Here is a 57518-nt window from a genome sequence, read left to right on the forward strand (position 1 = left end):
GCCGGAGTTGGTGAGGGTGAGCACCGTGCGGCTGCCGTACTCGCCCGCCTCGACGGTCAGCAGGCCGGACGGCGCTGGTGCCGGTGCCCCCGTCGGCGCCCCCTTCGGTCCGTCGACGGGGGTCGGCACAGCGGCTGGGGCAGCAGCAGTGGGAGCAGGGGTCGGGACCGGAATCAGCGGCCCCTGGACCCCAGGCAGCAACGTTTCTGCAGGGCGCGGTCCTGCCCCCGCCAGCTCCATCCCGGCCACCGCCGGACCGGACCCGCGGTAGACCTCGCCGACCGCCCCGATCACCGCCCCGACCGCCTTGGCGGCCCCGGCGGCCCCCGCAGCCCCGCGCGGTTCTGCCGTACCACCCGCCGAACCACCCGCCGCGGCAGCACCCGCCGAACGGTCCCCCTCGACCCGGACCGAGGAGACCGACGCCGCCTCCCCGGCCCCGGTCCCGCCCCGGTGCCCGGCCCACAGGGCGACGACCGGCGCGGCCAGGACGGCGGCCAGCACCCCGGTGGTCACCACCCGCCGCCGCACCGCCGGGCCCCGTCCGCCGTCCGGCGCGCGGTGCCGGGGGAAGCCGCCCTGGTCGAAGCGGAGCCCGACCTCGGTCGGCACCGACACCCGCGCCGGCACCCGCACCCGCACCGCCACCGTCCCCGCCGCCCCGGCGCCCCTGCCCGGCGCGGTGAGCACCGGCAGCCCGGACAGCCCGGCCGTGCCGTCCTCCGGCACCTCGCCGGCCACCCGCTCCGCCGTACCCCGGCAGGTCGGGCAGTCGACCACGTGCCGCACCAGCTCCCGGCGGAGCGCGGGGCCCAGCACCCAGTCCCGCCAGCTCTCCGCGCCCGCGCCGCCGAGCCGGTCCAGCTCGGGGCAGCTGCCGACGCCGAGCACCAGCAGGGCGGCCCTGGTCCGGCCGACCTCGGCCAGCGCGGAGGCGAGCAGCGTCCGCACGTCCTCGAACGGCTGCCCGAGGACGGCCGCCACCTCGATCGGACTGAGCCGGTGCCGGACCGACAGCTCCAGGGCCTCGCGCTGCTCGGGGGCGGTGCCGGCCGCCTCGGGCCACGCCAGCGAAGCCAGTTCACGCCTCCGTCGGACCGCCTCGGCCCCGCCGTCCCCGTCGCCCCCACGGCCCCCGCCCGTCCCGCTCCCGCCCCCGTCCGCCAGCCGCCGCAGGCAGCAGTACCGCGCCAGCGAGTACAGCCATGCCCGGACCAGCCCGGGCTCGGCGAGCCGGTCGCCGTACCGGACCGCCAGCTCGCGCACCTCCCGCAGGGCGGCCGCGGCGGCCTCGTGCTCGCACAGCACCGAGAGGCAGTAGGTGAAGAGGCCGTCCACCTGTCGCTCGTACGCCGCGAGGACGGCGTCGCGCGGCCCTTCCGTACTCGTCGTCACCCGTCCGACGGTAGAGAGCGCACCAGCCCGGTCCGAGTGATTCCGCCCGGTTGTACTTCTTTCGGGTAACAACATCGCCCATTCGTGGACCCACCCCGGCCACCCCCGGAGACCCCCGCCGCCCCCGCGCTGTCGTACCCAGGCGCTACGGTGACCGCATGGCTGCCCGTACCAAGACCACCGCCAAGCCGCGCCCGGCCTACCGCTGCACCGAGTGCGGCAACCAGCTGCCCAAGTGGGTCGGCCGGTGCCCGGAGTGCAACGCCTGGGGCACGGTCGAGGAGTACGGCGCGGTGCCGATCCGGACCACCGCCGCCGGCCCGGTCAGCGCGCCCGCCCGCCCGATCGCCCAGGTGGACGGCCAGGTGGCGACGGCGCGCTCCACCGGCGTGTCCGAGCTGGACCGGGTGCTCGGCGGCGGCCTGGTGCCGGGCGCCGTGGTGCTGCTGGCGGGCGAGCCGGGCGTCGGCAAGTCCACCCTGCTGCTGGACGTCGCCGCCAAGGCGGCCTCCGCGCAGCACCGCACCCTCTACGTCACCGGCGAGGAGTCGGCCGGCCAGGTCCGGCTGCGCGCCGACCGGATCAACGCGCTCTCCGAGCACCTCTACCTGGCCGCCGAGTCGGACCTCGGCGCCGTGCTCGGCCACGTCGAGGCGGTCGGCCCCGGCCTGCTGATCCTGGACTCGGTGCAGACCATCGCCTCCGCCGAGCTGGACGGCGCGCCGGGCGGCCCGGCCCAGGTCCGGGAGGTGGCGAACGCGCTGATCCGGGCCTCCAAGGAGCGCGGCATGGCCACCCTGCTGGTCGGCCACGTCACCAAGGACGGCCAGATCGCCGGCCCCCGCCTGCTGGAGCACCTGGTGGACGTGGTGCTGAGCTTCGAGGGGGACCGGCACGCCCGGCTGCGGATCATCCGCGGGGTCAAGAACCGGTACGGCGCGACCGACGAGGTCGGCTGCTTCGAGCTGCACGACGAGGGCATCGCGGGCCTGGCCGATCCGTCCGGCCTCTTCCTGACCAGGCGTGACAAGCCGGTGCCGGGCACCTGCCTGACCGTGACCCTGGAGGGCAAGCGGCCGCTGGTGGCCGAGGTGCAGGCGCTGATGGTGGATTCGCAGATCCCCTCGCCGCGCCGGACGACCTCGGGCCTGGAGTCGCCCCGGATCGCGATGATCCTGGCCGTGGTCGAGCGTCATGGCGGGGTGAAGCTCGGCAAGCAGGACATCTACACCGCCACCGTCGGCGGCGTGAAGCTCTCCGAGCCCTCGGCGGACCTCGCGGTGGCGCTCGCGGTGGCCAGCTCCTCCTCCGACACCCCGCTGCCCAGCAACCTGGTCGCGATCGGCGAGGTCGGCCTGGCCGGTGAGGTGCGGCGGGTGACGGGCGTGCAGCGGCGGCTGGCCGAGGCGCACCGGCTGGGCTTCACCCACGCGCTCGTCCCGCCGGACCCGGGCAAGGTCCCGCCGGGCATGAAGGTGGTCGAGGTGGCGGACATCGGCGAGGCGCTGCGGGCCATCCCGGGCCGCCGCCGGGCCGCCGCCAAGCCGAGGAATGAGGCACCGTCGGCGCCGCCGGCACCCCGCGCGCCCCGCCCGGCGGCCCACCCGGAGGAGCTCATGGACGGGTGGGAGCCGCTCGACTCCGACGAACTGCGCTGACCCAAGCCCTGCCGTTGCCGCACGCAGTTAGACTTTCCCCTGTCTCATTGGTGATAAGGCAGTACTAAGCGACAGAGCAACAGACCCTAGGCCGGCGCCCGCACGAGGGGGCGCGGTACGGGGTCGACCGGAGGAGTCACGTGGCAGCCAGCGACCGGGCGGACAAGTCCTCCCGCGAGGAGGCCCTGCTGCGGGCCTCCCTCACCGCCATCGCCCCCGGCACCGCGCTGCGCGACGGCCTGGAGCGGGTGCTGCGGGCCAACACCGGCGGCCTGATCGTGCTCGGCTTCGACAAGACCGTCGAGTCGCTCTGCACCGGCGGCTTCGTGCTCGACGTCGAGTTCACCGCGACCCGGCTGCGTGAGCTGTGCAAGCTCGACGGCGCCGTGGTGCTGGACAAGGACATCACCAAGATCGTCCGGGCCGGCGTCCACCTGATGCCCGACTCCACCATCCCGACCGACGAGACCGGCACCCGGCACCGCACCGCCGAGCGGGTCAACCGGCAGACCGGTTTCCCGGTGGTCGCGGTCTCGCACTCGATGCGGCTGATCGCCATGTACGTCAACGGCACCCGCCGGGTGCTGGAGGACTCCACCACCGTGCTGTCCCGCGCCAACCAGGCGCTGGCCACCCTGGAGCGCTACAAGCTGCGCCTGGACGAGGTGGCCGGCACGCTCTCCGCGCTGGAGATCGAGGACCTGGTGACGGTCCGGGACGTCACCGCCGTCGCGCAGCGGCTGGAGATGGTCCGGCTGATCGCCACCGAGATCGCCGGCTACGTGCTGGAGCTCGGCATCGACGGCCGGCTGCTCTCGCTGCAGCTGGACGAGCTGATCGCGGGCGTGGAGCCGGAGCGCGAACTGGTCGCGCGGGACTACTTCCCGGAGCGCGCCGCCAAGAAGGGCCGGACCGTCACCGAGGTGCTGGCCGACCTGGAGGACCTCACCCACGCCGAGCTGCTCGACCTGCAGACGGTGGCCAAGGCGCTCGGCTACTCGGGCTCGCCGGAGTCGCTGGACTCGGCGGTCTCGCCGCGCGGCTACCGGCTGCTGGCCAAGATCCCGCGCCTGCCCAACACGGTGATAGAGCGCCTGGTGGAGCACTTCGGCGGCCTGCAGAAGCTGCTGGCCGCGAGCATCGACGACCTGCAGACGGTCGAGGGCGTCGGCGAGACCCGGGCCCGTTCGGTCCGCGAGGGCCTGTCCCGGCTCGCCGAGTCGTCCATCCTGGAGCGCTACGTCTGACCCGGCGGCCGACCCGACCCGACCCGATCCGACCCGATCCGGATCGGCCCCGCCCCGGACAGACCGAAGCCCGGACCGCCTGAGCGGTCCGGGCTTCGGTCTGTCCTGCCCCGGGTCGATGGTGAGGGCCGGTCAGTTCTCCAGGCGGATCGAGGAGCGGGCCGAGGCCTGCCCGCCGGAGAGGCCGGTGAGGTCGGCGACCACCAGGTAGGTGCCGGCCGGTGCGGTCGACGCGTCGGCGGTGGCGCACTGCGGCTTGCTGTGGACGCGGTCCCAGGTGAAGGTCTCGGTCAGCCCGCCGTTGGCCGGGAGCTGCACCCAGCTGCTGTTCCGGTCGGCCGGGCAGTCGCCGGAGGACCAGATGCGCTCGCCGTTGCTCGCGGTGACGGTGATCGCCGAGGCGGCCCGGCCCAGGTCCAGCCGGCAGGTGGTGCCGGAGGAGTTGTTGATGGTCAGCGCCAGCTTGGGCTTGTCCTTGGGCTGGTAGGCGTTCTGGGCGCCGGCCAGATTGAGCGTCACCTGCGAGGAGGCGCAGACCGGCAGGGCCATGATCTCGGCGGTGTTCACCGGGGGCGGGCCGCCGGTGCCGCCACCGCCGGTACCCCCACCGGTGCCTCCGCTCGCGCTGCCGCCGCCGGCCGCCGCACCGCCCGCCGCCGCACCGCCGGTCGCGGGTGCCGCGCCGCCGCCGGTCGTGCCGCCGGTGCTCAGGCTGACGTCGCCGCCGCCGGAGCCGCCCACCGCGCCGCCGGAGGAGCCGCCGCTGCTGCCGCTGCCGGGGCGGGAGTTGTTGACCGGGCCGGTCGGGGAGGCGCCCGGCGTGATCGCCTGGGCGGGTGACTGGCTCTGCGACTGGGTCGGTACGGCCTGCGCGGCCTTGTCCTTGCCGTCGCCACCTCCGCCCTGATCGGTCATCAGCCAGATGACGAGGGCGGCGACCGCGACGACGGCGACGAGCACGACGATGCGCCGACGCCAGTAGATCGAGGCCGGCAGCGGTCCTACGGGTTGACGCAGAGAGGGCACGCCCAAACTCTACGAGACAGTGTGTGCCCCTTGACGCACCAACACCGCACAGTCACCCCTTCCTTCACATGATCCGCCATTTGCGCCGTTCGAGGGAGGCTGAATGGGGTGTTTTGCGCCAACATGAGGAATCCCGTGGTCCGCTTCGGCTGTCGACCCGGGCATGGGAGGATCGAAGGGCCATGGCTGCCAACACCGTCACCCCCGTCACCCCCGCCGTCCCCGCCCCCGCGACCCCCGCCGAGGCGCCGAGGCTCGGGCTGCCGCTGCCCGTCCTGCACGAGACCGTCCTCGACTGGTACGCGGCCAACGCCCGCGACCTCCCCTGGCGCACCCCGGACGCCTCGCCCTGGGCTGTGATGGTCAGCGAGTTCATGCTCCAGCAGACCCCGGTCAAGCGCGTCCTGCCCGCCTGGGAGGCCTGGATGGAGCGCTGGCCGACCCCGGCCGAGCTGGCCGCCGAGGCGCCCGGCGAGGCCGTCCGGATGTGGGGCCGGCTCGGCTACCCGCGCCGGGCGCTGCGCCTGCACGCGGCCGCCGTGGCGATCGTCGAGGAGCACGACGGCGAGGTCCCGGACGACCACGCGACGCTGCTCTCGCTGCCCGGCGTCGGCGAGTACACCGCGGCGGCGGTGGCCTCCTTCGCCTTCCGCCGGCGGCACGTGGTGCTGGACACCAACGTCCGCCGGGTGTTCGCCCGCGCGGTGACCGGCGTGGAGTACCCGGCGCAGGCCACCACGGCGGCCGAGCGGCGGACGGCGACCGCCCTGCTGCCCGAGGCCGCCGGGACGGCCGCCACCTGGGCGGTGGCCGTGATGGAACTGGGCGCCCTGGTCTGCACGGCCCGCGGCCCGGAGTGCGGGGAGTGCCCGCTGTTCACCGCCTGCGCCTGGCAGCGGGCCGGCCGCCCGCCGTACGAGGGCCCGGCCCGGCGCGGCCAGTCCTACGAGGGCACCGACCGGCAGGTGCGCGGCAAGCTGCTCGCGGTGCTCCGCGAGACCCACGGCGAGGTGCCGCAGGCCCGGCTGGACGCGGTCTGGCCGGACGCCGTGCAGCGGGCCCGGGCGCTGGACGGCCTGGTCGCCGACGGCCTGGTCGAACCGGTCGAGCAGGGCGTTTACCGACTGCCCCGCTAGCCACACGCGTGGCCGCACGTACGAGGGCCCCCGTCCGCCGGTTCGGCGTACGGGGGCCCTCGGCGCGTTCCCGCGTCGGACCGTGACCGTCAGATCGCGACGGCCTCGATGTTGTCGGTCGCGGCGCCCTTCTTGCCCTTGCCGTCCTCGGCGTCCGCCGACGGCCCGCCGGCCCCGCGCAGCGGCACCTCGCGCATGAAGACCGCGGCGGCGACCGCGATCACCGCGACGGCGGCACCCCACAGGAAGACGGTGTGCATGCCGTTGGCCACCGCGTGGTGGTAGGCGTCCTGGACCGGGGCCGGCAGCGCTTTGAGCGCGGCCGGGCTCAGCTGCGCCGGGTCGCCGCCCTGCGAGCCGCCCGCGCCGGCGGCCGAACCGAGCCGCTCGTTCATGGTCGCGGTGACCCGGTTGTTGAACAGCGCGCCGAACAGCGCCACACCGAACGAGCCGCCGATGGTGCGGAACAGGGTGGCGGTGGAGCTGGCCACGCCCATGTCCTTGATCTCGACGCTGTTCTGCGCGACCAGCATGGTGATCTGCATCAGGAAGCCCATGCCGGCGCCGAGCACCACCATCCAGCAGGCGGAGACGAAGCCCGAGGTCCCGGTGCCGAGGGTGGAGAGCAGCAGCATGCCGGCGGTCATCACGATGGTGCCGATGATCGGGTAGATCCGGTACTTGCCGGTCTTGGTCACCGCCTGGCCGACCACCAGCGAGATCACCAGCATGCCGAACATCATCGGCATCAGCAGCAGGCCGGAGTTGGTCGCCGAGGCGCCCTGCACGGTCTGCTGGTAGAGCGGCAGGAAGACGGTCGAGCCGAACATCACGAAGCCGACCACGAAGCCGATGATCGAGACCAGGGTGAAGTTGAGGTTCCGGAACAGCGACAGCGGCAGCATCGGCTCCTGGACCCGCTGCTCGACGTAGCAGAAGCCGATCAGGGTGGCCGCGGCCAGCGCGGTCAGGCCCAGGATCTGCTTCGAGCCCCAGGCGTACTCCTGCCCGCCCCAGGTGGTGATCAGGGTGAGCGAGGTGATGCCGGTGGTGAGCAGCACCGCGCCGAGGTAGTCGATCCTGGCCTTGCTGCGGACCTTCGCGAGCTTCAGCGTGACGATCACGACGGCGAGCGCGACGGCGCCGAGCGGCAGGTTGATGTAGAAGGTCCAGCGCCAGTTCAGGTGGTCGGTGATGAAGCCGCCGACCAGCGGACCGCCGATGGTGGCGAGGGCCATCACCGCGGCGAACATGCCCTGGTACTTGCCGCGGTCGCGCGGCGGGACGAGCGCGCCCATGATCGACATGACGCCGACCATCAGACCGCCGGCGCCCAGGCCCTGCAGGGCGCGGAAGCCGATGAGCTGGTTCATGTCCTGGGAGAGGCCGGAGAGCGCCGAACCCACCAGGAAGATCACGATCGAGGTGAGGAAGGTGCCCTTGCGGCCGTACATGTCGCCGAGCTTGCCCCAGATCGGGGTGGAGGCGGCGGTGGCCAGGGTGTACGAGGTGACCACCCACGACAGGTGCTCGGCGCCGCCGAGCTCGCCGACGATGGTCGGCATCGCGGTGCCGACGATCAGGCCGTCGAGCATCGCGAGCAGCATGGTGATCACCAGGCCGATCATGACCAGGCGGATCTCGCGGGCCGAGCGGGGCTGCTCCTCCTCGGCCGGTTTCTTCTCGGGGGCGCCGGTGTCGGCCTTGGGGTGTGACATGGGTGGGTGTCTCCCGGACAGGATGTCGGGCGACCGGCGCGGCCTGCGACGGCCTCCTTACTTGTCGCCCGGCTAGTTTGTGGACCGTCGGCACGGTAGGTTGTTCACTAGCCGGTCGTCAAGCCAGTTTTTCGACAGGCGCCCTGGGCAGGAAGAATGAACGCAGGAGCGGTCGCCGCAGAGGTGTCCGCCACTGCGCCGCGGCGGCCGTCGGCCGACCGCGGGGACCGGATCACGACGCAGTCAGAGGCAGGCGATGGGCACGACGCACGGCCCCCGTAGCGACACCCGGGCGCGCATCGTCGCGGTCGCCCTGGAGCTCTTCTCCGAGCACGGCTACGAGCGCACCTCGCTGCGGGAGATCGCGGACCGCCTCGGTGTCACCAAGGCCGCGCTCTACTACCACTTCAAGACCAAGGAGGACATCGTCCAGGGTATCGTGGCGGCCACCGCCGCCCCGATCAACGAGCTGATCGCCTGGGGGCGCGAGCAGACCTGGACGCCCGAGGTGCGGGACGAGCTGATCCGCCGGTTCGCGGCCGGGATGTCCGAGCGGGCGCCCTTGCTCCGTTTCTTCCAGGAGAACCAGCCCGCGCTGCGCGACCTGCCGGCCGGGCAGGAGTTCCGGGACACCATGATCGCGCTGGTCCGGCTGATGCACGGCCCGGCGGCGAGCTTCGAGGACCGGCTGCGGGCGGCGATGTCCCTGTTCACCATCAACTCGGCGCTCTTCCTGCTCCAGCAGGACGAGCGGCCGGGGGCCGAGCGCCTGGTCGCCGGGGTGCCGGTGGCGGAGGCCACCCGCGAGGAGGCGATCGTGGCCGCCCAGCACGTCGCGCTGGAGATCTGCCGACTGATCGGCAGGCCCGCCCCGACGGACTGAGCGGCCCGAGCGGCCCGGGTGGGGGATCAGAAGTCGGAGACCCCGTGGCCGGACAGGTAGGCGATCGGGTTGATCACCGCGCCGTACTTGTTGGCCGAGCGGATCTCGAAGTGCAGGTGCGGCCCGGTCGAGTTGCCGGTGCTGCCGGAGCGGCCGATCTGCTGCCCGGCGGCGACGCGCTGGCCCGCCGAGACCGAGATCGAGGACATGTGGGCGTACTGGGCGTACCGGCCGTCCGCCAGCCGCAGCACGACCTCCTTGCCGTACGCGCCGTCCCAGCCGGCCGACACCACGGTGGCGTTGCCGACCGCGAGCAGCGGGGTGCCGGAGGAGACCGCGAAGTCCACACCGGTGTGGTAGCCGGCCGCGTAGTGGACGTTGCGCACGCCGTACGGGTTGCTGGTGGGCGCGCCCGGGACCGGTGCCGACCACTGCGGGGCAGGGGCAGGGGCAGGGGCAGGGGCAGGGGCGGGCGCGGGCGCGGGGGCCGGTTCCGGGGCGGGCGCGGGAGCGGCGGGCGCCTCCTGCGGAGCGGGCTGCGGCTCGGCGGCCGGCGCCTGCTCGGCGGCGGCCTGCTCGGGCACCAGGTTGGCCGCGACCGCCACGTACTGCTGGGCCGAGGCCCGCTCGGACGGCAGCGTGTACGAACTCGGACCCGCCACCTGGACCAGCGCCGAGACGGGCGTCGCCCCCTGCGGCACGGTGAACGCCGAGCTGCCGGGGGTGGTCGGGTCGACCGTCTGCGCCGAGGCGCTGCCCGAGGCCGCGAGCAGCAGCGCGCCGGTCAGCACGGCCGCACCGGCCGCGGCGGCGGTGGTGGAGTGGTTGCTGCGGCCGGTCTGCCGAAGGAAGGAGTCGGCGAGCCGGCACAGGGCCGGCCCCAGAGGCGGGACGGAAGGCATGGAGCTCGACCTCACGAACGTACGGGGGGCAGCACGCCGAGCCCGTTCGGGTGGGCTGAGCGAGGGACCACTCAGGTGTAACCGTCACCGAGCGGAGTCCCAAACCGTGTGACGTACTACGGCGCGTAGTCATCAGTGCGGCCGGAAACCGCAGTGTCGGAACGACGATCATGCGGTCGGATCGTCGGGTCATGGGTCGGCGGCCGGAGGGCGGCATTCGGCCGCACTACTACCCCCGCTCGTACCGGCCCGGCGGGTTGTGAGCAGCACCACCTGCGGGCCGGGTTTGAGACGCCCGCGGAGTGCCCGGACACGCCCGGACGCAAAGAATCCGGCCCGCCCCCGCAGGTGCGGGAGCGGGCCGGATCGGCTCAGCGGTGCCTGGTCAGGGACCGGGCGTCAGAGCTCGGTCGATCAGTTGTCGACCGGGCGGACGCGGATCCAGGTCTCCAGGTAGTTCGAGGACTCGTTCTCGACCTCGATGCTGGTGCCCGTCTTCGGGACGATGACGCTGCTGTACGGGTTGTCCTTCGACCAGTAGGACTTCAGGTCGGAGAACTCGTCGACGCCCTTGGCCTTCGGGACGACCGTCTCGACGCCGGCCCGGTGCAGGGTCAGGCCGTCGGTCTTGCGCGAGCCGAAGGTCGAGTCGTAGCCGTTGATGCGCGGGCGCATCAGCGTGCCGTCCTTCCACTTCAGCGGGGTCGGGTGCGAGTCGACCGGCAGGATCAGGCCCTGGCCCGGGTGGTTGGTGACGTTGTTGTCACTCTGCGACTCGTCCCAGTACCAGATCAGCAGACCGGGCTGGTACGGGTAGTGCTCGACCCAGAGCGGCTTGTCGGCGAAGCCGAAGTTGTACGGGCCGACCTTCAGGGTCCGGTCGTACGAGACGTACTGGCGGTTCTCCGCGATGTAGTACTGGTTGTAGTCGTTGCTGAACGAGCCGGTGGTGCGGGAGAAGCCCTTGGCGGTCCAGCCGTTGTCGCCGTTCTCGGCGCCGTCGGTGAAGACGGTGGCGCCGTCGGCGGTCACCGCGAGCTCGTCCAGCGCCAGGCCCTTGAGGTGCAGGCCGCCGTCGGTGACGTAGCGGAAGCGGACCTTGACGGCCTTGCCGGCGTAGGCGTCCAGCGGGAAGGCGAGGTCGCCCCAGTTGCCGCCCGAGTTGCCGGTCAGCGAGGCGTTGCCCGAGGGGTCCTTCGGCAGCGCGACACCGTTGTAGGTGCCGTCGAGGGCCTTCCAGCTGGTGCCGCCGTCGGTGGAGACCTCGGCGTAGCCGTAGTCGAAGTCCTGCTCGATGTCGTACCAGGCCTTGGCCGACAGGCTGGCCTTGGTCTTGCCGGTCAGGTCGACGTCACGGGTCAGCGAGACGTTCAGGTCGTCCGCGCTGCCGCTCCACCACTCGTTGGCGCCCGCGTAGGGCTTGTTGATGGTGGTGGTGACGGACTTCTTCGGCAGGTCGACGACCAGCGCCTGCGGGAGCTTGCTGTTGTACTCCGCCGGGCCGATGTGGTGGGTCGACTCGGTGCCGGCCTTGGCCTTGTCGAACTTCAGCCAGCCGAGCTTGAGCTTGCTCCAGGCGTCGAGGTCGTTCGGCATGTCGCCGATCGAGTTCTTGCCCTCGCCCAGCCAGGAACCGGAGGACATCAGGGACCAGAAGCCGACCGAGTTGTCGATGCCGCTGCCGGAGGTGTCGTAGAGGTCCGGCAGGCCGAGGTCGTGGCCGTACTCGTGGGCGAAGACACCGAGGCCGCCGTTCTCGGGCTGCATGGTGTAGTCGCCGACCCAGACACCGGTGTTGCCGACCGGGGTGCCGCCCAGCAGGTTGCTGGCCGGACCGGTGCTGCCGGCGCCGGTGCCGTAGACGTACGAGCGGTGGGCCCACAGGGCGTCAGTACCCTGCTTGCCGCCGCCCGCCGACTGGTCCTCACCGGCGTGCACGATCTGGAAGTGGTCGATGTAACCGTCCGGCTCGTTGAAGTTGCCGTTGTGGTTGTAGTCGTACCGGTCCCACTGGTCGTACTGCGCGATGGTGGCCTTGATCTGCTCGTCCGTCTGGCCCTTGGCCTTCTGGTCGGCGACCCAGGTGTCGATCGCGTCGCGGATCAGGTCCTGCGCGTTGGCGCAGACGTGCTGGCCGCAGTAGTCCGAGCCGTAGCGGGCCTCGTTCCACTTGACCTTCACCCAGTCGGTGACCTGCCCGTCCACCGAGTAGCGGCCCGAGGACTGCTTCTCGTAGTAGGTCTTCAGCGAGTCACCGGACTTGTTGAAGTACAGGTCCTGGTAGTGCTGCTGGTTGTAGTCGGCCTGCCAGAGGGTGGAGTTGTTGGTGGCAGCGTCCGGCTTCTCGATCTGGTTGCGCTGCGGACCGGGGGTACCGCCGTACTTGATCCGGCCGTCCGCGGTCTTGGTGGTGTTGTCGACCTCGTCACCGAACTCCACCAGGATGGTGAAGATCTTGTCCGTGCGCTCACGGGCGAGCTCGACGTACTTGTCCTTGCCCAGCTTGATGCTGGAGCCGCCGCCGTGCTGCTCGACCTTCGCGGTGCCGTCGAGAAGCTGCTGCGTGGCGGCCTTCTGCTCGGCCTCGACCTTCTCGGTCAGCGGGCCGGGCAGGTTGTGCTCGGTGCTGGTCTGAACGGCATCGGCCGGGTCCTGCGGAACGGGGGCGGAGCCGGCGGCAACGGCCGTGCTCGGGAGCAGCCCCGCGCCGAGCGCGGCTATGACCGCCGCGGACGAGGCGACCGCAGCGACTTTCCTGGTCATCTTCAACGTTGTGACGTCCTCCCCAAACCGTCCGGCTCTTGGCCTTCCGGTAAACCAATGAAAGACAGGTGGACGTCATTTGATCCAAGCGTGGACGGAAAAGATAGACCTTGACCGTGACATGGCCACAGCGCTATGCTCCGCGACCCCCTATCAGCTGACTGTCCGTCAATGGCATTGCCATTAAAGAGGGTCGCAGTTTCGGTCGCACCCGCACCGGCCCTCCGTCCGGCCCCCGACCTGGTCCTTCGTGGTCCGGGTCACGCCTTCGGCGGCGGTACGAAAAACGGTTTGGGCCCCCGGCGCGAACGCCGGGGGCCCAAACCGTTAGCTGTTATCTGTTAAATGTTGCTACTTCGTCAGGTCGGGACCCGAGGAGGCGACCGCCGCCGGAGTGTCCGCGATCGCGGTCTTCTCCTCGCCGCGGAAGGTGAACTTCGCTTCCTTGCCCTCGCCCTCGACGCCGACGACCACGATGTGGCCGGCCCGCAGCTCGCCGAAGAGGATCTTCTCGGAGAGGTGGTCCTCGATCTCGCGCTGGATGGTCCGGCGCAGCGGCCGGGCGCCCAGGATCGGGTCGTAGCCGCGCTTGGCCAGCAGCTTCTTGGCCTCGACGCTGAGCTCCAGGCCCATGTCCTTGTCCTTGAGCCGCTCGTCCACCTTGGCGATCATGAGGTCGACGATCTGGATGATGTCGTCCTCGGACAGCTGGTGGAAGACCACGATGTCGTCGACACGGTTCAGGAACTCGGGGCGGAAGTGCTGCTTGAGCTCCTCGCCGACCTTCGCCTTCATCCGCTCGTAGCCGGTCTGGCTGTCGCCCTGGGCCGCGAAGCCCAGGTTGAAGCCCTTGGAGATGTCCCGGGTGCCGAGGTTGGTCGTCATGATGATGACGGTGTTCTTGAAGTCGACCACGCGGCCCTGGGAGTCGGTCAGACGACCGTCCTCCAGGATCTGCAGCAGCGAGTTGAAGATGTCCGGGTGGGCCTTCTCCACCTCGTCGAAGAGGACGACGGAGAACGGCTTGCGGCGCACCTTCTCGGTGAGCTGGCCGCCCTCCTCGTAGCCGACGTAGCCGGGGGGCGAGCCGAAGAGCCGGGAGACGGTGTGCTTCTCCGAGAACTCCGACATGTCGAGGGCGATCAGCGCGTCCTCGTCGCCGAAGAGGAACTCGGCGAGCGTCTTGGACAGCTCGGTCTTACCGACACCGGACGGGCCGGCGAAGATGAACGAGCCGCCGGGGCGCTTCGGGTCCTTGAGGCCCGCACGGGTGCGCCGGATGGCCTGGGAGAGCGCCTTGATGGCGTCCTTCTGGCCGATGACGCGCTTGTGCAGCTCGTCCTCCATGCGCAGCAGCCGGGAGGTCTCCTCCTCGGTCAGCTTGAAGACCGGGATGCCGGTGGCGGTGGCCAGGACCTCGGCGATGAGCTCCTCGTCCACCTCCGCGACGACGTCCATGTCGCCGGCCTTCCACTCCTTCTCGCGCTTGGCCTTGGCCTGCAGGAGCTGCTTCTCGTCGTCGCGCAGGGACGCGGCCTTCTCGAAGTCCTGCGCGTCGATCGCGCTCTCCTTCTCGCGGCGCACGTCGGCGATCTTCTCGTCGAACTCGCGCAGGTCCGGCGGCGCGGTCATCCGGCGGATGCGCATCCGGGAGCCGGCCTCGTCGATGAGGTCGATGGCCTTGTCCGGCAGGAAGCGGTCCGAGATGTACCGGTCGGCCAGGGTGGCGGCGGCGACCAGGGCGGCGTCCGTGATGGAGACCCGGTGGTGGGCCTCGTAGCGGTCGCGCAGGCCCTTGAGGATCTCGATGGTGTGCGGCAGCGACGGCTCGGCGACCTGGATCGGCTGGAAGCGGCGCTCCAGCGCGGCGTCCTTCTCCAGGTGCTTGCGGTACTCGTCGAGCGTGGTGGCACCGATGGTCTGCAGCTCGCCGCGGGCCAGCATCGGCTTGAGGATCGAGGCGGCGTCGATGGCGCCCTCGGCGGCGCCCGCGCCGACCAGGGTGTGCAGCTCGTCGATGAACAGGATGATGTCGCCGCGGGTGCGGATCTCCTTGAGGACCTTCTTCAGGCGCTCCTCGAAGTCACCGCGGTAGCGGGAGCCGGCCACCAGGGCGCCCAGGTCCAGCGTGTAGAGCTGCTTGTCCTTGAGCGTCTCCGGGACCTCGCCCTTGACGATCGCCTGGGCCAGGCCCTCGACGACGGCGGTCTTGCCGACGCCGGGCTCACCGATCAGCACCGGGTTGTTCTTGGTGCGGCGGGACAGCACCTGCATGACCCGCTCGATCTCCTTCTCGCGCCCGATGACCGGGTCGAGCTTGGCCTCGCGGGCGGCCTGGGTGAGGTTGCGGCCGAACTGGTCCAGGACCAGCGAGGTCGACGGGGTGCCCTCGGCGGGCCCGCCGGCCGTGGCCGACTCCTTGCCGCCGGGGGTCTGGTAGCCGGAGAGCAGCTGGATGACCTGCTGGCGGACCCGGTTGAGGTCGGCGCCCAGCTTCACCAGGACCTGGGCGGCGACGCCCTCGCCCTCGCGGATCAGGCCGAGCAGGATGTGCTCGGTGCCGATGTAGTTGTGGCCGAGCTGCAGGGCCTCCCGGAGCGACAGCTCCAGGACCTTCTTCGCCCGGGGGGTGAAGGGAATGTGACCGGACGGGGCCTGCTGGCCCTGGCCGATGATCTCCTCGACCTGCTGGCGAACGGCCTCAAGAGAAATCCCGAGGCTCTCCAGGGCCTTAGCGGCGACACCCTCACCCTCGTGGATCAGACCCAGGAGGATGTGCTCGGTGCCGATGTAGTTGTGGTTGAGCATCCGGGCTTCTTCCTGAGCCAGGACGACAACCCGCCGCGCGCGGTCGGTGAACCTCTCGAACATCGTTTATCGCTCCTCAGAGCGGTCGGGCAGTTCGGGGTCCGTCCCCGCCCTGTCCTTCCGCATGCTAGTCCCGCTCAGCGGCGCGGCCCACGGATTCGCCCCCTTGAAGGGGAGCGACATACTGCGCGACCAGCCGACACCAATCCCAACCCGATGCTGGGAGACGGTGTTCCCGCACGCGGGCCGGATGCACCGGATACCGCTACGCCATCGGCGAACAACCTCCGCCGTGGCGCTGCCGGTGGGTGTCCGACCGGTCACGCGTCCTGCCCCGGGCGGAGTCCCGGACCCCGTCCCTCTGCATTCATACCCGGTATCGGGGTGGTTCTCGCGCAGTTTCCGCGGTGGCGGTGTTCGCCTGGCGAGAAGTCGGGCCGCCGCTGACGGTGGATCAGCCGCGGCCGGGACGGCCGGTGTGCGCCGCCCGGTGGCGTCCGCGTCGCCGCTTCGCCCTTACAGCCTTGCACAGGCCGTGACGCGGTGCGCCGCGGGGCGCGGAGGCAACCCTCCGCGCCCCGCGCGTCCGCCGTGGACGCCTCACGCGGCGCCCGGAACCCCGCACCCGTCCGGACTGCCGGGCGTCACCCGGTTCAGGACGCGTTGGCCTTTTCGTAGGCCTCGCGCACGTTGCTGGGGACGCGGCCGCGGTCGTTGACCTCCAGGCCCTGCTCCTTGGCCCACGCGCGGATCTTGGCGGTGTCCGGGACGCTGCCGGACGGACGCGGGGCCGAGCCGCGGCCGGGGCGGCGGGTGCCGGCGAGCCGGCCGCTCTGCTTGCGGCCCTTCTCCACGTACGGCGCCAGCAGGCCGCGGAGCTTGTCCGCGTTGGCGCTCTTCAGGTCGATCTCGTAGGCAACGCCGTCGAGCGCGAACGTCACCGTTTCGTCCGCCGACCCGCCGTCGAGATCGTCTTCAAGAATGACCTGCACCCTCTGTGCCACGGGCTTCCCTTTCCGCTAAACGACCCATTGCCTAAGGAAAGGAAAGCGCCTTTCCCCGGAAAACACAAACCCCTGGCCGTCCGGGGGCGGCTCACAGGTGCAGCAGCATGCGCGAGTTGCCCAGTGTGTTGGGCTTCACCCGCTCCAGGTCGAGGAACTCGGCGACACCTTCATCGTACGAGCGGAGAAGTTCTTCATAGACATCCGTAGCGATCGCCGCCGGGTCTGTCGTACCATCATCGGTTTCCTGGAGCTCCCCGATCTCGGTGAAACCGTGTTTCGCGAAGAAGGCGACCTCGAACGTCAAGCAGAAAATCCGACGGACGCCGAGCCAGCGGGCGGTCTGCAGCAGCTTCTCCAGCAGCAGGTGACCGACCCCGTGGCCGCGGGCGGACGGGTCGACGGCGAGGGTGCGGACCTCGGCGAGGTCCTCCCACATCACGTGCAGCGCGCCGCAGGCGACCACGGTGCCGTTGTCGTCGCGTTCCGCGACCCAGAACTCCTGCACCGATTCGAACAGTGTGACGGTGGGCTTGTCGAGCAGAATGCCGTCGCGTGCGTAGGCGTCGATGAGCCCGCGTACGGCCCGCACGTCCGTGGTCCGCGCCCGGCGGATGGTGACCTCCATGGCGGGACGTTATCGTGCCGGCCCCGACCCGGTCCCGTCGGTATCCGGTCCGCTCCCGGATCCGCTCTCCGGCCCGCTCCGCGGGGAATCCGCGGCGGCCGGATCGGACGGGGACAGAGCGGCCACCCGCAAGGCGTCCCGCAGCGCCTCCCGTTGCTCGGGCGACATCAGGCCGAAGAAGTGCACCAGGGCCGCGGCGGGATTGTCACTCGTGGCCCATGCGTCGTTCATCAGGGCCGCCGTGTACGCCTCGCGCGAGGAGACCGGTTCATATCGATAGGCCCGGCCCGCGCGCTCCCGGCGGAGCCAGCCCTTTCTGTGCAGCTTGTCCAGCACGGTCATCACCGTGGTGTACGCGATATCGCGTTCCGACCGCAGATCCAGGAGAACCTCGCGAACCGTGACCGGTCGGTTCCACCGCCACACCCGGGTCATGATGGCGTTCTCAAGTTCGCCGAGTTGCCGGACCATAGTGCGGCCAGGATAGGGAGTGAATGGGGCAAATCTTGTGAAGTGCCGCAAACCGGCGCGCCGCCACCCCCGGAATCCGGGAATGGCGGCGCGGGGTGATCACGGGCGACCGACGGGGTCAGTCGACCAGGTCCTCCTTGGTCTTCTGGGCCCCGCCCTGGCTGCGGATGATGGCCCGCACCAGGAAGCCGAAACCGATCGCCATGACCAGCGGCGGGACGATCGCGCTGACGTAGTCCATCAGGTCACTCCTCCTCGGTCTTCTCCGCCGCACCGGCGGACGCCTTGGGCTCCGGCTTCACCAGCGGGAAGAGCACCGTCTCCCGGATGTTCTTGCCGGTCAGCAGCATGATCAGGCGGTCCACCCCGAGACCGAGGCCGCCGGTGGGCGGCATCGCGTACTCCAGGGCCCGCAGGAAGTCCTCGTCGACCTGCATCGCCTCGACGTCGCCGCCGGCCGCGAGCAGGGACTGCGCGGTCAGCCGGGCGCGCTGCTCGACCGGGTCGACCAGCTCGGAGTAGGCGGTGCCGATCTCGGTACCGAAGATGACCAGGTCCCACTTCTCGGCCACGCCCGGGATCGAGCGGTGCTGGCGGGTCAGCGGGGAGACCTCGGTCGGGTAGTCCTTGATGAAGGTCGGCCGGACGGCGTTCTCCTCCAGCAGGCGCTCGACCATCTCCAGCACGATCTGGCCGTGGCCCCACTCCTTCTCGAAGGGGATGCCGTGCTCGGCGGCCAGCTTGCGCAGCTCCTCGACGCCGGTCTCCGGGGTGACCTCGGCGCCCAGCCGGGCGGAGATGCCGGGGTAGACGCCGATCTCCTCCCAGGGCTCGGCCAGGTCGATCTCGTGCTCCACGCCGTGCGGGTCCAGGCCCTTGATCACCGTGGTGCCCAGCGCGTCCCGGGCGGCGTTGATGATGGTGGCCCGGATCAGCTCGGCCTGGGTGTCGTAGTCGCCGTAGGCCTCGTACGACTCCAGCGAGGTGAACTCGGGGTTGTGGGTGGAGTCCGCGCCCTCGTTGCGGAAGTTGCGGTTGATCTCGAAGACCTTCTCCGCGCCGCCGACCACCAGCCGCTTGAGGTACAGCTCGGGGGCGATCCGCATGTAGAGGTCGATGTCGTACGCGTTGATGTGCGTCTTGAACGGCCGCGCGTTGGCGCCGCCGTGCACCGGCTGCAGCATCGGGGTCTCGACCTCGATGTAGCCGCGCTCCTCGTAGGTGCGGCGGATCGAGCGGACCACCTTGGAACGCAGGTGGAGGATCTCGCGGGCCTCCGGGTTGACGATCAGGTCGACGTAGCGCTGGCGGACCCGGGCCTCCGGGTCGGTCAGGCCCTTGTGCTTGTCCGGCAGCGGGCGCAGGCACTTGGCGGTGAGCTCCCAGCGGTCCACCATCACCGACAGCTCGCCGCGCCGGGAGGTGATCACCTCGCCCTCGACGCCGACCTGGTCACCGAGGTCGATGTCGGACTTCCAGGCCGACAGCCGCTCCTCGCCCAGCTTGTCCAGGGAGAGCATCACCTGGAGGTCGCCGGAGCCGTCGCGCAGGGTGGCGAAGCAGAGCTTGCCGCCGGTGCGGGAGAGGATCACCCGGCCGGTGATGCCGACCCGCTCGCCGGTCGCGGTGTCCGGGGTGAGGTCCGGGTGCTTGGCCCGGAGGTCGGCGATGGTGCTCGTCCGGGGGAAGCCGACCGGGTAGGGGTCGACGCCGGCGGCCCGGAGCCGCTCCAGCTTCTCGCGCCGGACGCGCATCTGCTCGGGAAGGTCGTCGGTCGCGGGGATAGGGCTCTGATCGCTCACCCCACCAGAGTAGCCAGCCGCCACCGGTGCTTTGCCACAGGATTACCGTGCCGCGCGGTGCGGCAGTGGTGCCGCGGTGGCGCGACGGGGCCGCCGGGAACGGGAGCCGGGAACGGAACCGGGGAGGCCGGGCCGGACGGATCCGGCGCGGCCTCCCCGGGGAGGCGTCGGTGCGGTGGGCTCAGCCGGTGCCGGTGGCCAGTTCCACGTCCGTGTCCTCGGCCGCCGCCGGCGCGGCCGGGTGGGCCGGCGGCTTGGGGCGGCGGCCGAACAGCTCCGCGGGGGTGGGCATCCGGTGCGGCCGGACGGGCTGGCGGCCCTGGGGCGCGCGGGGGTCGGCGGACTGCTCGACGGGGGGCTCGGTGCTGCTCATCGGGATCCGTCCTCCAGCAGGGGTGAGGGGACTGCCGCTCGGTGCGGCGGGGCTCGGTACGGCGACGAGGTGGCGCTGGCCGGTGGTGAGGGCGAGCCGCTCGCGGACGGCGGCCTCGGCCAGCGCGTGGCAGCGCCCGGCGAGCCGGGAGCGGCGGGAGCGCTCGCCCTGGCCGCAGGGCTGGCGGCTCAGTCCGCGCAGCGCGGTGAGGTCCTCCGGCCCGGGGAGGTAGCCGTCGGCGACCGCCTCCTCCAGCCGTTCCAGGTAGCCGCTGGCACTGCCCGGCAGGGCGGTGCGGTAGCGGGCGAGGTCGGCGAGGAGGAAGGCGCGCAGCCGGCCGCCCTCCTGGACGGCCTCGTCGATCGCCTCGGTCAGGCGCAGCGCGTCCTGGACGTCCTCGGCCCACAGCGCGGCGCCCGCGTCGGCGGACGCCGGCCGGCCGGGGAGCTGGAGGTGGACGGGGACGACGGGGTGCAGGGCTTGGGCGAGGGCGCGGCGCAGCACGCGGACTTCGTCGGCGCTGAAGGCCATGCCGCCGCGCGATCCGTGTGGCGTAGGCATGGGCTGACACTACGTGAGGAATATCCGATTTGTCGGTAGCGTCGCGCCGACGCCGCGCGTCCGGCCCGGGATCGTGCCGGGGCGGCTCAGCGGCGCAGTGCCTCCGCCGGCTGGATCCGGGCCGCCCGCCAGGCCGGGTAGACCCCCGCCAGCAGTCCGGTGAGCAGTCCGATCACCGGCGCGGCCGCCACCGTCGCCGGGTCGACCACGGGTGTCCACTCCCGGGCGAGCGCCACTCCGAGCACCGTCAGCACCCCGAGCGAGGTGCCCACCAGACCGCCGATCAGCCCCAGCGAGGCCGACTCGGAGAGGAACTGGCCGGTGATGTGCCGGCCGCGCGCGCCCAGCGCCCGGCGCAGGCCGATCTCACCGGTCCGCTCCAGGACGGCGACCAGGGTGGTGTTGGCGATGCCGACCGCGCCGATCACCAGGCAGATGCCGGCCAGCAGCAGGAACAGCTGGTTGAGGTCGGAGGTGACGTTGGAGCGCAGCGTGCGCGGGTCCGGCGGCGGGACGGGCTTGAAGTACTCCGGGTGCGCCGGGTCCAGGGCGAGCGGGGCCTCGGCGGCGATCTGCCGGGCGGCGCCGATCCGGGTCGAGATGATCATCTTGGCCCGGTCGCGCTCCGGCTCGCCCCAGAGCTTGGCGGCGGCGCCGCGCGGCACCGTCACCGAGAGCAGCAGGTCCGGCTTGCGCTTCACGTCGTCGACGATCCCGATCACCGTGAACGGCTTGTTCTGCAGGAAGATCGCCGGCTGGGTGTCCAGTGTGGTGATGCCCAGCCGGGAGGCCAGCGCCGCGCCGATCACCGCGACCTGGCGGCCGGTGGAGTCGTGCCAGCTGTCGAAGGTCCGGCCCTGCAGCAGGTGCGGCTCGGCCGCCGCGAGCACCCCGGCCGAGGCGGCCACCACGGCGACCTGCTCGCCGCCGACCTGTCGGCCCACCGGGGCGGCCCGGACCGTTCCGGAGGCCTGGTTCACCGGCCAGTAGACGCCGGCCGCCTCGACCCCGTTCAGCCGCTGGATCCGGGCGTCGGCGTCGGTCGGGAAGGAGAGCGGCACCAGGTCGGGACGGGTGCCGCCGATGTCCTCGACGCTCACCTCGGTCGCGCTCAGCACGCTGAACCGGGAGTCGATCTGGGAGGAGGTGGTCGCGGTCAGCCCCAGGATGGCCACGAAGGTGCCCACCCCGAGCACGGTGCCCAGACCGGTCAGCGCCGAGCGGGCGGGTCGCTGGAGCACCCCGGCCAGCGCTTCGGCGAACAGGTCGCGCAGCGGGAGGCGGGAGGGTTCGACCACCCGGTCGCGGCGGTGGATCGGCCTCATGCGACGGCCACCTCCTCGCGCAGCAGACCGTCCCGGATCGCCACCGTCCGCCGGCCGCGCGCGGCCACCTGCGGGTCGTGGGTGATCAGCAGCACCGTCAGGCCCTGGGCGTGCAGTTCGTCCAGCAGGGCCAGGATCGACTCGGCGGTGACGGTGTCGAGGTTGCCGGTCGGCTCGTCGCAGAGCAGCAGCGACGGACGGCCGACCAGCGCCCGGGCGATCGCCACCCGCTGGCGCTCGCCGCCGGAGAGCCGGGTCGGCAGCGCGTCCAGCCGGTGGCCGAGGCCCACCCGGACCAGTGCCGCCCGGGCCAGTTCGCGCCGCTCGGCGGCGCCGCGCCGGCCCCGGGTGGCCGTGTAGAGCATGGCGAGGGCCACGTTCTCGGCCGCCGAGCGGTGCGGGAGCAGGTGGAACGACTGGAAGACGAAGCCTATTCGGCGCCCGCGCAGCGCGGTGCGGTCCGCGTCCGGGAGCCCGCCGGTGTCGATGCCGTCCAGCAGGTAGTGGCCGGTGGTGGGGGCGTCCAGCAGGCCGGCGATGTTCAGGAAGGTGGACTTGCCGGAGCCGGACGGGCCGATCACGGTCACGTACTCGCCGGGGGCGATCGCCAGGTCGCACGGCTTCAGGGCGGCCACCGGCGGCGGGCCCGGGTAGGTCAGGCCGACCTGGCGGAACTCGATGACGGGGGCGGCCGGGCCGGTCGCTCCGGGCAGGTCGGTCACCTGGGTCGCTCCGGGCAGGTCGGTCACCTGGGTCGGGTCGGTCGGGTCGGTCACCTGGGTCGGGTCGGTCACTTGGCACCCGCCCCGGTGGCGTCCTTGACGCCGACGATCACCTGGTCGCCCGGCTTCAGGGTGTTCTCGGTCAGCGGCCGGACCTCGGTGCTGCCGCCGCCCACCGTTCCGGGGGTGACCTCCACCCGGCGGCGCTGCCCGTTCTCGTACACCGTCACCACCGTCCTGCCGTCCGCCGTCGCGGAGACCGCCGACAGCGGGACGACCAGCACCGGGCCGGCCGAGGAGGCGGCCTGGACGGTGAGCCGGACGTCCTGGCCGGCCAGTCGCTGGTCCAGCGGGGCGTCCGGCTGGACCACCATCTGGTAGCCGTTCGCGGCGCCGCCCTGCGCGGCGGGCGGGTTCTGGCCGCCGCCCTGGCCGCCGCCCGGCGCGGCGCCGGCCGGCTGGCCGTCCCCGGGGGTGTCCGCGACCGCGGCGACCTTGGCGGCGGCCTTGAGGCCGGTCACCTCGGAGAGGATCTCCACCGTCTGCCCGGGGTGCACCAGGCCCTTGTCGGAGATGGTCAGACTGCCCTTGACCACCAGCGCCCCGGCCGAGACGGTCAGCACCTTGCCGGACACCTCGCCGCCGATCCGGCCGGCCACCGAGTCGACCCGGGCCGGGAAGCCGGAGAGGAACAGCAGCTCGGCGGCCGGGACCATCGGGCCGGCGACGGCCTTCGCGTCCGTCACCTTCTTCCGCAGTTTGGTGAGGTCCTCGGTGGAGCGGTTCACCAGCTTCTGGGCGGCGTCGACCGCGGTGCGGGCGGCGTCCACCGGGCTCTCCCCGACCGGGGCCGGGGCCGCGCCGCCGCTCGCGGCGGGGCGGCCACCGGTGTCGGCGGCACCGGAGGTCGCCCCGGCCGTCGGCGCGGTGCTCGGCGCGGCGCTCTGCTGCGCCTGCTGCTGGGCGGCCGCCACCGCCTCGTCGTAGCGCTTCTTGGCCTGCTTCAGCGCGTCCTTGGCGTCCGCCAGGGCGCGCTCGCCCCCCGTGACCGCGTCCTGGGCGGCGGTCACCTGGGTGTCCCCGTCGGGGGTGGCAGGCAGCGGGTCGTAGCCGCGCGCCGCGTAGAACGCCTTCACCGCGTCCTTGGTGGCGGCGCCGTACGTCCCCTCCGGGTCGGCGGACGACTCGAACCCCAGCTCCTTCAGCGCCTGCTGGAGCTGCTTGACGTCCTGGCCGGTGGCGCCCGGCTTGAGGTCCCGGTACACCGGCAGGTCGCCGTGCAGCGCGAACACCGGCCGCCCGGCCACCTCCAGCACCGACTGCCCGGCCTGCACCTGGTCGCCGACCTTGACCGGCAGCTTGGTCACCACCGGCTTCGCCCCCGCGGCCCCGCCGCCCCCGGCCGGCGCCACGTCGACCGACTGCCCGGCGCTCACCTGGCCGCGGATCACCACGGAGTCGGTCAGCACCCGCTGCTCCACCGCCGCGGTCAGCACGTCCGGCGCCGGCGGCTCGCTGTCCGCGGCCGCCTGCGCGGGCGACTTGATCATCGTCGACGCCGCCACGCCGCCGCCGGCCAGCGCCACCGCGGCCGCCATGACCAGCACCAGCGCCCGCCGGCGGCGCCGGACCCCCCGCCCGCCGCCGGCCACCTCGTCGTCCGCCGCCGCCTCCGGCGTCACGTCCGGCTGCTCGAACTCTGCCACGCCCCCACCCTCGTTCCGGGAGAACAAAACAACTGCTCAGCTGTATCGACGAGTTGAGTCGCCGTCAAGGTTGCCGTCGGGGCCCCCGGTTCATCCGGTCGCCGCCTGGCTCGCCGCCTTGGCGGCGCGCTTCTCGGCCTCGGCGGCGTCCTTCAGCACCTGGGCGTTCTGCTCGACCAGCCGCTGTTCCACCTGCAGGCGCACCTGGGACCACACGTCCGCAAGCCGACTGCTCGTCCGGCACTCGGCGTCCGCCCGGGCGATCGCCAACTCCTGGGCCCCGGCGGCGCCGACGACCTTCTCGAACTGCTGCTCCGCCTCCGTCGGACTCGCGTACGTGTAGCCGCTGGGCCGCATGCACCCCGACCACTGGGCGAGCGCGGCAACCAGCCGGGAGTCGGCCGCGGTCTGCTGGTCGGCCTGCGTCGTCAGCTCGCGTATCCGGCCCCGGGCCGTCTCCATGGCCGGGTCCGCCGCGAGCCGGGCCGCCGCCTCCTTGGCGCACTTGGTCTCCGCGGTGCTTCCCGACGCGTCGGCGACGGGGGGCTGCCCCGTCTCCGGTGGCTTCGGGTCCCGGCCGTGTGCGGAGCCGGCGTAGCCGAAGTCCTTCAGCGCCGGGACGGGCGGCAGCGCGTACGGGTTCGCGGCCCCCCTCTGCGTCTTCCGCTCGGCCACGAGCTGTGCGGCCGTCATCGGCGGCCGTTCGGTGATCTGGTACCCCTGGTCCCGTGCGCACTTCGCGGCGATCTTGTTCAGCGCGTTCTGGATGACGGCCTGGCTCTCCGCGTCCCCCAGCGTCGCCGTCTCCAGCGGCATTCCCGCCTCCGGCGCGGCCTCGGCGGGGGCCGACCCGGCGGCGGCCGGCGCCCCGGACGGGGCGGCGGGGGCCGAGGAGCCCCCGCCGGAGCCGCCGGAGGAGCATCCGGCCAGTGTCACCGCCGCCGCCATGACCAGCAGCAGCGCCCGCCGGCGCCGCCGGGCCGCCCGCTCGCCGCCGCCCACCTCGTCGTCCGACCGCCTGTCGTCGACCACGTCCACACCCTCGTTCCGGAAAGTCGATCCAACTGTCTTCCCAAGCAGACCGGTTGACGGCCCGTCTGGGTTGTCGTGCGATGGTGTCGACTTCGGGGGGGTGGCCACGGGTCAGGAGGCGAGGGCCTCGGCGGCGAGTTTCACGCGCTTGTCGATGTCCTGCTTGACGGCGCGCAGGGCCTCGGCGTTCTGCTCGATCAGCGCGCTCTCGTAGGCGGACTCGACCGTGAACCAGATGCCGACCACGTTGTGTTCGGCCTTGCAGGTCGCGTCGGCGGTGGCGGTCTGCCGGGCCTTCTCGGAGGAGAAGCCGAGGGTCTGCCACTGCGGGTCGTCGGTGGCCGCGATCGGGGTCGGGTAGTCGTAGCCCTTGGCCTTCATGCAGCCGGACCAGGCGGTGAAGGCGGCGAGCAGCCGGGAGTCGGTCTGCGACTGCTTCCAGCCGGTGTCCTTGATGTCGATCACGAGCTGGGCGTCCCCGCCGTTGCCGTTGGCCGCCGCGGCTCCCAGCTTGCCGTTCGCTTCGCCGAGACAGCCGCCCGGCGGCACCTGCCGGCCGTTGATCTCCTTGCCGCTCTCCGGAGCCTGGCCCGGGGGCACCGCGGCACCGCTCGGGCTTCCGGTGAGCGCGAGCAGGTAGGCCGGCGGCTGCTGCGCCCGGGAGGGCTTCTGTCCCGGCCGGTAGTCCTTGGCCGCGTAGCCGTACTGGGCGGCCTCCGCCGCGTCGGTGACGAAGTACCGCCACTGCGTCAGGCTCTTCGGGACGGTGCCGGGCTCGGCGGGGGCGGGTTCGACCGTGTAGGTGAAGCCGAAGCCGGTCATGCAGCGGGTGGTCAGCGCGTCCCGGGCCGCGATCAGTTGCTTCTGCTGTTCCCTGGTCAGCAGGTAGGCCTCGATCGGCAGCGCCTTGTCGTCGGCCCTGGCGAGGGTCGGGACGGCCGCCACCGACGGCGGTGGCACGTTGAGCCCCTCGCCCGTGGACTTGGCGGCCGGCGTGGTGGTCGAGCTGCAGGCGGCGGTCAGGAGCAGCAGGACGCCCCCGGCGAGCAGCCGTGCCCGGACCTGCGGCGATGTGGTCGTGGCCATCGTTTCGGCGTTCTCCGTGGATCGGTGCGGATGCCCGGTGGGGGACCGGCCGGCCGGTCCCCCACCGGGCGATGAGGTGTGCCGTCAGCCGACGTACTGCCAGGTGCCCGCGGCGTTGTCGTTCTTGACCGTGGTGAGGTCCCGGAACGACAGGGGCGGGATCACCTGGCGGTTGCCCCACGGGACGTCGCCACTGCGCTGGAAGATGGTGATCTGGAAGTGCGCGTCCTGGTTGGCCACCGAGGCGGCGTGGTTCTTGACCGCCACACCGGCGCCGCTGCTGCCGTACGGGCCGGCGCTGAAGTACGAGCCGGCGTAGTCGTGGATGTCACCGGCGTGGGCGAACTGGGCGCCGAGTCCGACGCCCGAGGAGTTGTAGAACAGACAGGCGTAGGTGTAGTCGCAGCTGCCGATGGTGGCGACCGAGGCGGCCTCCGCGGCCGAGGCGGCCGGGGCGGCGACGACGGCGGTGCCGAGGCCGCCGGCGAGGATCGCGGCCACGGCCGCGATGCGCTTGACGTTCACGTTGGACCCTTCGGACGGCCCGCCCGTGGAGCGGGCGGGGGACACGAAGGAGAGAAGCGTGGCACTTCCCCCCGTGTGGAACGCCGGGGGCCGCGGATCTGGACCCGAACCCCCGAGTGCTGCCGAATCTAGGCTGTCCTTCGCATCAAGACCATTGTCCGCAAGGACAGTTGGACATCCGCTCGTACAGTGCGACCATCGCCAGGCGCAGCCGCGAGTCGACGCCGAGGCGGTCCATCAGCGCGGCGACATGGGCCTTGACGGTGCGTTCGGTGATGCCGAGGCGGTCGGCGACCTCCTGGTTGGAGAGGTCCAGCGCCAGGAGGTGCAGCACCTCTTCCTGGCGGCCGCTCAGGCTCTCGATCCGGGACGCCGAGGTGCGCAGGTCGTCCAGGGCGGCATCGACCGCCGTAATGGTTCCGTGCATGTGCTTCCCCCCTCAGTGCCTACCGCTCCTCGACGCGAAGCGGTGGGTGCTGGGGCCCCGTCTTTCGACGCTAGCACGGGGCGGGGCAGGGGAGTTGATCACGCACGGTCCCGCTGGGTGGACCGTGCGTGAATGTCCGCGTTCGCGCAGGTGTGATGTCCGTCACACCGTGCGGGTTCAGCTCGGGCGGTTGCGCTCGTAGACCAGCCGCAGGCCGATGAGGGTCAGCCAGGGCTCGTGGACGTCGATCGAGCCGGCCTCGCCGAGGACCAGCGTGGCCAGGCCGCCGGTGGCGATCACCTGGACGTCGTCGGGGTCCTTGGACAGCTCGCGGGCCATCCGGTCGACCAGGCCGTCGACCTGGCCGGCGAAGCCGTAGAGGATGCCGGACTGCATGCCCTCGACGGTGTTCTTGCCGATCACGTTGCGCGGGCGGGTCAGTTCGATCTTGCGCAGCAGGGCGCCGCGGTTGCCGAGCGCCTCGACCGAGATCTCGATGCCGGGGGCGATCGCGCCGCCGACGTAGTCGCCGCGGGCGTTGACCGCGTCGAAGGTGGTGGCGGTGCCGAAGTCGACCACGATGCACGGGCCGCCGTAGAGGTGGTTGGCGGCCAGCGCGTTGACGATCCGGTCGGCACCGACCTCCTTGGGGTTGTCCATCAGGACGTGCACCCCCGTCTTCACCCCCGGCTCCACGATCACCGCGGGGACGTCGCCGTAGTAGCGGCGCGTCACCTCGCGGAACTCGTGGAGCACGGAGGGGACGGAGGAGCAGATCGCCAGGCCCTCGACCTTCGCGTCGGCGATCGCGGTGCGCGATCCCTGCGAGCCCATCAGGCCGTTCAGCAGAACCGCCAGTTCGTCCGCCGTGCGCCGCGGATCCGTGGAGATCCGCCAGGTCTCGACGACCTCTTCGCCGCCGAACAGGCCGAGGGTGGTCTGGGTGTTGCCGACGTCGATGGTGAGCAGCATCGGGGTGCTTTCTGCGTCGAGGGCCAGCGGGCGGACGGAGCGGACGGGGCGGGCGGACGGGTGGAACGGCCGGGCGTACGGACGGTCGGTCAGGCGCGCAGGTCCAGGCCGATGTCCAGGATCGGCGAGGAGTGGGTCAGCGCGCCCACCGCCAGGTAGTCGACACCAGTCTGGGCGACCTCGCGCGCGGTGGCCAGGGTGAGTCCGCCGGAGGCCTCCAGCTTGGCCCGGCCGGCCACCAGCGCGACCGCCTCGACCAGCTGCGGAACCGTGAAGTTGTCCAGCAGGATCAGATCGGCCCCGGCCTCCAGGACCGGCGCGATCTGCTCCAGGGTGTCGACCTCGACCTCGACCGGCAGCTCCGGGTAGGCGGCCCGGACGGCCCGGAACGCCTCGGCGACGCCGCCGGCCGCGATCACGTGGTTGTCCTTGACCAGGGCCGCGTCCGACAGCGCCATCCGGTGGTTGGCGCCGCCGCCGCAGCGGACCGCGAACTTCTCCAGTGCGCGCAGGCCCGGGGTGGTCTTGCGGGTGTCGCGGACCACCGCGCCGGTGCCCTCCAGGGCGTCGGCCCAGGCGCGGGTGGCGGTGGCGATGCCGGACAGGTGGCAGAGCAGGTTGAGCGCGCTGCGCTCGGCGGTCAGCAGGTCGCGGGTGCGGGAGCGGACCGAGAGCAGCACCTGGCCGGCCTCGACCCGGTCGCCGTCCTGGACGTGCCGCTCGACCTCGAACTCCTCCTCGCAGACCAGCGAGACGACCGCCTCGGCGATCCGCAGGCCAGCCACCACGCCGGCCTGGCGGGCGGTGAAGTCGGCGGTGGCGACGGCGTCGGCGGGCACGGTCGCCACCGAGGTGACGTCCTCGCCGCCGGCCAGGTCCTCGGCCAGCGCCAGGGTGGCGATGTCCTCGACCTCGATCGGGTCCAGACCGGCCTCCTCCAGCAGCTCGGCGAGCTGCGGGTCCAGGCCGGTCTCGTAGCCCTCGCCGTCGCCGCAGGCGCAGCCGTCGCCGCAGCCGCCGGCCAGCGGGAGCTCCTCGTGCTCGTGCTCGTGCAGGTGGGTCACGTCGGTCGCGTCGGTCATGGTGTTACTGCTCCTCGAGGGTGCTGACGGGGCCGCCGGAGGCGGTGAGGGTGGTGATCAGGTGGCGCCGCCAGTGCGCGTCGTCCCGGTCCGGGAAGTCTTCGCGCCAGTGGCAGCCGCGGGTCTCCTCGCGTTGCGCGGCGGCGGTGACCAGCGCGTCGGCGACCAGCAGCAGGTTGGCGGCCTCCCAGGTCTCCACCCGGGGGTCGGCCGGCTTCTGCTCGGCGGCGTCGGAGCGGGCCTGCTCGGTGAGCAGCGCCAGCCCCCGCGCCGTGGCGGCCATCGACGCGGCGGAGCGCAGGACGCCCGTGCCGCGCGACATCAGCCGCTGGATCTCGGCCCGCGCCTCGGGCGCGGGCAGCGGCACCGGGCGGGCGGCCCGGGCGGCCGCCGCGTCGACGGTGCGCGCGGGCAGGTCGCCGGCCGCGTGCCGGGCGGTCAGGTCGGCGGCGATCCGCTCGGCGAAGACCAGGCCCTCCAGCAGCGAGTTGGAGGCCAGCCGGTTGGCGCCGTGCACACCGGTGCAGGCGACCTCGCCGCAGGCGTACAGGCCGGGCACGGAGGTGCGGCCGATGGGGTCGGTGCGCACCCCGCCGGAGGCGTAGTGGGCGGCCGGGGCGATCGGGACCGGCTCGGTGACCGGGTCGATGCCGTGCGCGCGGCAGGTCGCCAGGATGGTCGGGAAGCGCCGCTGCCACATCTCGGCGCCGAAGTGCCGCCCGTCCAGGTACATGTGGTCGGCGCCCAGGAGCCGCATCCGGCGGGTGATCGCCTTGGCGACGATGTCGCGCGGGGCCAGCTCGGCCAGCTCGTGCTGCCCGAGCATGAACCGGACGCCGTCCGCGTCGACCAGGTGGGCGCCTTCGCCGCGGACCGCCTCGGAGATCAGCGGCTGCTGGCCCTCGGCCTCCGGGCCGAGCCAGAGCACGGTGGGGTGGAACTGGACGAACTCCAGGTCGGTGACCTCGGCGCCGGCCCGCAGCGCGAGCGCCACGCCGTCGCCGGTGGAGACCACCGGGTTGGTGGTGGCCGAGAAGACCTGGCCCATGCCGCCGGTGGCGAGCACCACCGCGCGGGCCCGGACGGCGCCGACGCCGTCCCGCCGGCCCTCGCCCATCACGTGCAGGGTCAGTCCGGCGGCGTGCCCCTCGGCGTCGGTGAGCAGGTCGAGCACGAGGGCGTGCTCGATGAGCTCCAGCTCGGGGTCGCGCCGGACGGCGTCGACCAGGGCCCGGGATATCTCGGCGCCGGTGGCGTCCCCGCCTGCGTGCGCGATCCGGTTGCGGTGGTGGCCGCCCTCACGGGTGAGCAGGACCGCGCCGTCCTCGCCCAGGTCGAAGGCGGCGCCGACCTCGATCAGCCGGCGGACCGCGCCCGGGCCCTCGGTGACGAGGGCGCGGACGGCGTCCTCGTCGCACAGCCCGACGCCGGCCACCAGGGTGTCGGCCAGGTGCTGCTCGGGGGTGTCCCCCTCGCCCAGGGCGGCCGCGACGCCGCCCTGGGCCCAGCGGGTGGAGCCGTCGTCCAGCATCGCCTTGGTGACCACGATGGCCCGCAGGCCGGCCTTGCGGACGTTGAGCGCGACGGTGAGCCCGGCCACACCGGAGCCGACCACGACGACGTCGGTGTCGGCGGTCCAGCCCGGTGCGGGGGCGGTGAGGCGGTGCGTGACGGCGGACATGTCGGTGATGGCTCCTTAACGCGCGGCGGCGTCGACGGCGCCGCTGTCGCCACGGTACGCGGCGTCGCCGCGCAGCAGTCCGGTGCCCTCCCCGGCCTCGGCCGGGTCGCCGCCGGTGCCGGTGATCCGGTTGTGCCCGTCGACGAAGACGACCTTGGGGAGGTAACCCTTGGCCTCGGCGGTGTCCATCTGCCCGTAGGCGATCAGGATGACGAGGTCGCCGGGGTGGACCAGGCGGGCGGCGGCGCCGTTGATGCCGATGACGCCGGAGCCGCGCGGGCCGGCGATGGTGTACGTCTCCAGCCGGGCGCCGTTGTTGATGTCGACGATGTGGACCAGCTCGCCGGGGAGCAGGTCGGCGGCGTCGAGCAGGTCCTCGTCCACCGTGACCGAGCCGACGTAGTGCAGGTCGGCCTGGGTCACGGTGGCCCGGTGGATCTTGGACTTGAGCATGGTGCGGAGCATTGCGGGTCACGCCTCCTGTGAGTGCATGCCTAGGGGGACTGCGGGGGAGCTACCGGATCACCGGACGATGATGCGGACGTTGTCGATCAGGCGGGTCGTGCCGACCTTCGCGGCGACGGCCAGCACCGCCTCGCCCTGGAAGTCGTCCGGCGCCTCGGTGAAGTCGTGCGGATCGACCAGGGCGAGGTAGTCGAGGTCGACTCCCTCGGCGGCGGCCAGCACGGCCGCGGCGGCCTCGCGCGCGGCCTGGGGGCCCCGCGCGGCCGCGTCCCGGCCGGCGAACAGCGCCTCGGACAGGGCGAGGGCGCGGGTGCGCTCCTCCGCCGAGAGGTAGCGGTTGCGGGAGGAGAGCGCCAGGCCGTCCTCCTCGCGCAGGGTCGGCACGCCGACCACCTCGACGTCGAAGTCGAGGTCGGCCACCATCCGGCGGACGATCGCCAGCTGCTGGGCGTCCTTCTCGCCGAAGAAGGCGAAGTCCGGGTCGGTGATGTGCAGCAGCTTGGCGACCACGGTCAGCACGCCGTCGAAGTGGCCGGGCCGGGTGGCGCCCTCGTAGCGCTCGCCCATCGGGCCGGCCGCCAGCCGCACCTGCGGCTCGCCGTTCGGGTACACCTCGTCGACGGACGGCGCGAAGACCACGTCGGCGCCGTTGGCCTCGGCGAGCTTCACGTCCTCGTCCAGGGTGCGCGGGTAGCGCTCCAGGTCCTCGCCGGCGCCGAACTGCAGCGGGTTGACGAAGACCGTGACGGCGACCCGGCCGTCCCGGCCGACCTGCTTGCGGGCGGCGCGGATCAGCGCGGCGTGGCCCTCGTGCAGGGCGCCCATCGTCATCACGACGGCGTTGTCGACCGGCTGCTCGTCCGGCCAGAACGCGGCCTCGAAGTCGTCGACGGTGTGCGTGACCACGGCCCGGTGGACCTTCGGGGCGCGCTGGGCCTTGCCCGGCTGCTTGCCGCGTGCCATTACTGCTTCTCCTCGTTCAGTACGTCCAGCAGCGCCGCCGCCGACGCTTCGTCGATCGTCCCGTGGGCCAGGGCCCGCTGGGCGGTGGCGCGGGCCATCGCCCGGTAGGCGGCCGGGATGTCCGGGGACACCGTACTGAGCTGCGCCAGGTGGCGCCGCACGGTGCCGGCGTCGCCCCGGGCGACCGGGCCGGTGAGGGCCGCGTCGCCGGAGCGCAGTGAGTTGTCGAGCGCGGCGCCGAGCAGCGGGCCGAGCATCCGGCCGGGCTCGGCGACGCCGGCCGCGCTCAGCAGCTCCATCGCCTGCGCGACCAGGGTGACCAGGTGGTTGGCGCCGTGCGCGAGGGCGGTGTGGTAGCGCGGGCGGACGTCCTCGGGCACCCACTCGGGCTCGCCGCCCATCTCCACCACCAGCGCCTCGGCGACCGGGCGCAGCTCCTCGGGGGCGGTCACCCCGAACGGGCAGCCGGCCAGCCGGGCCAGGTCCACCGAGGTGCCGGTGAAGGTCATCGCCGGGTGCAGCGCCAGCGGCAGCGCGCCGGCCCGGGTGGCCGGCTCCAGCACGGCCACGCCGTGCGCGCCGGAGGTGTGCACCAGCAGCTGGCCGGGGCGCACGGCCCCGGTCGCGGCGAGGCCGGCCACCAGGTCGGCCAGCGCGTCGTCGGGGACGGTGAGCAGCACCAGGTCGGCGGCGGCCAGCACCTGCGGCGGGGTGACGATCCGCACGCCCGGCAGCAGCGACTCGGCGCGGCGGCGGGAGGCGGCGGACACCCCGGAGGCGGCGACCACCTTGTGGCCGGCGAGCTGGAGGGCGGCGCCGAGCGCCGGGCCGACCCGGCCGGTGCCGACCACGCCCACGGCGAGGCGGGCGGGGCGGTTGCCGGGGTCGGCCGGGTCGCCGAGGCCGTCGGCGAGCGGGGCGAACTCGCCGGGGTCGGCGAAGTCGGACGGACTCACGGGTCCACCTTTGTCCAAGGGCTCCGTTCCAGTCCACCTGACGGGGTACCGGACGTACCGGCCCATTCTACGGGGGCGGGGACGGGCCCGGGCGGCTCAGTCCGTGGCGCCGGCCCGGATCAGGCCCGCCTCGTAGGCCAGCACCACCGCCTGGACGCGGTCGCGCAGGCTGAGCTTGGCCAGGATCCGCCCGACGTGGGTCTTCACGGTGGCCTCGGAGAGCACCAGCCGGGCCGCGATCTCCCCGTTCGACAGGCCCTGGGCGACCAGCAGGAACACCTCGCGCTCGCGCTCGGTGAGCGGCCCGAGGGTGTCCGCGCGGCCGGGGCCGCTCTGCGGGGTGGGCAGCACCTCGGCGAACCGGTCGATCATGCGGCGGGTGGTGGTCGGCGCGACCACCGCGTCCCCGCCGTGCACGGCGCGGATCGCGGCCACCAGCTCGGTCGGCGGCACGTCCTTGAGCAGGAAGCCGCTGGCACCGGCCTTGAGCGCGGCGAAGGCGTACTCGTCGAGGTCGAAGGTGGTGAGGATGAGCACGTGCGGGGCGTCCGGCAGCGGGCTGCCGTCCTCGGCCAGGCAGATCCGCCGGGTGGCCTGCACGCCGTCCAGCCGCGGCATCCGGACGTCCATCAGGATCACGTCGACCGCGGTGTGCCGGAGCTTCTCCAGGGCCTGGGCGCCGTCCCCGGCCTCGGCGGCGATCTCGATGTCGCCCTGCGACTGCAGGATCATCCGGAATCCGGTACGCAGCAGCTCCTGGTCGTCGACCAGCATCACGCGGATGGTCAAGGGGGGCTCCTAAGCTCCTCGGGGGAACGGCTGGGGTCAGTGGGCGCCCGGGCCGGGGGTCAGTGGGCCGCCTTGAGCGGCAGCACGGCGCGGATCCGGAAGCCGCCGCCGGGGCGCGGCCCGACGTCGAGGCTGCCGCTGACCATGCCGACCCGCTCGCGCATGCCGATCAGGCCGTGGCCCTGGCCGTCGCTGCCGCCGGAGGCCAGCTGCTCGTCGGTGCTGCCGCGGCCGTCGTCCTCGACCAGCACGGCCAGCTCGCGCTCGCCGAAGTCGACCGCGACCCGGGCGTGCACATCGGGGCCGCCGTGCTTGCGGACGTTGGTCAGCGCCTCCTGGACGATCCGGTAGACGGTCAGCTCGACGCCGCGCGGCAGCTCGCGCGGATCGCCCGAGGTGGCGAAGTCCACCTGGAGTCCGGCCGTGCGGACCTGGTCCAGCAGCTCGGGGAGCTCCTCGACGCCCGGTTGCGGCACGTACTCCTCGCCCTTGGTGTCGGCGGTGCGCAGCACACCGAGCAGCCGGCGCATCTCGACCAGCGCCTGCCGGCCGGTGGAGGCGATGGTGCCCAGCGCCTCCTTGGCCTGCTGGGGCGAGTTGTCCAGCACGTACGCGGCGCCGTCCGCCTGGACGATCATCACCGAGACGTTGTGCGCGACCACGTCGTGCAGCTCGCGGGCGATCCGGGCCCGCTCGGCGGCGACCGCCACCTTGGCCTGGGCGTCGCGCTCGCGCTCCAGCCGGGCCGCGCGGTCCTCCAGCTCCACCAGGTAGGCCCGGCGGACCCGGGTCAGCCGCCCCCACGCCCAGCAGAGGATGAACGGGGTGGTCATCATCCCGGAGAAGAACAGCGCCTCGGGGACGGAGTACTGGACGTAGCTGATGTCGCCGTCGGGCAGCCGGGTGGCCTTCTCCGGGCTGATCTGCCAGAAGACCAGCGGTCCGGCCAGCAGTCCGGCGACCAGGGCCGCCCGGGACGTCCAGGGCCGGCCGAACGCGGCGCCGGTGTAGGCGAACACCAGATAGGCGACGCTGGAGAACGCCGGGTTGACGCTGAGGGCCACCTGGGCGAGGCCGATCACGGTCGCGGCGGCCACCGTGAGGTCGGGGAACCGGCGCCGGAAGACCATCAGCAGCGGCAGCACGACGGCGAGGACGAGGTCGGCCGCCAGGCGCCAGCCGTCCGGGCGGTTGCTCTCGTCCGGCAGCAGGCCGAAGACCAGCACCAACGCCGCCCAGGCAGAGTCGACCACCATGGGGTGACGGCGGAGCCAGGCGTTGAGTCGATGCACGGGTCAAGCGTAGGCATTCGCGGCGTGTCCCCAGGTCCGCCGGGAGAGCGATCCGTCCTACTCCCTAGGTCGGAGAGGCCCGGGTACCGATGCCGTACGGATTGGGCGGGTGCCCACCGGGTGTGTAGCGTCCCGCCCCATGACCTGGATGCGGTGGGCGCCCGCGACCGAACACGCCCTCTACGGACCCGACGGCGGCTTCTACCGCAGGCCGGAGGGCCCCGCCGGGCACTTCCGCACCTCGGTGCACGCCTCGCCGCTGTTCGCCCGGGCGGTTGCCCGGCTGCTCCGCGAGGTGGACGCGGCGCTCGGCCGTCCGGAGGAGCTGGCGTTCGTGGACGTCGGGGCCGGGCGGGGGGAACTGGTCGCCGGGGTGCTGGCCGAACTGCCGCGGGCGCTGGGGGAGCGGCTCCGGGTGTACGCGGTGGAGCTGGCCGACCGCCCGCCGCTGCCGCCCGCCGCTCCGTCCACAGGGCTGTGGACGGAGTCGCGGTGGAACGCCGTGGTGTGGACGGACGAGGTGCCGCGCGGCGTCACCGGGCTGCTGTTCGCCAACGAGTGGCTGGACAACGTGCCGCTGGACACCGGCGAGGTCGGCGAGGACGGGCGGCTGCGCTACCTGGAGGTGGACACCGCGACCGGCGAGGAGCGGCTCGGCGCCCCGGTCGACGCCGCCGACGCCGCCTGGGCCGCCCGCTGGTGGCCGGCCGAACGTCCCGGCGACTTCGCGGAGTTCGGCGGTCCCAGGGACGCCGCCTGGGCACACGCGGTGGCCGGCCTGGAGCGCGGTCTCGCCGTCGCCGTCGACTACGGGCACACCGCCGACGGCCGCCCGCCGTTCCCCACCCGTACCGGCTTCCGCTCCGGCCGTGAGGTGGCCCCGGTGCCCGACGGCTCCTGCGACGTCACCGCGCACGTCGCACTGGACGCCGTCGCCGTCCCCGGTCTCCACAGCCTGTGGACGACGCAGCGGGAGGCGCTGCGGGCGCTCGGCGTCAGCGGCGCCCGGCCCTCGCTCGCCCTCGCCTCCACCGACCCGGCCGGCTACCTGCGGGCCCTCGGCGGCGCCGGTGAGGGCGCCGAGCTCACCGACCGGGCCGGTCTCGGCGCGTTCGGCTGGCTCGCGCAGACCGTCCGGATGCCGGTACCGCCGAGCCTGGAGGCACTGGCGGGATGGCAGACTCTCACCCCATGAGGGAGACCACGGTCGGCATCGGGGCGGGAGCCGAGAACTTCACGGGCGAGGCGGGCGCCACCGACATGGTGCTCAACATCGGCCCGCAGCACCCGGCCACCCACGGCGTGCTGCGCCTGCGGCTGGTGCTGGACGGCGAGCGCATCGTCAGCGCCGAGCCGGTGATCGGCTACATGCACCGGGGCGCCGAGAAGCTCTTCGAGGCCCGGGACTACCGGCAGATCATCATGCTGGCCAACCGGCACGACTGGCTCTCGGCCTTCTCCAACGAGCTGGGCGTGGTGCTCGGCGTCGAGCGGATGCTCGGCATGGAGGTGCCCGAGCGGGCGGTGTGGATCCGCACCCTGCTCGCCGAGCTGAACCGCGTCCTCAACCACCTGATGTTCCTCGGCTCCTACCCGCTGGAGCTGGGCGGGATCACCCCGATCTTCCACGCCTTCTCCGGCCGCGAGGATCTCCAGCACGTGCTGGAGGAGGCCTCCGGCGGCCGGATGCACTACATGTTCAACCGGGTCGGCGGTCTGAAGGAGGACCTGCCGGCCGGCTGGCTCGGCCGGGTCCGCGCCGCCGTCGCCGTCGTCCGCTCCCAGCTGCCGGTCTTCGAGGAACTGGTGCTGGGCAACGAGATCTTCCGCGCCCGCACCGCCGGGGTCGGCGTCCTCACCAGGGCGCAGGCCGAGGCGTACGGCGTCAGCGGCCCGATCGCGCGGGCCAGCGGCCTGGACTTCGACCTGCGCCGCGACGAGCCCTACCTCGCCTACGGCAGCGAGGAACTGCGGCGGGTGCTCACCGTGGTCACCCGCGAGGAGGGCGACTGCCTGGCCCGCTTCGAGTGCCTGCTGGAACAGACGGCCAACGCGCTGGACCTCGCCGACGCCTGCCTGGACAAGATCGCCGGACTCGCCCCCGGGCCGGTCAACCTGCGGCTGCCCAAGGTGCTCAAGGCCCCCGAGGGCAGCACCTACGCCTGGACGGAGAACCCGCTCGGCGTCAACGGCTACTACCTGGTGTCGCGCGGCGACAAGACGCCGTGGCGGCTGAAGCTGCGCTCGGCGTCGTTCAACAACATCCAGGCGCTGACCGAACTGCTGCCGGGAACGCTGGTCGCCGACATGGTGGCGATCCTCGGCTCGATGTACTTCGTCGTCGGCGACATCGACAAGTGAGCCGCGTCGGCGGGTGAGGGGGCGGGCGGACCCGCCCCCCTCGGCGCTACTTGTTCTTCGCGGCCTTCGGCTTCTTCGCCGGGTCGGCCGGGTGCGGGGCCACCTTGCGGTCGCCCTTGGTGGCGATCCGCTCCTCGCACAGCTCGGCCAGCACCCGGTACGCGGAACGGCCCATCAGCTCGGTGAGCTCCGGGCGGTAGCTGACGTAGACCGGGTCGGCGCCCTGGTGGGCGTCCGGGCTGCCGGTGCACCACCAGTGCAGGTCGTGGCCCCCCGGGCCCCAGCCGCGCCGGTCGTACTCGCCGATGGTGACCTGCAGGTAGCGGGTGTCGTCGGGGCGGTCGATCCAGTCGTAGGTGCGGCGCACCGGCAGCTGCCAGCAGACGTCCGGCTTGGTCTCCAGCGGCTCGCGGCCCTCCTTGAGCGCGAGCGCGTGCAGGGCGCAGCCCGCCCCGCCGGCGAAGCCGGGGCTGTTCACGAAGATGCAGGCGCCGTTGACCCGGCGGGTCTGGCGGTCGCCGTCCTCGTCGAGCATGGTGATGCCGCCGTCGGCCTTGATCCGGCCCTTGGCGTCGGTGCCGTGCGGGTGGTTCTCCCACAGCTCCGGGGTCAGCCGGGCCGCGTGGCCGGTGACGCGCTTCTCGTCGTCCTCGTCCGAGTAGTGCGCGCCCAGGGTGCAGCAGCCGTCGGACTCGCCGCGGCCCTCGCGGATGCCCTGGCAGCCCTGGCCGAAGATGCACGACCAGCGGGAGGTCAGCCAGGTCAGGTCGCAGCGGAAGACCTGCTCCGCGTCGTCCGGGTCGGTGAACTCGACCCAGGCGCGCGGGAAGTCGAGCGGGACCTCGGGGCGGAGCTCGGAACGCAGGACCGGCATCGCGAGGTCGACGGCGGTCGGGCCGGCGTCCTTCGGCTTGGCCTTCTTCCCCTTGGAGGTGCTGCTGCTGTGCTTGGACGTGTCTGCTGCTGCCACTCGGCAAGGGTAGAGCCTCCGCGCGCCGGCCAACCGTCCGTGGCCACGGGGTTTACGGCGAGTTCACCGCGCGGCGGCCGGGCGACGGCACGGCGACGGCGGGTGCGCGGCCGCCGTGAAGGCCGGGTGGAGCCGGGTGAAGGGGCCGTCGGCGGGCATCGGACCGGGGCCGGGCGGGCCCTAGGATGGCGGCCGGTCCAGCGCGGGGAGGTACGGGGATGGCCGGCGGCGGCGGTGGGTTCGTCATCAAGCCCTGGGAACTGCACGGTGAGGGACGGGAGTTCGAGCGGATCTCGGCGGACTTCGGGAAGGCCGCCACCGCCCTGGAGCAGGGGCTCGCGGCGCTCGGCAGCCCGTGGGGCGGGGACGAGCCGGGCAGCGGGTTCGCCGCCGCCTACCGGGCGGCGCACGGCGGGCTGCTCGGCGGGCTGCGCGGGCTGGCCGGGCGGCTGGGGACGGTCGGCGCGGGTCTGCACGGCATGGCCGGGCGGACCGCCGACACCGACACCTCGGCGGCGAGCGGCTTCGCCGGCGGCCCGGCGGGCGGGCCCGGCACCCCCGAGGGCCGGCCGGCCTGACGCCCGCGGGCGGGCGCGCGCACCGTTCGGGGGCCGGCGCGCGTCCCTCCAAGGGGGCGGAGCACCGCCCCGCTCCGCAGGCCCGTCCGTCGAAGGGGGAAGCGCGTGTCGCGGAAACTGCCCGAGGAGCTCGTCCCGGTCCTGGCCCGGACCGGCCGGCGCTGGCCGCTGGCTGACGAGGAGGGGCTGCGCAGGGCGGCCGGGCTCTGGCGCGAGTTCGGCCACGAGGCGGACCGGCTCGCCAAGCGCGGCGGCGACGCGGCGCGGCGGGTCACCGGGGACAACTCCGGCCGGGCCGTCGAGGCCTTCGCCGCGTACTGGCAGGCGTTCCGGGGCGGCGGCAAGGGGCACCTGGACGACGCGCACGGCGCCGCCGGGCTGGTCGCCGGCGCCTTCGACGCGGCCGCCCGCGCCGTCGACTCCTGCAAGGCCGACATCGTGGCCGCCCTCAACGAACTGGCCGCCGAACTGAGGAAGGCCGAGGAGCAGGAGACCAAGGCCCGGGCGGCGGCCGAGGCGGCCCCGGCCGCGACGGCGCCGGAGGCGGGCGGGCCCTTCGACGCGGTGCGGCAGAGCGCCGGGGCCGCCGCCGAAACGGCCGCGCGGGCGGTGGCCGCCGCCGCCGTCGAGGCCGCCGGACTGAAGATCGGCGACCTGCTGGACGAACTCGGCCGGGCGATGAAGGACGGCCTGGGCACCGCGCTGCGGGAGCCGGCCGTGGTCGCGCTGCTGCGCCTGGCGCCGCCCGGTGCCGAGGGCGTGCGGGCGGCCGGGTACCCGGGCGGCGTCGGCGCGGCCTTCGACCCGGTGGCGGCCGGACTGCCCGCCGTCCTCGGCGAGCCGGGGGTGCTCGGCGGTCCCGGCGGGACGGGGCTGGCCGTGGTGCTCGGGCAGGACGGCAAGCCGGTGGTGGGCGTGCCCGGGCTGGCGGTGAAGCTCGACGAGGCCGGGCGGCCGGTCCTGGACGAGCACGGCGAACCGGTCATCGTGCGGGCCGACGGCACCCCGGTGGCCGACGCCGCCGGGCTGGTGGTCGTCCCGGGTGCGGACGGCCGGCCGGTGGTCGGGGTGGAGAACCTGGCCGTGAAGCTGGACGAGCACGGGCGGCCGGTGCTGGGCGGGGACGGGCGGCCGGTGCTGACCGGGCAGGACGGCCGGGAGATCACCGGGGTGCCGCTGGCCGGGGCCGCGGGGGCGGACGGGCGGCCCGGCCCCGGCATCGGTCCCGGTTCCGGTCCCGGCACCGGTGTGGACGGGGTGGACGGCGACGGCCACGGGCACGGCCGCGATCACGGGCCGGTGACGGCCGTGACGGCCGGGGCGGACGCGCTGCTCGGGGCGGGGGCCTCGGTGGTGTCCGGCGGGCCCGGGGGCGACTCCGAGCCCGAGCGGTCGGGCCCCGGCCCCGTCCCGGGCGGGCACGGGTCGCGTCCGGGGCCCTCGGCGGGCTTCGCCGAGGCTCCGAGCGTCAGGGGCCGGGGCGGCGGCGACCGGACGTCGCCCGGCCCGGCTCCCGGTCCCGCGCCCGCTGCGGGCCCCGTGCCCGCTCCGGTTCCCGCGCCGGTCCACCGTGCCGACGGCGGCGGGGGGCCGTCAGGTTCGTCCGGCCCGTCCGGGCACACCCGCGCGGCCGACGACGACTACCTGCTGCCGCCCGCCGTCGCACCCGCCGCACCCGCGCCGAGCGCGGCCCACGGCGGCGGAAGCGGGCACCCCGCCGCCCCGGTGACCGTGCGCACCGACTCGGTGCTCGCGCCGCCCGCGCCCCGGTCCGCCCCCGCGTACGACGTCCCGGTGCAGGCCCCGGCCCCGCCGCCCGCACCGGCCGCGGGCGGCTGGGCGGCCGCGCCGCACGTCGCCGCGCACCCCGGCCCCTACGCCGCACCGTTCGCCCCGCCGCCGTTCACCGCGCCGCCGGTTCCCGGCGGTGGCGGGGCGCTCGGCCCGGGACCGCTGGCCGTGGGCGCGACCCCGGGGGCGTCCGGCGCGCACGGCCCGGCCCCGTTCGGCAGCGGGATCGGCGCGGGCGCCCCGGCGGCCCCTCCGCAGCCCGCCCCGGCGCCGGCCCCCGTACCCGGCACCCCCGCTGCGGCGGCCCCGCGCGCCGCCGCCGGACCCGCCCACCCGGCCGTCGCCCCGGTGGTCGCCCCGGTGCCGCTGCCCGTTCCCCCGCCGCCGACCGTTCCCCCGCCGACCGTCCCGCCGTCGGGCGGACCCGGTACCGGCCAGGCCCCGGTGCCCGCGCCCGGGACCGGCCCCGCGCCCGGGCGCTCCGACGGCCACCCGGACGGCCACCACCCGCACCGCCGCCGCACCGACGGCCCGCCCGCCGACGACGGACCCGGGCTCGCCTGGGGCGCGGTGCCGGTGGCCACCGCGCACGCCACCGCCCTGCACCTGGCCATGCGCGCGCTGCGCGGCGAGGGCGTCGCGGGCGCGCCCGTCGTCCGGCTGCGGACCATCGCCGACAGCCGCCCGACCGGCCTGCCCGGCGGGCTCGCCCCGGTCGACCCGGAGCACCAGCGCGAGATCGAACGCCGCGCGCCCCGGGACGCCGACGGCCTGCCCGTCCGCCACCCCGACCCGGCGGCCGGGGGCTGGACCGAGGTGGTCAACGACGGTGGGTACCGCGAACCGGGACGGGCCAACAACAGCCTGGAGATCGCCCTCTCCGCCGTCGACACCTTCACCGGCCGGCCGACCTGCGCCGCCCCGCGCGTCCCCACCGAGGGCGACGCGGGCGAGCGCGGTGGCCGCGACCGCGCCGAGCGCGAACTCGGCGCACCGTTCCGCGACCTCGGCGACGGCGACCGGGCCTTCGTCCGGCTGGCGGGCGCGCTGCGCAGGGCCGGCCACGGGGCCCAGGCGGTGCTGCTCACCCTGGACGGCTTCGGCCGCCCGCACGCCTGGAACGCGGTGAACCACCGGGACACCGTGACCTACCTCGACCACCAGGCGGGCCGCCGGGACCAGGCCCCGCTGCACCCCGCCGACCACGGCCTCTGGGCCGTCGCGCTCGGCCCCGAAGGCCGCCCCCTCGACCTGCCCGCCCCCACCCCGTGACCCCGGTGGCGTCCGCGCGGGGGAGAGCGACCGTGAGTGAACGGAGGTGGCCGCGATGGCGGTGACGAGGGCGGCGGCGACCGAGGCGGCGCACCGGTGGATCAACGGCGACCTGCCGACGGCGCGCGCCCGGCGGGTCCGCCTCCACGAGTTCGAGCTGGGCTGGGTGGTCTGGGCGGAGCCCCCGCCGGTCCACGTCGACCCGCTGACCGGGCAGCGGCGGGCGCCCGAGGAGATCGGGGCGGCCTGCGCCGTGGTGGACCGGGTGGACGGCCGGTTCACCGTCTGGCCGTCCGTCCCGGTGCCCGAGGTGGTCCGGCTGTACCGGGACTTCGTCGGCGCGGGCGGGTACGACCCCACCCGGCCGGCCGCCACCGGACGCGGCACCCGCGCCGAGCTGACCTACCGTGACCCGGCGGGCGAGCGGCGGGTCCTGGCCCTGCGGTCGGCGCCGGGCCTGCCGCACCCGGCGCTGCGCGGCTGGTGGTGGCTGCGCGAGCAGGGGGTCCGGCCCGAGGAGGTGCTCGCCGTCCGCACCGACCTGCGGCTGAGCGCCCTGCCGGGCGGCTACTGGGCGTACGCGCTGGTGGCCGAACTCCCCGGCGTCCGCCTGGACTTCGACCTGCCGTACGGGCCGCGCTTCGACCAGCGCGCGGCGGCCGTGCGCGCGCTGCCGGAGGAGGGCGCCGGGCCGGTCCGCAACCGGCTGCCGTTCCCGCGCGCCGTCCCGCCGTCGCCCGCCGAGCCGGAGCACGTGCTCGCGCGGCGGCTGACGGCGCGGTTCGGGCCGGACGGCGTCCGGCGGTTCGCACCGGCGGACGTCGCCCGGGCCGACCTGCCGGCGGAGGACGCCCGGCTGCTGCTGACGGTGGGCGTGCCGGTGGCCGTCGACGGCTGCTTCGCCCTGGACGACCCGCGCCCGGCCGCCGTCCCGGGCGCCCGCCCCGCCGCCGTGCTCCCGCCGGTGGCCGACCACCTGGCGGCGGCGGGCCGCGGTACCCGGGTGGCCGAGCGGGAGCGCCGGGCGCTTGCCCCGCAGGTGGTGCTCGGCACGGACGGCTGGGCGCTGATCACCCTGGACACCGCCTGCGGCGCCGTCCGCGCCGTCGACCCCGACTACGCCACGACCCGCCACTGCAACGCCTCGGTCACCGCCTTCGTGCGCTCCCTCGAACTGGTCGCCGGCCGGCTGCCGGGCCTGCGCGGGCTGGACCCGGAGGCCGCCGGGGCAGCCGTCGCCGAGCTGCAGCGCGGCCTCGCGGCGGTGGATCCGGAGGTCTTCGCCGACCCGGAGAACTGGTGGGCGGTCGTCGTCGAGCAGCTCTGGGACGGTCTGCTCTGAACCGATGGACCGATGGACCGATGGACCCGATGAACCCGATGAACCCGGTGGCCCGGTGCGCCGCCCGCCGCGCCGGCCCTCCACCGTCCGGGTGAACGCCGGAACAACACCGTCCGAATACTGTTCGAACGGTTCCGCCGATCCCGCCGCGGACCGCCCGCCGGAGCCGCGATCAGCGCCCGGACCAGCAAGAACACCGGTACGGGCCGGTCTCCTCCGGCCCCGGATCGCGTAGCGTGGAGATTTATGCGACTCGGTGTGCTCGACGTAGGTTCCAACACGGTCCACTTCCTCGTGGTGGACGCCCATCCGGGCGCCGCCCCCCTGCCCGCCTACTCCCACAAGGCCGAGCTGCGGCTCGCCGAACTCCTCGACGAGCAGGGTGCGATCAGTGAGACCGGCGTCGAGAGGCTGATCGCCATGATCTCCTCCTCGCTGCGGGTCGCCGAGGACAAGGGCGTGGTCGACATACTGCCCTTCGCGACCTCCGCCGTGCGCGAGGCCGCCAACGGCGAGGCGGTGCTGCGCCGGGTCGCCGACGAGACCGGCGTCGAACTGAGGGTGCTCTCCGGCCAGGACGAGGCCCGGCTGACCTTCCTGGCGGTCCGCCGCTGGTTCGGCTGGTCCTCCGGCCGGCTGCTCAACCTCGACATCGGCGGCGGCTCGCTGGAGATCGCCTGCGGCCTGGACGAGCAGCCGGACGCGGCCTGCTCGCTGCCGCTCGGCGCCGGCCGGCTGACCGCCCGCTGGCTGCCCGGCGACGTCGCCGACCCCGAGCAGCTGCGCGGCCTGCGGCGGCACATCCGCGCCGAGATCGCCACCGTCGTCGGCGAGATCTCCCGTCTCGGGGCCCCGGACCACGCCGTCGCCACCTCCAAGACCTTCAAGCAGCTCGCCCGGATGACCGGCGCCGCCCCGGCCGACGCCGGCCCGTACGCCGACCGCCGGCTCACCCGCAACAACCTGGCCGCCTGGCTGCCCCGGCTCTCCGCGATGACCGTCGCCGAACGGGCGCAGATCCCCGGCGTCTCCGAGGGCCGCGCCAAGCAGCTGCTCGCGGGCGCGCTGGTCGCCGACGCCGCGATGGACCTGTTCGGCCTGGACGAGCTGGACGTCTGTCCCTGGGCGCTGCGCGAGGGGATCATCCTGCGCCGGCTGGACGCCATGGACACCGCCGCCGACCGCCGCCGGCCCGCCCTCACTCCCTGAGGTCACCCCCGGACGGACGGCGCCCGGGACGGCCGGGCGGGCACCCGCCCGCTCCCCGTTCCGGGCGCCGTCCGCTTACGCTGTCTCCCGTGGCGCAACCAGCGGGCGAGGACGGAACGCGGGAGGGCCGCGCTCCCGAGGACGGGCAGCCGCGGTCGGAGGCCCCACGCCGCGACGCCCGGCCCCGCAAGCTCGGCAAGGCCGCCCGGGAGGCCGCCGGCGGCGTCGCAGAGAAGGCGGCCCGGAAGGCCGCCACCAGAGCGGCGAACAAGGCCACCACCAAGGACCGGCCCACGGCCACACCCCTGGACGTCGCCGAGGCCGCGTCCAGGAAGGCCGCCAGGAACGCCCCCGGGGCCCCCGCCGCCCAGCCGGCCCGCGGCACCCGCACCGCCCGGGCCGCCGGCGCCGCCAAGGCCGCCGTCCAGTCGGTGAAGTCCGTCAAGGCCGCCCGCCAGGCCGCCGCCCGCCCCCCGCTGCTGCGCACCACCGACCGCCTGGTGCTGCCCGCGCACCCGACCCTGCACATCCCGGACACCAAGGTCGCCCTGTCCACCGCCTCCGTCTACCCGGCCAACACCGCGGTCGCCTTCGAACTGGCCGCCAGGCTCGGCTACGACGGCGTCGAGGTGATGGTCTGGAACGACCCGGTCAGCCAGGACATCGAGGCGCTGCGCCGCCTCTCGGACGCCCACGGCATGCCGATCCTCGCCGTGCACGCGCCGTGCCTGCTGATCACCCAGCGGGTGTGGACCACCGACCCGTGGACCAAGCTGGTCCGCGCCCGGGCGGCGGCCGAGAAGCTCGGCGCGAACGCGGTCGTCGTCCACCCGCCGTTCCGCTGGCAGCGCCAGTACGCCCGCGAGTTCGTCGAGGGCATCCACCGGATGGCGGGGGAGACGGACGTCCGGTTCGCCGTCGAGAACATGTACCCGTGGCGCTACAAGGACCGCGAGATGCTGGCCTACGCGCCCGGCTGGGACGTCACCGACGAGGAGTACCGGCACTTCACCATCGACCTGTCGCACGCCGCCACCTCGCGGGTGGACGCCTTCGCGATGGTCGAGCGGATGGGGGACCGGCTCGCCCACATCCACCTGGCGGACGGCTCTGGCTCCGGCAAGGACGAGCACCTCATCCCGGGCCGGGGCAAGCAGCCCTGCGCCGAGTTGCTGGAGCACCTCGCCCGGACCGGGTTCGACGGCCACGTGGTGCTGGAGGTCAACACCCGTCGGGCCGCGTCGCCCGCCGAACGCGAGGCCGATCTCGCCGAGGCGCTGGCCTTCACGCGCTTGCACCTGGCCACCCCCGCGCGCGTACGCTGACGGCACACGAACGGCCGTCCAATGGGGGAGACATGGCGGAACACAGTGGAGCGGTGAACCGGACCGGCAGCGACTTCCGCGGGCTCGCGGAGTCGTTCGGTGGGGTGGCGGCGGAGTACGACCGGGCGCGGCCGTCGTATCCGCAGGAGTTGTTCGACGAGTTGGAGCGGTTGTCGGGGCGGGTTCTGCGGGGTGCCCGGGTGCTGGATGTGGGTGCGGGGACGGGGATCTCGACCCGGCTGTTGGCGGCCCGGGGTGCGGATGTGGTCGGGGTGGAGCCGAGCGCGGGGATGGCGGCGCAGTTCCTGGCGTCCGGGCCGGGTCTGGCGCTGGTCCGGGGCAGTGGCGACGATCTGCCGTTCCATGATCACTCGGCGGACTTCGTCACGTATGCCCAGGCCTTCCACTGGACGGATCCCGGGCGTTCCGTCCCCGAGGCGATCCGTGTCCTGCGCCCCGGCGGGGCCCTCGCCGCCTGGTGGAACGTGAAGGACAGCGGCGTCGCCTGGGTGCGGGCGATGGGCGAGCGGCTCGCCGCCGCCCTGTCCGAGAGCTACCACGGCTACGGCGCCATCGACGAGTTCGCCTCCCACCTCGCCCCGTACGACCTGCGGACCGGGCACACCGTGCTCCACTGGGAGCGCCGGATCACCGTCGACCACCTGATCACCGACCTCACCTCGCGCTCCTACCTCGCCGCGCTCACCCCGGAGCGGCGCGCGCCGCTGCTGGCCGTCGAGCGTGAGGCCCTGCTGGCGGAGTTCCCGGACGGCTGGGTGATCGAGCCGTACGTGCTGGACCTCACCGTTGCCGTCACCCCGGCCTGACTGCGCGCGTACGCTGACACGTGACGTGAACTGCCGTACGGGGGAGCGGACATGACGGGCATACAGGAATTCCGGAAGCTCGCGGAGTCGTTCGGTGGGGTGGCGGCGGAGTACGACCGGGCGCGGCCGTCGTATCCGCAGGAGTTGTTCGACGAGTTGGAGCGGTTGTCCGGGCGGGTTCTGCGGGGTGCCCGGGTGCTGGATGTGGGTGCGGGGACGGGGATCTCGACCCGGCTGTTGGCGGCCCGGGGTGCGGATGTGGTCGGGGTGGAGCCGAGCGCGGGGATGGCGGCGCAGTTCCTGGCGTCCGGGCCGGGTCTGGCGCTGGTCCGGGGCAGCGGTGACGATCTGCCGTTCCACGATCACTCGGCGGACTTCGTCACGTACGCCCAGGCCTTCCACTGGACGGATCCCGGGCGTTCCGTCCCCGAGGCGATCCGTGTCCTGCGCCCCGGCGGGGCCCTCGCCGCCTGGTGGAACGTGATGGACCCGGACGTGCCCTGGGTCCGGGCCGCCGGCGACCGGGAGCGCGCGCTGCTGCCCGGTGCCGTCCGCCAGTTCGACGAGCTGGAGTCGGCGGCCGACCAGTGGCGCCGCCTCGGTCTGGAGTCCGCCACCACGGTGCTTCGCTGGGAGCGCCGGACCACCGTCGACGACCTCGTCACCGACATGTCCTCGCGCTCCTACGTCGCGGTCCTCGACGAGGACCGGCGCCGTGCGCTGCTGGAGGGTGAGCGCGAGGCGCTGCGGGCCGAGTTCCCGGACGGCCTGGTCACCGCGCCGTACCAGGTGGACCTCACCGTGGCGGTCGTCCCCGGCTGACCACCCGGCTGACCGCATCGCGGACGCGGCGTCCGCCGCCCGGACGGCGGGCGTAGGCTCGACGGACACAGTGGCCCCGCACCCTCCGAACGACCGGGGCCGCGAGCCAGCCTCCGAAGGAGTCGAGCACAGTGCCCGAGCTGAGGTCCCGTACGGTCACCCACGGTCGCAACATGGCAGGCGCCCGGGCGCTTCTCCGGGCGGCCGGCGTAGCCCGCGAGGACTTCGGCAAGCCGATCATCGCGGTCGCCAACTCCTTCACCGAGTTCGTCCCCGGCCACACCCACCTCCAGCCGGTCGGCCGGATCGTCTCCGAGGCGATCAAGGAGGCGGGCGGCATCCCGCGCGAGTTCAACACCATCGCCGTCGACGACGGCATCGCGATGGGCCACGGCGGCATGCTCTACTCGCTGCCCTCACGCGACCTGATCGCCGACTCGGTCGAGTACATGGTCAACGCGCACTGCGCCGACGCGCTGATCTGCATCTCCAACTGCGACAAGATCACCCCCGGCATGCTGATGGCCGCGCTGCGCCTGAACATCCCGACGGTCTTCGTCTCCGGCGGCCCGATGGAGGCCGGCAAGGCCACCCTGGTCGACGGCACCGTGCGCAAGCTCGACCTCGTCGACGCGATCTCCCAGGCGGTCAACGAGAACGTCTCCGACGAGGACATCGCGATCATCGAGGAGAACGCCTGCCCGACCTGCGGCTCCTGCTCGGGCATGTTCACCGCCAACTCGATGAACTGCCTCACCGAGGCGATCGGCCTCTCGCTGCCCGGCAACGGCTCCCTGCTCGCCACCCACACCGCCCGCCGCGCCCTCTACGAGCGGGCCGGCCGCACCGTCGTCGAGATCACGAACCGGCACTACGGCCAGGACGACGAGTCCGTCCTGCCGCGCGCGATCGCCACCCGCGCCGCCTTCGAGAACGCCATGGCCCTGGACATCGCCATGGGCGGCTCGACCAACACCATCCTCCACCTGCTCGCCGCCGCCCAGGAGGCCGAGCTGGACTTCGACCTGCGGGCCATCGACGCGATCTCCCGCAAGGTGCCCTGCCTCTCCAAGGTCGCGCCCAACGGCTCGTACTACATGGAGGACGTGCACCGGGCCGGCGGCATCCCGGCCATCCTCGGCGAGCTCTACCGCGGCGGGCTGCTCAACGAGGACGTGCACACCGTGCACGCCGACTCGCTCGCCGAGTGGCTGAAGACCTGGGACGTCCGCGGCGGCTCGCCCTCCGACGAGGCCGTCGAGCTGTGGCACGCCGCCCCCGGCTGCGTGCGCTCCGCCGAGGCCTTCTCGCAGTCCGAGCGCTGGGAGTCGCTGGACACCGACGCCGCCCGGGGCTGCATCCGCGGCGTCGAGCACGCCTACTCCGTCGAGGGCGGCCTCGCCGTGCTGTACGGCAACCTCGCCGAGGACGGCTGCATCGTGAAGACCGCCGGGGTCGACGAGTCGATCTGGACCTTCAGCGGCCCGGCCGTCGTCGTGGAGTCCCAGGAGGACGCGGTCGAGGCGATCCTCGCCAAGCGGGTCAAGGAGGGCGACGTCGTCGTCATCCGCTACGAGGGCCCCAAGGGCGGCCCGGGCATGCAGGAGATGCTCTACCCGACCTCCTTCCTCAAGGGCCGCGGCCTCGGCAAGGCCTGCGCGCTGGTCACCGACGGCCGCTTCTCCGGCGGCACCTCGGGCCTGTCCATCGGCCACGCCTCCCCGGAGGCCGCGTCCGGCGGCACCATCGCGCTGGTCGAGGACGGCGACACCATCGCCATCGACATCCCGGGCCGGCGGATCTCGCTGGAGGTGCCCGCCGAGGTCCTGGACGAGCGCCGCCGCGCGCTGGAGGCCGGCGGCGGCTACCGGCCGAAGAACCGTGACCGCCAGGTCAGCCAGGCCCTGCGCGCGTACGCCGCGATGGCCACCTCCGCCGACAAGGGCGCCGTCCGGGACGTCAGCAAGCTCGGCTGACCCCGCCCTCCGCGGCAACGCCGACGAGGAGCCGTCCCGGCCACCGGGACGGCTCCTCCGTCGTTCCCGGCCGGCGGGGATAATCGGATCCGTGACCCAGGAACCCACCCCCTCCGCCCAGCCCGCCGGCGCCCCCGAGCCGGAGCCGATCCGCTGGTTCGGCACCAGCTGGGTCGAGCGCGGCGGCGACTACCGGCTGCGCCGCGTCCTCGTCCCCCTCGGCGCCCTGCTCTGCGCCGCGGCCGCCGCCCTGGTGCTGCGCTTCGCCGTCGACGGCATCCGGGTGGCCGACAACGGCGGCTTCCTCAACGGCCTGCTGGTCGCCGCCGTCGCGATCTGCTCGCTGCTCGCGGCGCTGCGCACCTGGAAGCTGCTCACCGAGGGCAAGGAGAACCTGACCGGCTGGATGGCCGAGGAGAAGTCGCTCGGCGTGGTCTGGATCATCGGCGGGGTCGGCGCCCTGCTCGCCTACTTCGTCCGCAGCCTGCGCGAGGCCCCGGGCGAGGCCGTCCGGCGCGCCCGCTACGAGCAGGAGCGCGACCGCCACGAGCGCCGGCAGGCCAACCGCAGCGGGCGGCCCGGCGCCAAGGCGCCGGGCCGGGCCAAGCGCCGACGTTAGGCCGAGGGCCCGGGCCGGCCCTGGGCCCTCGCCGGCCCGGGCCGGGTCAGCTGCGGGTCACCGTCCCGCACTCGCCGTCGCCCTCCGACAGGTCCTTGCTGCGGTCGTACGGGTCGCTGGCGGTGCCGCTGGGCGCCGGCTCGGGGCCGCCGAACGAGGCCGCGAACTGGTCGAACTGCGGGTGCAGGTAACCGTCGTAGACGTCGCAGGCGCTGTTGCCGATCTCGGACCGGCTGTTGATGTTCAGCTTCTTCGGGATCACGTCGAAGCGCTTCGGGTCGTAGAACCGGAAGGTCTCCACCTTGCGGACCACGGTGCGGGTGGTCCAGGTGTCCCCGGCGACGTCGGCGGCCGGCACCGTCCAGCCGACCGGCCGGGCCGTGCCGCCACCGGTACCGCCACCGTTCGTGCCACCGGTCCCGCCGCCGCCCTTCCCGCCCGGGGTGGACGGCCGCGGGGTGGGCGTCGGCCTGGGCGCGGCGGCCCGCTTGGCGGCGTCCGGTCCCGGCCGCAGCGCGTACACGTAGGTGAAGTCGGCGTGCACCAGCACGCCCTTCTCGCCGTCGCCCTCGACCGTGAGCATGCCCTGGAGCTTCACGGTGTTGTCGACCGGGATCGCCTCGGCCGGGTCGAAGCGGGTGAACCAGTGCGTCGGGTCGGTCTCGGCGGACGGCTTGGCGAGCGCCTTGACCGCCGAGTTCTGCTCATCGGCGTCCAGCATCGCCAGCGCGGCCGTCGGACGCCCGCCGGCCACCACCGCCGGGTCCAGGTTGGCCGCCGCCAGGTACTGCTTGACCAGCTCGACCTGCTCGGCGACCTCCTCGGCGGTGAACACCCCGACGGCGCCGGGGGCCTCCTTGGGCGCGAACACCGCGATGTCGGTCGGCCACCCCTCGGCGGGGGAGCCGGCCCACGGGTGGTCGACGGTCGGGCGCTGCTCGGCCGCCACCGACGGCGCGGCGGTCGGCCGGGCGGTCTCCGGGGCGACGGTCGGCACGGGCCCCGACGCGGCGGGCGTACCGCCGGAGCCGTCGCCGAAGCGCGTCGAGTACCAGGACCGCAGCCCGTCGACGTTGAGCGCGGCGAGCACCAGGGCGACGGCCAGCAGCACGAACAGCGGCGTGCGCCACTCCAGCGAACGGCGCGGCCGCGGGTTGCCCCACGCGTCGACCGGCCGGCCCTTGCGGGCGAACCGCTTCCTCGGTGCCGGCCCGTCGTTCACCGAGCGGCGGCCGCCCGGGTCGACGGGCGGCGTGTGCTTCCACTGGGCGGCGAGCATCCGGGTGCGGCCCGTCTGCTCCTTGACGGAGGCTCCCCGGACGAACTCCTCGTCGAGGACGAGGTCGGCGAACGGGTCCTTCCCGTCCGGTCCGGTCGGGGCGGTCCCGTCCGGTTCCCGGCCCTCGGACGGGCGCGGTTCTGGATCTTCGGCGATCGGCATCGCGCCAGTATGCCGACGGGGTGTGACGGATGTTCGATCGGGGCCACACCGGTCGGTGAACGCCCCGGTGGTGTGCGGGGATCAGCCCGTTTTGTCCCTTAGCCGGCCTTGCCCCTCCGCCGGCCTCTCCGCCGAGCCTTTCCGCCGGCCCCTCCGGCCGTCCCCCGGCCGGAGCGCGGCCACGCCCCGTCAGCCCTTGCCGCGGGCCTTCTTCACCGATCCGACCACCCCCGCGACGGTCACCAGCACGGCGGCCGGGAACAGCGACTCGAAGAACGCCTCGAACACGCCCGCGTCCCCGAGGAACAGCTGCGCCAGCATGTTCAGCACCAGCAGTCCGCCGCCCGCCGGGAGCGCCGCCTGCCACGGGTGCTCGTTCGCCCACTGCTGCAGCCGCCGGTCGCTGCCCTCCCGGCGCATCCGGGCGCCGACGGTGCCGACCAGGAAGAAGAAGAACAGGCCCCAGCCGGCCGGACCGGCCAGCATGCTCAGCGACCAGTCCCCGTCGATCAGATCGATCACCAGGTCCGTCGCTCCCACCACCGCACCGACTCCCGCGGCGGTCCGCCACGGCCCCAGGGTCGCCGCGGCGACGGCGACCTGCCGGTTCTCACGTCGGGACATCTCTCCGTGTGCCATGACTCCACGGTGCGCCCGCCTCCACCCCCGGGCCATAGGGGAGAACCCGGAGTTTCGCCCTAGGGGCCGCCCCGGCGCCGCCGCTCGAAGCGTGGACGCTGCCTCCGGTGGCGGGCGCGCGGTGCGAGGATGGCCGCGGTGCCGGAACGCGGTACCGGAGGCAAGGAGCGGCCATGACCAGCAGCGCGGCGCACGGACAGAAGATCGCCTTCCTCGGCACGGGCAAGATCGGGGAGGCCCTGCTCTCCGGTCTGCTGCGGGCGGGCAAGGACCCGGGGGACGTCCTGGTGACCGCCCGCCGCCCCGAGCGGGCCGCCGAACTGGCCGCCCGCTACGGCGTCGGCGTGGTCGGCAACACCGAGGCCGCCAAGCTCGCCGACACCCTGATCCTCGCGGTGAAGCCGCAGGACATGGGCACCCTGCTGGACGAGCTGGCGCCGCACGTCGCCCCGGACCGGCTGGTGATCTCGGCGGCGGCCGGCATCCCCACCGCCTGGTTCGAGGCCCGGCTGGCGGCCGGCACCCCGGTGGTCCGGGTGATGCCCAACACGCCCGTCCTGGTCGACGAGGGCATGAGCGTCATCTCCGGCGGCTCGCACGCCACCGAGGCGCACCTGGAGCGGGCCGAGGAGATCTTCCGCTCGGTCGGCAAGGCGCTGCGGCTGCCCGAGTCCCAGCAGGACGCGGCGACCGCGCTCTCCGGCTCCGGCCCGGCGTACTTCTACTTCCTGGTCGAGGCGATGACCGACGCCGGCATCCTGCTCGGCCTGCCCCGGCAGGTGGCGCACGACCTCATCGTGCAGTCGGCGATCGGCGCCTCGGTCATGCTGCGGGATTCCGGCGAGCACCCGGTGAAGCTGCGCGAGGCGGTCACCTCGCCGGCCGGCACCACCATCGCGGCCATCCGCGAGCTGGAGAACCACGGGGTGCGGGCGGCCCTGCTGGGCGCCCTGGAGGCGGCCCGGGACCGCTCCCGGGAGCTGGCCTCCGGCGGCAAGTGACCGCCGGGGCCGGGCCGGCGGGCCGATAGGGTCGAACGCATGGCCTATGAACTGGTGATCTTCGACAACGACGGTGTCCTGGTGGACAGCGAGCCGCTCTCCAACCGGCTGCTGGCCGAGTACCTGACCGAACTCGGCTACCCGACCACGATCGAGGACTCCTACCGGGACTTCATGGGCACCGCCGCCCACCGGGTGCACGACGTGATCGCCGAGCGCCACGACGGCGCCCGCCTCCCGGAGGGCTTCGACGAGGCCTTCCACGGCCGGGTCTTCGACGCCTTCGCCACCGAACTCGCCGCCGTCCGGGGCGCGGACGCGCTGCTGAAGGAGCTCCAGCGGCGCGCCGTGCCCTACTGCCTGGCCTCCTCGGCCCACCACAGCTGGATCCGCGCCGCGCTGGACGTCACCGGCCTGCGCGGGCACATCGCGGAGGAGCGGATCTTCAGCGCCCAGGACGTCGGCGTGGGCAAGCCCGCCCCGGACCTGTTCCTGCACGCGGCCCGCACCCTGGGCGTCGACCCGGCGGCCTGCCTGGTGCTGGAGGACAGCCCCAACGGTGTGCTCGCCGCCCGCGCGGCCGGCATGGACGTCTACGGCTACACCGCGCTGACCGACCCGGCGAAGCTGACCGCGGCCGGTGCCACCGGCCTGATCGCCGACCTGTCCGAGGTCCCCGCCCTGCTCGGCTGAGCGCGCGCACCCCCTCCCGAAAACGGCCGTCTGCCCCTACGCTCTCGCCACCGACCGCCTTACCGGCCAGTAGCGAGGTGCATGTGCGTACCGAGGACGCCGAGAACGCCGACCGTGCCGAGAGCTCCGAGGGCTTCCCGACCACGCCCCCGGCCACGCCCCCGATCACGCCCGGGCTCAGGGCCGGCCGGGCCGCGCTGGCCGCGAGCTTCCTGCTCCAGGGCGTCACCTTCGCCCTGCTGGTCACCTGCATCCCGGAGATCCAGGACCGGTACGGGCTGAGCGACGCGCTGCTGCCGCTGTTCCTGGCCGCCGTACCGGTGCTGGCCGGGGTGGGGTCGATCGCCTCCGAGCGGCTGGTCCGCCGGACCGGCGCGCGGGCCGTGCTGCGGGTGGTCCAGCCGGCCGTCTGCGCCACCCTGGCCGCCACCGGCCTCGGCGACGCGCTCTGGCAGCTGGCGCTCGCCCTGGGCGCCTTCGGACTGCTGGTCGGCGCGCTGGACGCGAGCATGAACATGCTCGGGGTCGGCCTCCAGCACCGCTACGGCCGCTCGGTGATGCTCGGCTTCCACGCCGCGTTCAGCCTCGGCGCCATCCTCGGCGCGGCCGTCGCCGGCCTCGGCGCGCACGACGACCTCGGCCTGCCGGTGCTGTTCGGGACGGCCGCCGCGGTGATCGCCCCGCTCGCCCTGCTGGCCGGCGCCTTCCCCCGGCCCCCGGCCGGGGAGGCCCCCGACGCCGGGCCCGCCGGACTCGGCGACGCCGTCCGGGAGGCCGCCGAGGCCGCCGCCCGGACGATCCCCTGGCGCCCGCTGCTGCCGCTCTGCCTGGCGATGGCCTTCGCGTACATCGCCGACGCCTCGGTCTCCAACTACAGCGTCAAGTACCTGACCGACGGGCTGGACAGCCCCGAGGACATCGCCAAGCTCTCCTACCTCGGCTACATGGTGGCGATGCTGGTCGGCCGGGCGCTCGGCGACCGCGCCGTGCAGCGCTGGGGCGCCGTCCCGGTGGTGCGCGGCGGCGCCGTACTGGCCGCGCTCGGCTTCGCGGTGGCCGCCGCCGCGCCGGGCGCCTGGGCCGGGATCGCCGGGTTCACCGTGCTGGGCCTCGGCATCTGCGCGATCATCCCGCAGGTCTTCGCGGCCGGCGGGCGGCTCTTCCCGGCGGACTCGGACGCCGCGGTGGCCCGGCTCAACCTGTTCAACTACGTGGGCTTCCTCGTCGGTTCGCCACTGGTGGGCGCGCTGGCGGACGCGAGCTCGTACCGCTGGGCGCTGCTCGCGCCGATGCTACTGGTGCTGGCCGTCCTGCCGCTCGCCGACCGCTTCGCCCCGGCCCCGGCGGCGCCCGACCCCGCCCGGACCGCCGTCCGGGACCAGGTCTGAGCCGCCCGTACGACCAGCGTTCAAGGACCCGTTGGCGGGCCCGGCCGCCGCCACCCACTACGGTGGACGGCATGCCCGAAGCCGAGCGTGACACCTCCTGCGGCCTGCACCTCTTCTGGGACGAGGCGGTCACCGCCTACGACTTCGGCCCAGGCCACCCGATGGACCCGACCCGGCTGGCGCTCACCATGTGCCTGGTGGAGGACCTCGGCCTGGCCGCCGGACCGGGTGTCACCCTCCGCTCCGCCCCGCCCGCCGGTGAGTCCACGCTGCGCCTGGTGCACACCGCCGAGTACGTCGAGGCGGTCAAGTACGCCGCCGCCCACCCCGAGCGGCAGGACGTCCGGCACGGCCTCGGCACCGACGACAACTGGTCCTTCCCGGCCGTCCACTCCGCCTCCGCGCTGATCGCCGGGCAGTCCGTCGCCGCCGCCGAGGCCGTCTGGCGCGGCGAGACCCCGCACGCCGTCAACTTCGCCGGCGGCCTGCACCACGCCATGCCCGACCGCGCCTCCGGCTTCTGCGTCTACAACGACCCGGCCCTCGCCATCGCCCGGCTGCTCGAACTCGGCGCCGAGCGGATCGCCTACATCGACGTCGACGTCCACCACGGCGACGGCGTCCAGCAGACCTTCTGGGACGACCCCCGGGTGCTCACCGTCTCCCTGCACGAGCACCCCGCCACCCTCTTCCCGCAGACCGGCTGGGCCACCGAGACCGGCGGTCCCGGCGCCGAGGGCTCCGCGGTCAACCTCCCGCTGCCCGCCGGCACCGGCGACACGGGCTGGCTGCGCGCCTTCCACGCCCTGGTGCCCGAGCTGCTGACCGCCTTCCGCCCGCAGGTCCTGGTCACCCAGCACGGCGCCGACACCCACCTGGAGGACCCGCTGGCCCACTTCGCGGTCACCGTGGACGCCCAGCGGGCGATCGCCCAGGAACTGCACGAGCTGGCCCACGAGCACGCCGACGGCCGCTGGATCGGCCTCGGCGGGGGCGGCTACGCCGTCGTCGACGTCGTCCCGCGGACCTGGACCCACCTGGTCGCCACCGCGGCCGGCCGACCCGTCGACCCGGCCACCGAGACCCCGGAGTCCTGGCGTGCCGAGGTCTACCGGCGCACCCGCCGCCCGGCCCCGCTGCGGATGACCGACGGCGCCCGTCCGGTCTGGCGCGACTTCGACGCGGGTTACGATCCGGCGGACCGCCTCGATCAGGCGATCCTGGCCACCCGCCGCGCCGTCCTGCCGCACCACGGCCTGATGCCCTGACCCGGGCGGCCGTTTCCCGGCCCCGTTTCCCGCCCCGGACGGCCGAACCGGTGCCACCGCTTGTGAAGACCTGGTGCCCCGTCGCGTTGAGTGCGCACGCCGACTAGTGCAGACCGCCGATCGGCTACGTACTGCAACGGGCTTATCCCTCACCGTACGAGGACTGCGCTTCCCCCTCTTCCCACTGGTACCACCCATAACTACTCTGGGGATACACGTGTGCCGGTGGAGTCACCGGAGGGGAAGCCGGTGCCTTGCACACGGGTAAGGGTCGGGTGATGGTCATGAGTTCCGGCGAACGCCCCTTGCAGGACGTCGTCTTCCTGACCGTGGCCGAGGTGGCCGCGGTCATGCGGGTCTCCAAGATGACGGTCTACCGGTTGGTGCACAGCGGTGAGCTGCCCGCCATCCGGGTCGGCCGCTCGTTCCGGGTGCCCCAGCAGGCAGTGCACGAGTACCTCAAGGAGTCCTACGTGCGGCTCGAAAGCGCGTAGGCGGGCCGGTCCGGTACGGGGTCCGCCACGGTGGACCCCGTATCCGTTCGCCCCGGATTCGCCTTGAGTTCGCCCGCCTCGGGGAGCGCGATTACGGCCCTGGG

General features: G+C 73.8%; 50 protein-coding genes (1 of these 50 only partly in view). 20 read left to right on the top strand and 30 right to left on the bottom strand.

Features of this window, described 5'->3' with window-relative positions; translation table 11 throughout:
• Window positions 1-1395: the 5' portion of a hypothetical protein gene (locus tag ACFU9E_RS04160; protein WP_380682774.1), read on the bottom strand. The gene continues 393 nt to the left of window position 1, outside the view; only the first 1395 of its 1788 coding nucleotides appear in the window; it begins with the start codon at window positions 1393-1395; the stop codon falls past the left edge of the window.
• Window positions 1396-1553: 158 nt separating this feature from the next.
• On the opposite strand from ACFU9E_RS04160, the gene radA reads away from it, so the two are divergent.
• Together radA and disA are read left to right on the top strand one after the other, a co-directional pair.
• A complete protein-coding gene (radA, locus tag ACFU9E_RS04165) occupies window positions 1554-3053 on the top strand; it encodes a DNA repair protein RadA (protein ID WP_380682773.1) in 1500 nt (499 codons plus the stop codon).
• A 188-nt stretch (window positions 3054-3241) separates the two neighbouring features.
• On the top strand, window positions 3242-4300 hold the full coding sequence (disA, locus tag ACFU9E_RS04170; RefSeq protein WP_380682789.1) for a DNA integrity scanning diadenylate cyclase DisA: 1059 nt from the start codon (window positions 3242-3244) through the stop codon (window positions 4298-4300).
• Window positions 4301-4432: 132 nt separating this feature from the next.
• Here the strand turns inward: disA and ACFU9E_RS04175 are convergent, their stop codons facing one another.
• Window positions 4433-5326 carry a hypothetical protein gene (locus tag ACFU9E_RS04175; RefSeq protein ID WP_380690092.1) on the bottom strand — a complete coding sequence of 298 codons (894 nt, stop codon included), beginning with the start codon at window positions 5324-5326 and terminating at the stop codon, window positions 4433-4435.
• A 182-nt stretch (window positions 5327-5508) separates the two neighbouring features.
• Here ACFU9E_RS04175 and ACFU9E_RS04180 point away from each other — a divergent pair, with 182 nt between their 5' ends.
• A complete protein-coding gene (locus ACFU9E_RS04180; RefSeq protein ID WP_380690094.1) occupies window positions 5509-6462 on the top strand; it encodes an A/G-specific adenine glycosylase in 954 nt (317 codons plus the stop codon).
• An 89-nt stretch (window positions 6463-6551) separates the two neighbouring features.
• On the opposite strand, the gene ACFU9E_RS04185 is transcribed toward ACFU9E_RS04180, so the two are convergent.
• Window positions 6552-8180, bottom strand: a complete 1629-nt coding sequence (locus ACFU9E_RS04185; protein WP_380689332.1) for an MDR family MFS transporter — start codon at window positions 8178-8180, stop codon at window positions 6552-6554.
• 256 nt (window positions 8181-8436) lie between these two features.
• Here ACFU9E_RS04185 and ACFU9E_RS04190 point away from each other — a divergent pair, with 256 nt between their 5' ends.
• Window positions 8437-9063 carry a TetR/AcrR family transcriptional regulator gene (locus ACFU9E_RS04190; protein ID WP_380689334.1) on the top strand — a complete coding sequence of 209 codons (627 nt, stop codon included), beginning with the start codon at window positions 8437-8439 and terminating at the stop codon, window positions 9061-9063.
• 26 nt (window positions 9064-9089) lie between these two features.
• Here ACFU9E_RS04190 and ACFU9E_RS04195 read toward each other — a convergent pair whose 3' ends face one another.
• From ACFU9E_RS04195 to ACFU9E_RS04310, 24 genes are all read right to left on the bottom strand, one after another.
• Window positions 9090-9965 carry a M23 family metallopeptidase gene (locus ACFU9E_RS04195; protein WP_380689336.1) on the bottom strand — a complete coding sequence of 292 codons (876 nt, stop codon included), beginning with the start codon at window positions 9963-9965 and terminating at the stop codon, window positions 9090-9092.
• A gap of 414 nt (window positions 9966-10379) precedes the next feature.
• The gene (locus tag ACFU9E_RS04200) at window positions 10380-12728 is read right to left on the bottom strand and encodes an immune inhibitor A domain-containing protein (RefSeq protein WP_380689867.1); all 2349 of its coding nucleotides are present in this window, start codon (window positions 12726-12728) and stop codon (window positions 10380-10382) included.
• A gap of 351 nt (window positions 12729-13079) precedes the next feature.
• Window positions 13080-15599: an ATP-dependent Clp protease ATP-binding subunit gene (locus tag ACFU9E_RS04205; RefSeq protein ID WP_380684349.1), complete on the bottom strand. Its 2520-nt coding sequence runs from the start codon at window positions 15597-15599 to the stop codon at window positions 13080-13082.
• A gap of 590 nt (window positions 15600-16189) precedes the next feature.
• A complete protein-coding gene (locus ACFU9E_RS04210) occupies window positions 16190-16540 on the bottom strand; it encodes an Lsr2 family protein (RefSeq protein WP_380684348.1) in 351 nt (116 codons plus the stop codon).
• Window positions 16541-16631: 91 nt separating this feature from the next.
• Window positions 16632-17168: an amino-acid N-acetyltransferase gene (locus ACFU9E_RS04215; protein WP_380684347.1), complete on the bottom strand. Its 537-nt coding sequence runs from the start codon at window positions 17166-17168 to the stop codon at window positions 16632-16634.
• Between the two features lie 9 nt (window positions 17169-17177).
• A complete protein-coding gene (locus ACFU9E_RS04220; protein WP_380684346.1) occupies window positions 17178-17639 on the bottom strand; it encodes a BlaI/MecI/CopY family transcriptional regulator in 462 nt (153 codons plus the stop codon).
• 118 nt (window positions 17640-17757) lie between these two features.
• Window positions 17758-17880 carry a hypothetical protein gene (locus tag ACFU9E_RS04225; protein ID WP_355357848.1) on the bottom strand — a complete coding sequence of 41 codons (123 nt, stop codon included), beginning with the start codon at window positions 17878-17880 and terminating at the stop codon, window positions 17758-17760.
• A gap of 4 nt (window positions 17881-17884) precedes the next feature.
• Complete coding sequence (gene lysX, locus ACFU9E_RS04230) at window positions 17885-19441, bottom strand: bifunctional lysylphosphatidylglycerol synthetase/lysine--tRNA ligase LysX (RefSeq protein ID WP_380684345.1); 1557 nt, start codon at window positions 19439-19441, stop codon at window positions 17885-17887.
• Between the two features lie 181 nt (window positions 19442-19622).
• Window positions 19623-20375: a hypothetical protein gene (locus ACFU9E_RS04235; protein WP_380684344.1), complete on the bottom strand. Its 753-nt coding sequence runs from the start codon at window positions 20373-20375 to the stop codon at window positions 19623-19625.
• Between the two features lie 86 nt (window positions 20376-20461).
• Entirely contained in the window at window positions 20462-21700 is a 1239-nt protein-coding gene (locus tag ACFU9E_RS04240) for an ABC transporter permease (RefSeq protein ID WP_380684343.1), read from the bottom strand.
• Window positions 21697-22413, bottom strand: a complete 717-nt coding sequence (locus tag ACFU9E_RS04245) for an ABC transporter ATP-binding protein (protein ID WP_380684350.1) — start codon at window positions 22411-22413, stop codon at window positions 21697-21699. Before ACFU9E_RS04245 ends, ACFU9E_RS04240 begins: the two co-directional genes overlap by 4 nt.
• 77 nt (window positions 22414-22490) lie before the next feature.
• The gene (locus tag ACFU9E_RS04250) at window positions 22491-24128 is read right to left on the bottom strand and encodes a peptidoglycan-binding protein (protein WP_380684342.1); all 1638 of its coding nucleotides are present in this window, start codon (window positions 24126-24128) and stop codon (window positions 22491-22493) included.
• 90 nt (window positions 24129-24218) lie between these two features.
• A complete protein-coding gene (locus ACFU9E_RS04255; RefSeq protein ID WP_380684341.1) occupies window positions 24219-25160 on the bottom strand; it encodes a hypothetical protein in 942 nt (313 codons plus the stop codon).
• 111 nt (window positions 25161-25271) lie between these two features.
• On the bottom strand, window positions 25272-26246 hold the full coding sequence (locus ACFU9E_RS04260; RefSeq protein ID WP_380684340.1) for a hypothetical protein: 975 nt from the start codon (window positions 26244-26246) through the stop codon (window positions 25272-25274).
• Between the two features lie 84 nt (window positions 26247-26330).
• Complete coding sequence (locus ACFU9E_RS04265) at window positions 26331-26771, bottom strand: hypothetical protein (protein WP_380683970.1); 441 nt, start codon at window positions 26769-26771, stop codon at window positions 26331-26333.
• Between the two features lie 145 nt (window positions 26772-26916).
• Window positions 26917-27198: a LuxR C-terminal-related transcriptional regulator gene (locus tag ACFU9E_RS04270; RefSeq protein WP_380683969.1), complete on the bottom strand. Its 282-nt coding sequence runs from the start codon at window positions 27196-27198 to the stop codon at window positions 26917-26919.
• Window positions 27199-27375: 177 nt separating this feature from the next.
• Window positions 27376-28170, bottom strand: coding sequence for a type III pantothenate kinase (locus ACFU9E_RS04275; RefSeq protein ID WP_380683968.1), 795 nt, complete (start codon window positions 28168-28170; stop codon window positions 27376-27378).
• A gap of 89 nt (window positions 28171-28259) precedes the next feature.
• The gene (gene nadC / locus ACFU9E_RS04280; protein ID WP_355357875.1) at window positions 28260-29252 is read right to left on the bottom strand and encodes a carboxylating nicotinate-nucleotide diphosphorylase; all 993 of its coding nucleotides are present in this window, start codon (window positions 29250-29252) and stop codon (window positions 28260-28262) included.
• 4 nt (window positions 29253-29256) lie between these two features.
• Window positions 29257-30933 carry an L-aspartate oxidase gene (locus ACFU9E_RS04285; RefSeq protein ID WP_380683967.1) on the bottom strand — a complete coding sequence of 559 codons (1677 nt, stop codon included), beginning with the start codon at window positions 30931-30933 and terminating at the stop codon, window positions 29257-29259.
• Window positions 30934-30948: 15 nt separating this feature from the next.
• Window positions 30949-31398, bottom strand: coding sequence for an aspartate 1-decarboxylase (panD, locus tag ACFU9E_RS04290; RefSeq protein ID WP_380683966.1), 450 nt, complete (start codon window positions 31396-31398; stop codon window positions 30949-30951).
• A 57-nt stretch (window positions 31399-31455) separates the two neighbouring features.
• Window positions 31456-32361: a pantoate--beta-alanine ligase gene (gene panC / locus ACFU9E_RS04295; RefSeq protein ID WP_380683965.1), complete on the bottom strand. Its 906-nt coding sequence runs from the start codon at window positions 32359-32361 to the stop codon at window positions 31456-31458.
• Window positions 32361-33317: a DUF2520 domain-containing protein gene (locus ACFU9E_RS04300; protein ID WP_355357887.1), complete on the bottom strand. Its 957-nt coding sequence runs from the start codon at window positions 33315-33317 to the stop codon at window positions 32361-32363. Before ACFU9E_RS04300 ends, panC begins: the two co-directional genes overlap by 1 nt.
• Before the next feature lie 96 nt (window positions 33318-33413).
• Window positions 33414-34106, bottom strand: a complete 693-nt coding sequence (locus ACFU9E_RS04305; RefSeq protein WP_380683964.1) for a response regulator — start codon at window positions 34104-34106, stop codon at window positions 33414-33416.
• Between the two features lie 59 nt (window positions 34107-34165).
• A complete protein-coding gene (locus ACFU9E_RS04310) occupies window positions 34166-35398 on the bottom strand; it encodes a sensor histidine kinase (RefSeq protein WP_380714757.1) in 1233 nt (410 codons plus the stop codon).
• Between the two features lie 139 nt (window positions 35399-35537).
• Between ACFU9E_RS04310 and ACFU9E_RS04315 the strand changes: the two genes are divergently transcribed.
• Window positions 35538-36593: an SAM-dependent methyltransferase gene (locus ACFU9E_RS04315; protein WP_380683962.1), complete on the top strand. Its 1056-nt coding sequence runs from the start codon at window positions 35538-35540 to the stop codon at window positions 36591-36593.
• The gene (locus ACFU9E_RS04320) at window positions 36590-37759 is read left to right on the top strand and encodes an NADH-quinone oxidoreductase subunit D (RefSeq protein ID WP_355357899.1); all 1170 of its coding nucleotides are present in this window, start codon (window positions 36590-36592) and stop codon (window positions 37757-37759) included. The genes ACFU9E_RS04315 and ACFU9E_RS04320 overlap by 4 nt, the downstream gene beginning before the upstream one ends.
• 46 nt (window positions 37760-37805) lie before the next feature.
• On the opposite strand, the gene ACFU9E_RS04325 is transcribed toward ACFU9E_RS04320, so the two are convergent.
• A complete protein-coding gene (locus ACFU9E_RS04325; RefSeq protein ID WP_380683961.1) occupies window positions 37806-38729 on the bottom strand; it encodes a hypothetical protein in 924 nt (307 codons plus the stop codon).
• A 218-nt stretch (window positions 38730-38947) separates the two neighbouring features.
• On the opposite strand from ACFU9E_RS04325, the gene ACFU9E_RS04330 reads away from it, so the two are divergent.
• The 9 genes from ACFU9E_RS04330 (at window position 38948) to ACFU9E_RS04370 (ending at window position 50490) form a co-directional block, all read left to right on the top strand.
• The gene (locus tag ACFU9E_RS04330) at window positions 38948-39307 is read left to right on the top strand and encodes a hypothetical protein (RefSeq protein WP_380683960.1); all 360 of its coding nucleotides are present in this window, start codon (window positions 38948-38950) and stop codon (window positions 39305-39307) included.
• 105 nt (window positions 39308-39412) lie between these two features.
• Window positions 39413-42370, top strand: coding sequence for a toxin glutamine deamidase domain-containing protein (locus ACFU9E_RS04335; protein WP_380714759.1), 2958 nt, complete (start codon window positions 39413-39415; stop codon window positions 42368-42370).
• Between the two features lie 55 nt (window positions 42371-42425).
• Entirely contained in the window at window positions 42426-43712 is a 1287-nt protein-coding gene (locus ACFU9E_RS04340) for an SUKH-4 family immunity protein (protein WP_380689481.1), read from the top strand.
• A 246-nt stretch (window positions 43713-43958) separates the two neighbouring features.
• The gene (locus ACFU9E_RS04345) at window positions 43959-44921 is read left to right on the top strand and encodes a Ppx/GppA phosphatase family protein (protein WP_355357920.1); all 963 of its coding nucleotides are present in this window, start codon (window positions 43959-43961) and stop codon (window positions 44919-44921) included.
• Between the two features lie 497 nt (window positions 44922-45418).
• A complete protein-coding gene (locus ACFU9E_RS04350; protein WP_380688602.1) occupies window positions 45419-46246 on the top strand; it encodes a sugar phosphate isomerase/epimerase family protein in 828 nt (275 codons plus the stop codon).
• Window positions 46247-46299: 53 nt separating this feature from the next.
• The gene (locus tag ACFU9E_RS04355; RefSeq protein ID WP_380688596.1) at window positions 46300-47073 is read left to right on the top strand and encodes a class I SAM-dependent methyltransferase; all 774 of its coding nucleotides are present in this window, start codon (window positions 46300-46302) and stop codon (window positions 47071-47073) included.
• 51 nt (window positions 47074-47124) lie between these two features.
• Window positions 47125-47895: a class I SAM-dependent methyltransferase gene (locus tag ACFU9E_RS04360; protein WP_380688598.1), complete on the top strand. Its 771-nt coding sequence runs from the start codon at window positions 47125-47127 to the stop codon at window positions 47893-47895.
• A gap of 131 nt (window positions 47896-48026) precedes the next feature.
• On the top strand, window positions 48027-49871 hold the full coding sequence (ilvD, locus tag ACFU9E_RS04365; RefSeq protein WP_380688600.1) for a dihydroxy-acid dehydratase: 1845 nt from the start codon (window positions 48027-48029) through the stop codon (window positions 49869-49871).
• 91 nt (window positions 49872-49962) lie between these two features.
• Window positions 49963-50490 (top strand): hypothetical protein, encoded by a 528-nt coding sequence (locus tag ACFU9E_RS04370; RefSeq protein ID WP_380714761.1) that lies wholly within the window; start codon window positions 49963-49965, stop codon window positions 50488-50490.
• Between the two features lie 46 nt (window positions 50491-50536).
• Here the strand turns inward: ACFU9E_RS04370 and ACFU9E_RS04375 are convergent, their stop codons facing one another.
• Together ACFU9E_RS04375 and ACFU9E_RS04380 are read right to left on the bottom strand one after the other, a co-directional pair.
• On the bottom strand, window positions 50537-51931 hold the full coding sequence (locus ACFU9E_RS04375) for a hypothetical protein (protein ID WP_380685661.1): 1395 nt from the start codon (window positions 51929-51931) through the stop codon (window positions 50537-50539).
• A gap of 189 nt (window positions 51932-52120) precedes the next feature.
• Window positions 52121-52555, bottom strand: coding sequence for a hypothetical protein (locus tag ACFU9E_RS04380; RefSeq protein WP_380685663.1), 435 nt, complete (start codon window positions 52553-52555; stop codon window positions 52121-52123).
• A 188-nt stretch (window positions 52556-52743) separates the two neighbouring features.
• Between ACFU9E_RS04380 and proC the strand changes: the two genes are divergently transcribed.
• From proC to ACFU9E_RS04405, 5 genes are all read left to right on the top strand, one after another.
• Window positions 52744-53571 (top strand): pyrroline-5-carboxylate reductase, encoded by an 828-nt coding sequence (proC, locus tag ACFU9E_RS04385; RefSeq protein ID WP_355357941.1) that lies wholly within the window; start codon window positions 52744-52746, stop codon window positions 53569-53571.
• 39 nt (window positions 53572-53610) lie between these two features.
• Entirely contained in the window at window positions 53611-54264 is a 654-nt protein-coding gene (locus ACFU9E_RS04390; protein ID WP_380685665.1) for an HAD family hydrolase, read from the top strand.
• A 164-nt stretch (window positions 54265-54428) separates the two neighbouring features.
• Entirely contained in the window at window positions 54429-55652 is a 1224-nt protein-coding gene (locus tag ACFU9E_RS04395) for an MFS transporter (protein ID WP_380685671.1), read from the top strand.
• A gap of 71 nt (window positions 55653-55723) precedes the next feature.
• Window positions 55724-56920: an acetoin utilization protein AcuC gene (locus ACFU9E_RS04400; RefSeq protein WP_380685667.1), complete on the top strand. Its 1197-nt coding sequence runs from the start codon at window positions 55724-55726 to the stop codon at window positions 56918-56920.
• A 284-nt stretch (window positions 56921-57204) separates the two neighbouring features.
• Complete coding sequence (locus tag ACFU9E_RS04405) at window positions 57205-57414, top strand: helix-turn-helix domain-containing protein (RefSeq protein ID WP_045937940.1); 210 nt, start codon at window positions 57205-57207, stop codon at window positions 57412-57414.
• Window positions 57415-57518: the final 104 nt, after the last annotated feature.

The sequence above is a fragment of the Kitasatospora sp. NPDC057595 genome (assembly GCF_042800875.1).
Lineage (GTDB): Bacteria > Actinomycetota > Actinomycetes > Streptomycetales > Streptomycetaceae > Kitasatospora.

Bases quoted from the DNA above. Each gene is read 5' to 3' on its own strand.
- radA (WP_380682773.1), top strand. From the start codon at position 1,554: ATGGCTGCCCGTACCAAGACCACCGCCAAGCCGCGCCCGGCCTACCGC.
- ACFU9E_RS04180 (WP_380690094.1), top strand. From the start codon at position 5,509: ATGGCTGCCAACACCGTCACCCCCGTCACCCCCGCCGTCCCCGCCCCC.
- ACFU9E_RS04185 (WP_380689332.1), bottom strand. From the start codon at position 8,180: ATGTCACACCCCAAGGCCGACACCGGCGCCCCCGAGAAGAAACCGGCC.
- ACFU9E_RS04190 (WP_380689334.1), top strand. From the start codon at position 8,437: ATGGGCACGACGCACGGCCCCCGTAGCGACACCCGGGCGCGCATCGTC.
- ACFU9E_RS04195 (WP_380689336.1), bottom strand. From the start codon at position 9,965: ATGCCTTCCGTCCCGCCTCTGGGGCCGGCCCTGTGCCGGCTCGCCGAC.
- ACFU9E_RS04200 (WP_380689867.1), bottom strand. From the start codon at position 12,728: ATGACCAGGAAAGTCGCTGCGGTCGCCTCGTCCGCGGCGGTCATAGCC.
- ACFU9E_RS04205 (WP_380684349.1), bottom strand. From the start codon at position 15,599: ATGTTCGAGAGGTTCACCGACCGCGCGCGGCGGGTTGTCGTCCTGGCT.
- ACFU9E_RS04215 (WP_380684347.1), bottom strand. From the start codon at position 17,168: ATGGAGGTCACCATCCGCCGGGCGCGGACCACGGACGTGCGGGCCGTA.
- ACFU9E_RS04220 (WP_380684346.1), bottom strand. From the start codon at position 17,639: ATGGTCCGGCAACTCGGCGAACTTGAGAACGCCATCATGACCCGGGTG.
- ACFU9E_RS04225 (WP_355357848.1), bottom strand. From the start codon at position 17,880: ATGGACTACGTCAGCGCGATCGTCCCGCCGCTGGTCATGGCGATCGGT.
- ACFU9E_RS04235 (WP_380684344.1), bottom strand. From the start codon at position 20,375: ATGCCTACGCCACACGGATCGCGCGGCGGCATGGCCTTCAGCGCCGAC.
- ACFU9E_RS04240 (WP_380684343.1), bottom strand. From the start codon at position 21,700: ATGAGGCCGATCCACCGCCGCGACCGGGTGGTCGAACCCTCCCGCCTC.
- ACFU9E_RS04260 (WP_380684340.1), bottom strand. From the start codon at position 26,246: ATGGCCACGACCACATCGCCGCAGGTCCGGGCACGGCTGCTCGCCGGG.
- ACFU9E_RS04270 (WP_380683969.1), bottom strand. From the start codon at position 27,198: ATGCACGGAACCATTACGGCGGTCGATGCCGCCCTGGACGACCTGCGC.
- ACFU9E_RS04275 (WP_380683968.1), bottom strand. From the start codon at position 28,170: ATGCTGCTCACCATCGACGTCGGCAACACCCAGACCACCCTCGGCCTG.
- nadC (WP_355357875.1), bottom strand. From the start codon at position 29,252: ATGACCGACGCGACCGACGTGACCCACCTGCACGAGCACGAGCACGAG.
- ACFU9E_RS04285 (WP_380683967.1), bottom strand. From the start codon at position 30,933: ATGTCCGCCGTCACGCACCGCCTCACCGCCCCCGCACCGGGCTGGACC.
- panD (WP_380683966.1), bottom strand. From the start codon at position 31,398: ATGCTCCGCACCATGCTCAAGTCCAAGATCCACCGGGCCACCGTGACC.
- panC (WP_380683965.1), bottom strand. From the start codon at position 32,361: ATGGCACGCGGCAAGCAGCCGGGCAAGGCCCAGCGCGCCCCGAAGGTC.
- ACFU9E_RS04315 (WP_380683962.1), top strand. From the start codon at position 35,538: ATGACCTGGATGCGGTGGGCGCCCGCGACCGAACACGCCCTCTACGGA.
- ACFU9E_RS04320 (WP_355357899.1), top strand. From the start codon at position 36,590: ATGAGGGAGACCACGGTCGGCATCGGGGCGGGAGCCGAGAACTTCACG.
- ACFU9E_RS04330 (WP_380683960.1), top strand. From the start codon at position 38,948: ATGGCCGGCGGCGGCGGTGGGTTCGTCATCAAGCCCTGGGAACTGCAC.
- ACFU9E_RS04340 (WP_380689481.1), top strand. From the start codon at position 42,426: ATGGCGGTGACGAGGGCGGCGGCGACCGAGGCGGCGCACCGGTGGATC.
- ACFU9E_RS04345 (WP_355357920.1), top strand. From the start codon at position 43,959: ATGCGACTCGGTGTGCTCGACGTAGGTTCCAACACGGTCCACTTCCTC.
- ACFU9E_RS04360 (WP_380688598.1), top strand. From the start codon at position 47,125: ATGACGGGCATACAGGAATTCCGGAAGCTCGCGGAGTCGTTCGGTGGG.
- ACFU9E_RS04375 (WP_380685661.1), bottom strand. From the start codon at position 51,931: ATGCCGATCGCCGAAGATCCAGAACCGCGCCCGTCCGAGGGCCGGGAA.
- ACFU9E_RS04380 (WP_380685663.1), bottom strand. From the start codon at position 52,555: ATGTCCCGACGTGAGAACCGGCAGGTCGCCGTCGCCGCGGCGACCCTG.
- proC (WP_355357941.1), top strand. From the start codon at position 52,744: ATGACCAGCAGCGCGGCGCACGGACAGAAGATCGCCTTCCTCGGCACG.
- ACFU9E_RS04390 (WP_380685665.1), top strand. From the start codon at position 53,611: ATGGCCTATGAACTGGTGATCTTCGACAACGACGGTGTCCTGGTGGAC.
- ACFU9E_RS04400 (WP_380685667.1), top strand. From the start codon at position 55,724: ATGCCCGAAGCCGAGCGTGACACCTCCTGCGGCCTGCACCTCTTCTGG.
- ACFU9E_RS04405 (WP_045937940.1), top strand. From the start codon at position 57,205: ATGAGTTCCGGCGAACGCCCCTTGCAGGACGTCGTCTTCCTGACCGTG.